This window comes from Nocardioides panacis, assembly GCF_019039255.1.
GTDB lineage: Bacteria > Actinomycetota > Actinomycetes > Propionibacteriales > Nocardioidaceae > Nocardioides_B > Nocardioides_B panacis.
On the sequence record NZ_CP077062.1, the window covers coordinates 2,034,354 to 2,089,980 of the forward strand.

Sequence of the window (55,627 nt, forward strand, 5' to 3'; positions counted from 1 at the left end):
CTGCTGATCGGCGCCAACCCCACCGACGCCCACCCTGTCTTCGCCTCGCGGATGAAGAGGCGGCTGCGCGAAGGGGCCCGGCTGATCGTGGCCGACCCACGCCGCATCGACCTGGTGCGCAGCCCGCACGTCGAGGCGACCTACCACCTGCCCGTCCTGCCCGGCTCCAACGTGGCCTTCGTCAACGCCCTGGCCCACGTGATCGTCACCGAGGGTCTGCACGACGAGGGCTTCGTGCGCGAGCGCTGCGAGGACGCCGACGAGTACCTCGCCTTCATCGCCGACCCGGTCAACTCCCCGGAGGCCGTGGCCGAGGTCACCGGAGTCGATCCCGACGAGCTGCGTGCGGCCGCCCGGCTCTACGGCACCGGCGGCAACTCCGCGATCTACTACGGTCTCGGCGTCACCGAGCACTCCCAGGGCTCGACGATGGTGATGGGCATGGCCAACCTGGCCATGGTCACCGGAAACATCGGCCGTGAGGGCGTCGGCGTGAACCCGCTCCGTGGGCAGAACAACGTCCAGGGCTCGTGCGACATGGGCTCCTTCCCCCACGAGTTCCCGGGCTACCGGCACGTCTCCCAGGACGACGTCCGCGGCATCTACGAACGGCTGTGGGGTCTCACCCTCGACCCGGAGCCGGGTCTGCGGATCCCCAACATGTTCGACGCGGCGCTGGCCGGCACGTTCCGCGGGCTCTACGTCCAGGGCGAGGACATCGCCCAGTCCGACCCCAACACCCAGCACGTGGAGGCGGCGCTGCGGGCGATGGACCTCGTGGTCGTCCAGGACCTGTTCCTCAACGAGACGTCACGGTTCGCGCACGTCTTCCTGCCCGGCACGTCCTTCCTGGAGAAGGACGGCACCTTCACCAACGCCGAGCGGCGCCTCAACCGGGTCCGGCCCGTGTTCCCGTCGAAGGTGGGCATGGACGAGTGGGAGGTCACCTGCGCGATCGGCCGGGCGATGGGCTACGACATGTCGTACGCCGCTGCGTCCGAGATCATGGACGAGATCGCGGCGACCACCCCGACGTTCGCGGGCGTCTCGTTCGCGCGCCTCGACGAGCTCGGCTCGATGCAGTGGCCGGTGTACGACGCCGCCTCGACCGGTACGCCGGTCATGCACGTCGGCGAGTTCGTCCGGGGCAAGGGCAAGCTCGTCCAGACGGTGTTCGTGCCGACCACCGAACGGTCGACACGGAAGTTCCCGCTGATCCTCACCACCGGCCGGATCCTCAGCCAGTACAACGTCGGCGCCCAGACCCGGCGGACCGCCAACAACACCTGGCACCCCGAGGACGTCCTGGAGATCCACCCGGCCGACGCCGAGCTGCGCGGCATCTCCACCGGCGACCTGGTCGACCTGTCCAGCCGCGTCGGGTCGACGACGCTCCGGGCGCAGGTCTCGGAGCGGATGCCGGCGGGCGTCGTCTACACGACCTTCCACCACCCGGTGACCGGGGCCAACGTGGTCACGACCGAGAACTCCGACTGGGCCACGAACTGCCCGGAGTACAAGGTGACCGCCGTCCAGGTCGGCGTGGCCAACGCCCGCGGCGACCACGCCGTCGCCGAGGCGCGACAGCCCGCGGAGACCCACGCGTGAGCGTGCCCGCCGAAGCGCGCATGGGCAACGACATCGCCCGGCAGTTCGCGCACCTGCCGGCGGCCCAGGCGGCCGAGGCCGTCGCCCGGCACATCGAGACCTTCTGGGACCCGCGCATGCGCCGTACGCTCGAGGCTCTCGCCGCCGCCCACGACGACTCCCTCGACCCGCTCCTCGTCGACGCAGCCGGCCGCCTGGCCGCGCACGCCTCCCGCTCGGAGCCCGACGCCCAGCCGTAGCCGACGGCATCGGAAGGGGTCGCATGGAGGTGCTCAGCAGCCGGGTTCTCCTGCGTCCCGCGGACCTCGGACGCAGCCACCGGTTCTACCGGGACACGCTGGGTCTCGCCGTCTACCGGGAGTTCGGCAGCCCTGAGGCGCCGGGCCTGGTGTTCTTCCTGGCCAACGGCCTTCTCGAGGTCAGCGGACAGGCGACGGACCCGCCCGGGGAGCGCATCGCGCTGTGGATCCAGGTCCGAGACGTGCACGCGGAGCATCGACGTCTGGTGGAGGTCGGCGTGCCGATTCTCCGCGAACCCCGGCGGGAGGCCTGGGGACTCGTGGAGCTCTGGATCGCGGACCCGGACGGTGTTCGCATCGTGGTCGTCGAGATACCCGACGACCACCCGCTCAGACGAGACCACCGCGGCCCTCCCGCGCCTGGTCGATGAGCGCGTCTCGCGAACCGGGACCCGATCTCGCCCTGCTGCCGCACGAAACACGTGTTGCGCGGTGCACGGTGTCGGATTCGCCGGTCTACGTTCGTGGAGTGGATGAACGCGGCCACCGGGTCCGTCAGAGCAGAAGGAGCAGCCATGACCGAGTACCTCCTCTACTTCAACCAGCAGTGGGTGGGCGACCACCCCGCGGAGTGGTTCCGCGGGCGCGGACCGCGCGCCATGGCGGTCGTGAACGACATGAAGGCCGCCGGGGTGTACGTCTTCGCCGGAGGGCTCGAGGAGGAGGACGGCCCGGTCTACAACGCCGACCCCACCAGTGGCAGCGTCGTGGTGACCGACGGTCCCTACGCCGAGACGAAGGAGTTCCTGGGCGGGTTCGCCATCGTGGACGTGGCTGACGACGAGACCGCCACGATGTGGGCGGGCAGGGTCGCGGAGGCCTGTGGGTGGCCCCACGAGGTTCGCCGCTTCAAGCCGCAGCCTCAGGTCGGGTGACCCCCCTCGACGACCGTGAAATTGCCGCGACGTCAGCCCGAGCACCGGGCACGATGTCGGTGTGCCGCTCACGATCTCTCTCCTCGCCGACCGACCTGACCTCGTCGGACCGATGTGGGACATGCCCAACTCGTGGCCGGAGTTCATGCGCCACGACCCGATCGGTGGGCTGTTCTACGGAAACGTCGAGACACGGTTCGCGGAGTTCGTCCTCGTCGCCCAGGACGATGCGGGCGAGGTCGTCGCGTGCGCGTACTCCGTCCCCTTCGTGCTCGACGGCGGCGAACTGCCCGACAACGGATGGGACTTCGTGATCCGCAACGGGTTGCTGACCAGCCTTCGTGGCCAGGAGCCGGACGCGATCTCCGCGGTCGAGATCGCCGTCCGTCCCGACCACCAGGGCACCGGTGTCTCCCGGCAGATGCTCGCAGCGATGCGGGACAACGCCGCACGGCGGGGCTTCGCCGAGCTCGTCGCGCCGGTCCGCCCCACCGGGAAGACCGACGTCCACGAGCCGATGTCGACGTACGCCTTCCGGGTGCGCGAGGACGGCCTGCCCGTCGACCCCTGGCTGCGGGTGCACGTCCGAGCCGGTGGCCGCATCGCGAAGGTGGCCCCGCGCTCGATGGTCGTCCCTGGCACCCTCGCGGAGTGGCGTGAGTGGACCGGGCTGCCGTTCGACGTGACCGGCCCGGTCCGCGTTCCCCGGGCACTCACACCGGTCAGCTGCGACGTCGAACACGGGGTCGCGACGTACGTCGAGCCGAACGTGTGGGTCGTGCACCGCACCGGGTGCTGAGTCGCGGGTGATCTGGCGTCCTGGCGCACCCCGAGGTGCGTGGGACGGATCCTCTGTGACCGGACGGCGGGGCACCGCTAGGACGCGAGGAGTCCCTCGGGTGGGGATTGGCGGGTGAGGGTCACGGCCCGAGGGTCAGGTCGACGCTGCCGGTCACCCCGGCGCCCGGCCGGAGCACCACGAGGGCCGGGTTGCTCCCCCACGGCCGGTACGCGGCGGTCGGGGTGTCCTGGTTCACGGTGGTGAAGTAGTTGTCGTTGCAGCCGTTCGGTCCTTGCGGCGTCGGAGCGCAGCGTTGGGTGAAGGATGATCCGCCGATCGCCTCCCACGCGCCCGTCATCGTCGATCCCGAGGCCGTCAACCGGTGGGTGGACGACTGCGGCACGTCGATGGTCGAGACCAGCCAACGGTCGGACCCGTCGAGGGCGAACCGGGTCGGGGCGCCGTACTGCATCGGCGGCAGCGTCACGGCCTGGCGGAGGCGGACCGTCATTGGCGTGCCTGTCTCGGTGTCCGCGTTGTTGGGGGTGACACCCAGGGTGTACCGACCGTCCTTGCGGAGCAGCCAACCCTGGCCGTAGTGCCAGTCGCCCACCCCGCCGCCGTCCGGCCCGGAGAGCCCGCCTGCGCTCTGCGGGTATGCCTTGTCGGGGTAGACGAACGTCCCGGCCGTGGCGGTGAACGTGAACTCGCGCGGTCGGCCCGGTACGCCGTCGTCACCGAGCGTGACCGCGGGTCCTTCGGGAGTGATCGAGGTCGTGAGGGGACTGGACGCGCTGGCCTTCAGGTTGTCCTTGCCGGGATAGAACAGGTAGCGACCGGGGGTGATGACCCCGGAGTGGTAGTAGTTGGAGAAGGACTTGCCGGCCTCGAGGTACATGAGGGGCGGCTGCCGCAGCCCGGTGGGGGAGGTGACCGATCGCCACCCGCTGGAGGGATCGCTCGGGTCCCAGCCGCGCACCATGACCCGGCCGGTCTCCGGCACCGTGACGACACCGGCGTCGGTGACCCCGTTCCCCGCGTGCAGCCGCACCGGGGCCGCGTCGAGGTCCAACGGCACGAGCCGCACGAGGGTCAGGTCGGCCGACGAGACCCAGCCGGCCCAGCAGGGCACCGCCTCGACCCGGTAGGTGGCGGTGCGCGGCAGTCGCCACATCCCGGGCCGCGCCGCCGCGATGACCTTCCCGGACGGGCCACGCAGCCGGTCCGCCGTGCAGTCGTCGGTCTGCTCCTCGCGGACCGTGGCGAGATCGACGAGCTGGCCGCGCCGGCCCTTGAAGACCAGCGCGATCACTCGGTCACTCCAGCTCCTCCTCGTCTGCACCGGACCGTCCGCGTAGTCGACCCTCCGCACCAGCGGGGCCTGCATCGGGGCGGTGTAGATGCGGCTGGTGACGTGCGGCAGCACGACGCGCAGCCTGACCCGGCCGCTCTCGACGTAGGCGCGGAACACGAACGAGCGCGCCTTCACCTTCTTGTGCACCACCGTGACCCACCTGGACCCGACCTGCATCTCGAGCCGGGTGGTCGTCGGCCCGGCACCGGGTCGCCGGACGTGCACGGTCACATGCTTGGCGAGCATCGGAAGCGTCGGCCAGTCCACCGTGACCTTCAGTGCCGGACGGGCACGGACCGCGGCCGACGGCACCGCCGTGCCAGCCGGCACGGCCACGGCCACGGCGGCGACCGGGGCGAACCCGGCCAAGAACAGGCACGCGACCGTGAGGACGCTTCCGAGACGACGAACCATCCAGACACCCCCGAGTGAGAACTACCTGCGCGCACCCTACGTCGTCCACGTCGACCTCAGGTTCGGCTTCGCCAGAACCGAGAGGCGGCGGCGGGATCTTCGCGACCGGCAAGGGGGCACCGCGTCGACTGTGCGCGTCGGTGCCATCCTGGCCGTATGCAGCCCGTCCATGTATGGATCCGATCCGAGTCCCGCGGCACCGAGCGGCGAGCGCCCGTCGTACCCGCAGACGTCCCGCTGTTGCTCGACGCCGGTCTCGAGGTGACGGTCGAGGAGTCGCCCCAACGCGTCTTCGGCATCGAGGAGTACGCCGCGGCCGGTGCGTCCGTCGTCGCGGAGGGCACGTGGACCGACGCGCCGCACGACGCCTTCGTCCTCGGGATCAAGGAGCTCCCCGACGAGCCGGTGTCGCTGCGCCACCGGCACATCTACTTCGCGCACGCGTTCAAGGGCCAGGCGGACGCCCGTCGCACCCTGGAGCGGTTCCGCCGCGGCAGGGGTCGGCTGCTCGACGTCGAGTACCTCACCGACAAGGCCGGCCGGCGGGTCGTCGCCTTCGGCTACTGGGCCGGCTACGTGGGCGCCGCACTCGGCGTGCTGCACCTGGCCGGCGCACTGGCCGCGCCGCTCGCCCCGATGGCCAAGCACGAGCTCGACGCGGAGCTGGAGCGAGTCGGGGATGCCGGGGCCGACCAGCTGCTGGCCCTGGTGACCGGAGCGCACGGGCGGTCCGGTCGCGGCGCCCAGGCGGCGCTGATGACCGCCGGGGTGCCGACCACCCGGTGGGATCGGCACGAGACGCGGGACCTGCACAAGCAGGCGCTTCTCGGCCATGACCTCCTGGTCAACTGCGTGGTCACGCACACCCCGACGACTCCGTTCGTGGAGCAGTCCGACCTGGACCGCGAGCGCCGGCTCCGGGTGCTCGCGGACGTGACCTGCGACGTCACCGGCCCCACCAACATGCTCCCGGTGAACACCGAGACCACTACGTGGCAGGAGCCCGTCCGACGTCTGCACGGCAGCGACCAGGAGCACAGCAGCGCATCTCTGGAGGTCATCGCCATCGACAACCTGCCCTCGCTGCTCCCGCGCGAGGCCAGCGAGGGGTTCAGCGCCGACCTGACCCCGCACCTGCTCGGCCTGGCCGAGGAGGGCGGGCCGTCGGGGCCGTGGCGGGCAGCCGGCCGCGCCTTCGACGAGGCGATCGAGAGGCTCGAGGCGCCAGCGGGCTCCTAGCCCACGCCGCGGAGGACGTCAGGCACATGGCGTCCGCTCGTGCCGATGAACGGACGGCCCGGCCGGACTCACTCGTGGGGGCCATCTCCGGTTCGAGCAGAGCGTTCGCGACTCAGATACCGAACCGGCTTGCCGAGCGACTCTGCGTAGGCGATCTCCCGTCGGGTCGACTCACCCACGTATCCGCCGGGGTCCACGACGTACACCTCGTCAGCCATGCGAATCTTCTGGAGGTGCACGCCGCCGAGCCGCCCCTTCAGGTCCGATCTGTCTGCTGTCCAGTCGTGGTCCGGCAGGTCGGGAAGGCTGAACATCCCGAGGCTGATCACCACGCAACCCTCCATCGTGAGGCGCTGGTTGACTTCCGCGAACTCAGCCTCGAACGTGGTCGAGCCGCAGAGCGTGACGACCTTCGCGTCGGCCTCGCCCGTCTGCGGCGTCTGGTGGTCCTTCATGAGGTTCATGATCGGTGAACGGCAGGACGAGTCTGTCGCCGCCCTCTGGACGACGCGCTTGCCGCCCACCGGGCTCCGATCACCCCAGCTTGACCGGGCGGCCCGACCAGAGCCGATGCCTCCGATTGCGCGAACGTCCCGGTCCGGCTGACGCATGCTGGGGTCATGCAGCAGCCGAAGCGCCTACCCGGCGGGGCCGACCCGCAGCCGAACGCGCAGTCGTCCATGGATGTCGCCCGGCAGAGCTGGATGAACGCCAGTCCTGGACAGGGGGACGGTGCGCCCGGGATTGCGCGGGCCATCGCGGCGCTCCTGACGTGGCGCAAGAGCCGGAAGGCCCGGCGACGCCGCTAGGCACGGACGACTGAGTATCGGGAGGACGACCTCGCTCGTGGCAGCCCGGAAATGTCGCCGATATGCCCCTTGTCACGACAACAGATTCGGCGCATGGTCGTCCCATGGTCCGGGTCCTGAAGTTCGCACTCCCTGTTCTCGTCATGCTGTGTGTCACGGCCGCCCTGCTTCCACCCTCCCCCTCCACCGCGGCGTCGCACGGGCGACACGTCGCGCCGGGCTCCTACACGAACCCGCTCGCGCCTCGCATCCCAGGCGGCGGCACCGTCGACAGCTGTGCCGACCCGACCGTTCTCCGCGGGCAGGGTCGGTACTCCCACTGGTGGTACATGTACTGCACCACGGACCCGCTCAACGACAGCGAGACGTCCGGCACCGGAGACCCCGTGTTCCACCCCATCCCCACGATGCGCAGCACCGACCTCGTGACGTGGACCTACGTCGGTGACGCGCTCCCCGCGAAGCCCACCTGGGCCGCGAGCACCGCTTTCATGTGGGCGCCGGACGTGGTCTACAGCCGCACTCATCACCTCTACTACCTGAGCTTCGTCGTCACCGACACGAACGAGACCGGTGGCGGAGAGGCCGGGTGCGCCAACGACAGCGCGATCGGCGTCGCCACGAGTGCATCACCGACCGGTCCCTGGAGGATCAGCGACACTCCCCTGGTCGCGCCTCGCCGGAACACCACCGCGCCGTGCGACTACTTCTGGACCTACGACCCTGACGTCCTCGGAGACGTCGTCGACACCAGCAGCGTGCTCTACTACGGCAGCTACTACGGCGGAGCGTTCGGCCAACACGTCACCCTGACCCCTGACGGGATGGTGCGCACCGGAACCGCCCGCCAGGTGACGCTCGGGCAGAAGACCGAACCTGCCGTCGACCCGGCCAAGCTGCGACGAGCCACGCAGCTGTCGACCGCCCGGGGGCGCGCCGCCGACTCCGACCGGCAGGTCACGATCGGCAACCGCTACGAGGGCACCAACGTGGTGCGGCACGACGGCTGGTACTACCTGTTCGCGTCCGCCACGAACTGCTGCAACGGTCCCCTCACCGGCTACAGCGTCTTCGCCGGTCGCTCACGCGGCCCGCTCGGTCCGTTCACCGATCGCGAGGGCAACTCGCTGCTCGCCGGTCGCGTCGGCGGCACGCCCGTGGTGAGCATGAACGGCAACCGCTGGGTGGGAACCGGCCACAACTCGGTCTTCCGTGACCTGGCCGGACAGTGGTGGACGGTCTACCACGCGGTCGACCGCGGGAACCCGTACTTCGCAGGTCGACCAGGATTCACCAAGCGCCCACCCCTGCTCGACCCCGTGGACTGGGTGCGGGGCTGGCCCATGGTGCGGGCGGGGCAATGGGCCTCCGACACACGGATGCCGGCGCCGGCCGCCCAGCCCGGACAGCGCACCGCCTACAGGCCCCGTGCCGTGCAGCCCGACCTTCTCGGCACACACCTGGACGACTACTCCGACGACTTCGACGGAAGCTCGCTCTCGGCACGGTGGAGCTGGGTGCGGCCGCCGGATGCTTCGACGTACGGCGTCGAGGGCGGGGCCTTCCGCTTCCACACGCAGGACGCGGATCTCTACGTCGACAGCAACACAGCCTCGGTGTTGACCGAGCCCGCGCCCGCAGGCAGCTACGTCGTGCAGACCCAGGTGCGCCTCGACGTGCCCGACGACGGCTGCTGCCACAACTTCCTGCAGGCAGGGCTGGTGATCTACGGCTCGGACGACGCCTTCGTGAAGCTCGCGAACGCCTCCATCTGGGAGACCCGACAGACCGAGTTCGCCAAGGAGGTGCCTTCCGCCCCCGTCGGGTTCCCGCGCTACGGGAACACGGTGGTCGGGCCCCCGGCTGACACGACCTGGCTGCGGATCGTGAAGCGGGTGACCCAGGTCGAGGACCGCTACACCGCGTACACCAGCCAGGACGGGCAGCACTGGGTTCGCGGAGGTACCTGGACACACGGCGAGCTCGGTGACCACGTGCGGATCGGGCTGGTGTCGATGGGCGGCCCCGGCGACTTCAACGCCTCGTTCGACCGCGTCGACGTGTGGACGTTGCGCTGACGCGGATCGCGCGCACGGTCTCCCACCTGACAGCTGCCTGCCCGGTTCAGCAGGCGTCCTCTTGGCTGTAGCCCCAACGGGGCTGTCGCTGAGGGAGGTGGCGCACTAGCCTCGAAGAGATCCCACATCGCGCGAGGTGCGTCATGTTTCTGGCCCTCATCATCGCCGTGCCCATCGTCCTGCTCCTGATCTGGGCAGTGATCTTCGATCTCAAGCAGCGCCGGCGGAACCAGCCGACGACTCACGACGCCAGTGGCATCGCGACGAGGACGAGGAACCTGGCTGAAGGCAAGGGCTCCGAATGGGGAGCGGGCGGCACCTGACCGACACAGCAGCGCCCGCACGGACGGGTCCGTGACGACCGACAGTCGCTGACTGGGTCTGTCCCGCCAGCGGGATCAACTGACTCGCCGAGCCGCTGCTTCCACGCGAAGGATGGTCCGGTGCGAACCGATGCAGCTCACTTGTAGAGCCCGGGCCGTTGACGGGCGGGTTCGCCACGAAGGCGACGATGAGCAAGATCGTGAGCACTGTCCAGAACATGTCAATCCCTCCCCGTCGGAACGTGTGTCCCGTCAAGGGCAGATTACCCATCTCGAGCGACCGGCGTGTCACAACTCGGCGGTGTGACTCCGAGGGACAACCGCGTGCGGCCGGTGCAAAGCACCTGGGCGGTCTTGCACCGACGACATCCACGCACGCTAATTTGGGCATCTCGAGGCAGAGGAGCGTCCCGTGGGCAAGGTGGTCCTGTACAGCTCGGTGTCGGTGGACGGGTTCGTCGCGGACCAGGACGACCAGCCCGGACCGCTGTTCGACTGGTTGTCCAGCGGTGACGTGCCGTTGGACGAGAGCGGCGAGCTGAAGGTGTCGCAGACGTCCTATGACTACACCCGGCCGTACTGGGACCAGATCGGGGCGACAGTCGTCGGCCGCCGCGTCTTCGACCTGACGGACGGCTGGGACGGGCAGCCTCCGGGCGGGATCGACCACGTGGTCGTCGTGACGCACCGACCGATGCCCGAGAGCTGGGACGCCGAGGCACCGTTCCACTTCGTCGACGGTGTCGAGGCAGCCGTGACCAAGGCGCAGGAGCTCGCGGGTGGCCGCATCGTCGAGGTCGCCGCTGGCGACGTCGGTGGCCAGGTGCTTGCCGCGGGCCTGGTCGACGAGGTGCGCATGGACGTCGTACCCGTCGTGTTCGGGTCTGGCAAGCGCTACTTCGGGTCGGTCGACGCGCAGCACCTGTTGGACGACCCCGACGAGGTGATCCAGGGCGACCGGGTGCTTCACCTGCGCTATCGGGTGCGCCGTTGACCGATCTGAGCGGGTGCGCGAAGAGCCCACGACGCGCCTCCGGACGTCGTCTGGGCACCGTCGAGGAGCTTCCGTTCGTAGGCGCTGACCGACCCGCAGTACCCATCGAGGACGCCGCTGTCGAGCGCGTTCGACTTGTTCACGCCATACGCCCTCGGGGTCCACACACGGGGCGCTAGGGCGATCGCCTCGTCGTAGTCGGTCTCGTACCAGGAAGGCACGGCCTCAGGGAGGCGGGACACGCGGTCGGTCCCCGATGACTCTGAGCGACCAGAGGGGTCTGTCCTTGCATGCGACCTCTGATATTGAAGATGGACATGTCCGTGGACGGCTTCGTCGGGCAGCCCGACGAGGTGCCGGCGTGGCCGATGAGCTTCTACGACGACGAGTTCGGTGCCGAGATCCTCGACCTGATCAGCAGTGCGGGCGTGCACGCGATGGGCCGCGGAGCCTACGAGGAGATGGCGCCGTACTGGCAGTCCTCGACCGACCCCTTCGCGAAGCCCATGAACGAGATCCCCAAGGCGGTCTTCTCGCGAACGTTGACCCAGGCGGACTGGCCCGAGTCGACCATCTATCGCGACCTCGAGAGCGGCATGGCCGACCTCAAGGCGCAACAGGGCGCGCCGATCCTCACCTACGGCGGCGCCACCTTCGCCCAGGAGCTGACGCGACTCGGCCTCGTCGACGAGTACCGCATCAACGTCCACCCGATCGCCTTCGGCCACGGCTACCGACTCTTCGGAGGACCGGTGGACCTCGTGCTGCAGGACGTGCGCCGGTTCGGCGCCGGCTCCGTGGCCTACACCTACGTCCCCAGCTGATCCAGCCCACACACCGGATCGTGAGTCTCGTCGAGGTCTCATCGTGACAGGACGGCTGCCACGACTGGTCGTACCCGCTCGACGTGCGTGACGAGACTGCCCATGAGCCGGTTGCGGGCGGCGAAGAGTCCCGTCGGGCCCAGGCGGTAGAGCAGGGCGCGCACGAGCAGCTGGTTCCAGTCGTCGCCCGTCTCCCACTCGTCGAGAAGCGAAGGAGATCCGCCGCGGAAGGTGAGCGCATCGGTGACGGCCACCGCGTTCGCCGTCCCGGCCGGCCTGAAGTAGGGAGGCCAGTCGATGACGGCCGGTGGGAGTCCGTCCGCCACCAGAACGTTGGGCAGGACGTCGCCGTGGACCACCTGGTCCCGGTCATCGACTGGAGCCAAGTGGTCGGTCAGGCAGCGGATGAGGTCGAGGGTGTCCCCGTCGGCGACAGGGACTGCCCCCTCCCACGCCAAGCGGTCCCCGTAGGCCCACGGGTCGTCGCGGTCGTTCATGAAGTCCGGTCGCGACAGGTCCTTGACGCTCTGGTGGAACGCGTCGCTGGCCTCCTTGACCTCGGCCAGCTCGCCGAGCAGCTCGACGTCGCGGCCCGGGAGGAACACGTGCGCTCCCCACCCGTCCACCGACCACGACCCGTGGTCCCCGCTCGGCAGCACCGGCTCCGGCACCCGAACGCAGTCGCTGTCCCAGGCGGCGTAGACCCCGCACACCCAGTCGTGCTCAGCGACGCAGCCGACTGGTTTGACCACCACGCGACCGTCGGTCCAGACGTATCCGGCTCCGCCGGGCAGCCGACTCAGCCCGCGTTCACGAAGACCGAAGGCCCGGACTGCGCGAGGAGTGGGGCCGCGCCGACGCCACGCCCAGTCGGACTCGCCGAGCAGCCGCACCCCGCTCGCTGCCCCGTTGGCGGCGCTGACGCCGATCGGCTCGACCATCCAGGGACCCTACCGGCGCGAACACCCGACAACGTCCACACCTCGGCGCGACCCGCTCGTTCATGTCGAGGCGCAAGCACGCCTAGGGAGCGGAAGGCGTGCACACTGACGAGCGTGGATCATCTCGACAGCAAGCAGGTCTCCGCCGACCCCTGGTTGTCGCTCCGAGATCGAGGCCCTCATCACCGACGGCACCGTGTCCGATGCGAAGTCCGTCGCGGCGTCCGCCCTGCTGCTCTCCGCGAGTCCGTGCCTCGCCCGGGTTCACGGCCGGCCATGGCCGGCCACGGCCGGGCTCATGCGGGATCGACCGTCTTGACCATGACGCAGTTCTTCAGCCCCTTGGGCCGGTCGTAGGTGAAGCCGAGCCGCTCGTAGAGTCGGCGGGTGCCGTTGTAGAGGAACGACGACGACATCTTCTTGGTCTGGTCGGTCAGGTCGTGCGGGTAGCTCTCGACCCGCCCGCCGCCGGCCTGCGCGATCAGCTCGAGCGCACCTGTGATCGCCAGCGCCGTCACCCCCTGCCGCCGGTGGCGCTTGTCGACGAAGACGCAGGTGATCCGGTAGTCGGGATCCACGGTCTTGGTGGCGTCGTACCCCTTGCGGTGGTGGAGGGTGGGCAACTCCACCGGGGTGCCGTACTCAGCCCACGCGATGGCCTCGTCGCCGACCATCACCAGGGCAGCGTGCGCCTTGCCCTGCTCGACATAGGCCTTCTTCAGCGCCCGGTTGGCCTCCGCGCCCTGGCCGCGCTCGGGACCGTCAGGGTGGAACCAGATGCACCAGCAGCCCCCGAAGATGCCGTTGTGGCGCTGCACCAGCGCATCGAAGGCGGACCAGGTCTCGGGGCTGAGCGGCGCGATGGTGTACGACGAGTCGGTAGCCATGCACTTCACGGTATTCGATCCCGCGGGAAGTGACCCGCGGCCCGGCCGCTGGTCACCCGGGCTACCGGTTCACTCCTTCGGCGCAGCGGACGCGTCGACGCAGACGACTCCCCGGTTGCCGTCCTGGTCGGCGATCACGGTGAGCGAGGGCGCGTCGCTGTCATCGACGACGGTCCCACCCGCGGCGACGGCAGCGGCGATCCGTTGCCCGGCGACCTCGGGCGCGACGTAGACCTCGATGTGGAACCGCTGCCCCGTGGCTCCGTGCTCCTCGGCGTCCCCGAACCACAGGTTCGGCACCCGTCGGGTGGCATCCCGGATCTCGTCGCTGGGGGTGCCGTGGCCCTGGGCCTCGGCGCTCCCCGTCAGCAGGGCCGCCCACACCGGAGCGATGGTCGCGGAGCGCGCCGTGTCGAGGCCGAGCTCGATGTCGCTGACCGAGGCCGGGTCGGCATCGACCTCGTGGTCGGCGGCGATCTCGGTGATCCGCCGCGCGAGGTCGACGTCCTGCTGGGTCACCCATTCCACCACGTGTTCGGTGCCCTCGCCGTCGCGGTAGATGGCGTCGCCGCTGACCAGCTTGAGGTCGACGTACCCCTGGCCGATCGCCGCGCGCGGGTGGTGGCCGAGCGCGTCGCCCGCCTCGCCCACCGCGGCGAGGAACCGTGCGCCGGCGCCGAAGTCGTCGATCACGTAGCGGGCGTGGAGTCCCTGAGCCAGCTTGCGCCAGTCGGCCAGGTTGGCCTCGGCGATCTGTTCGCCCTTGAGCATGTCCATGGACGGGGACCCTATCCCTGCATGGGTATCCCTGCAGGGACTGCAGGTGAACCGCTGCTCTGCCTGGCCGGCGTGGTCGTGTACGGCCGGTTCGGGCCGCGGTGTCCGCGTGGGCGCACGACCGGCCGCTCAGCCCAGGGGCAGCCCGAAGGCCCTGGACATCGAGGCGGCGCCTGCCGCGTGGAACAGGTGCGGCGCGTGGACGACGTCCTCGTACAGCCGGGTCAGCGAGTAGTGGTCGAGCCGTACGTGGACGACGTGCGCGTGCTGGCTGGGATGCACCACGACCGTCAGGATCTTGTTGTCCTGCGAGTGGTCGTCCTCGTCCGCGGTCAGCACCACCGCCAGGTGTCCAGACCTCCAGTCCGGGCCGGCGAAGATCTTCCGCATGTACCCCGCGAACCAGGCGTCGGCCTGCGCCAGGCTGCAGTCGTGGGCGTTGTGGCACTGGTTCGGGACCACCATGCCGGCGTTCGGCAGGCGGCCGGTGCTGATGGCGGCGTCCAGCGCCGCCACCGGCAGGTCGTAGCGCACGCAGTCCGCGTGCTCGGCGCGGAAGTAGACCCACGGGTTGTGGTGGACGACGTACTCGTCTTGTCCTTCGGTCCCCTCGTCCTGCGGAGCGCACGGCTGGGTCATGCCGTCCGCGAAGACCCCGGCGGTCCGGCCCCGCGCGATCGCCTGCCCGAACACCGAGTGGCCCGACAACGGGTACGTCGACGGGTCGGAGTCGTCGACGACGCCCTGGGTCTGCCCGCCCGCGATCTGCACGTAGTTGGGCAACGACGGGTGCGACAGGGCGAAGTAGTCCGTTGCGTACCCGTACCGCTTCGCCAGCCCGAACGCGTACGGCATCTGCGTGCGCATCTGGTCGAGCGAGTGGTTCTCCTCGATGAACACCAGCAGCTTGGTGACCACCCGCCGGGAGCTGACCCGCGACCCGGTGGACGGGGACGACATCGCGGCCGGCGGCGTGGACGACGCCGTGGACGCCTGGCTCGACGCCGCGGACGGCGACTTCGGAGACGACGACCCGTTGCTCGCGCACGCCACGAGCACCAGCGCCAGCGCCAGCGCGAGCACGCCTCGCATCCCACCACGCATGACGACCACCCTCTGCTCGTGCGGTTCGACCCTCTGACGCTAGGTCCCGCGAAAACGACGGTCCTCACCCCGAGGGGATGGTGACGGCGTCTCCGGCGGACCGCCCGGACTGTTCGCGGCCCGTCGTACCCGCCCGGCCACGTCACCTGGGCGTCTTCTGCGAACTCACGCGAATGTCGGCGTGGACGGTGGCCACCTGTGCAGGTGGGGTGCCGGCGGTGTTCTCGAGCAGCATCACGGCCAGGTCGTCGCCCAGGCGGCCACCAGCGACGTGCCGGCGCACAGCGTCCAGCACCGCGTCGAGGGCCGCGTCGACGGTCCCGACGCCGATCAGCGGCGCCAGGCCGGACAGCTCCGGGAACGTGCCGTGCTCGTCGCGCGCCTCGCTGAGACCGTCGGTGTAGAGCAGGAGCCGGTCACCGTGTTCCCACGGCACGGTGAACGCCTCGTAGGTGTCTCCCAGACCGAGGGGCAGCCCGACGGGCCCCTCCAGGACCGACGAACCCCCGGACCGGACGAGGAGGGCTGGTGGATGACCGCAGCTGACCACGGAGACCTCGGCGGGGTCCGACACGTCTACCAGCACGGCGGTGACGAACTCCTCGTCGTCGAAGAACGGCGCCAGGTACGCGCTCATGTCTTCCGCGAGCGCCTGGAGGGTGGCTTTGGTCCCGGCCGCCTGCCGGAACGCACGGATGACGCGCGCTGCCTGTTCGACCGCGCCGACACCTTTGCCCCGTACGTCCCCGACCAGCATCCGAACGCGCCCCTCGGAGCTGTAGAAGTCGTAGAGGTCTCCCCCGACGAGTGCATCGCGCGCCGCGGACTGGTACCGAGCACCCAGGGACACCTCTCCCACGTGCGTCGGAAGGGTGGGGAGAACGGCTCGCTGGGCCACCTCGGCGATCGCCTCGACCCTGGCCAGCTGTCGCTCTCGGCGCACGCGCACCCATGCGACCACGACAGCCGCGCCACTGATGAGCAGGACGTCGACGATGCGGACGGTGTGCTGCCCGAGGCCCCACGTGCCGTCCCAGAAGCCGGAGACGACCACCGCCGTCACGGTGGCTGCGGCGAACACGGCCGTGGTCCGGACGGGGAGCACTGCGCAGGCGATCAGCGGCGCCAACGCGAACAGCGGCGAGAGGACGACCGAGGAGCCGTCGACGGCCACGTCCAGGATGACCAGGACGGCCAGCCAGAACGTCGCGAGTCCGGCGCCGACAGCCGGTGCGAATCGGTCGCTGCGCATGCTCCTCGTGTCCTCGGGTCGGTGGCGGCTCCGAGAGTCCTGACCAACGGTACGCGTATGCCCGACCCTCGAACGACCGTGACCCCGCACGGTCCTGACGACGCCGACGGGTTGCGTGAGCCGCAGGTCAGCGTGCGGACACGGCTCAGATGCACCGGCGCACGGCGTCGACCAGCGCCTGCCAGCGCGGGTCGCCGTGCGGGCCGATGTCGCGCATCCGGCTGGTGACGTAGCCGAAGCCGATCTCGTGCTCGGGGTCCGCGATGCCCAGCCGCCCCCCGGCGCCGGTGTGCCCGAACGATTCCGGTCCGAAGCCCGGCATGCTGGGCGAGGCCAGCTGGTAGCCCACGCCGAAGCGGATGTCCGGTCCGGCCGTGCCACTCTCGACCAGGGTCTCGACGTCGTCGGTCCGAGGGACGGTCATCGACCTCCGGGTCCGGTCCTCGACCAGCCGGACCCCCTCGACCGGTCCGAGCAGGGCGGCGTACATGGTGGCCAGGGAGCGCGCGTCGGTGATCGCCCCGACCGCCGGGCGCTCTGCCGCGTAGTGCGTCCGGACCTGCACCGGGTCGGAGTAGTCCGGGTCCATGGGCGGGTTCTCGGCGAGGAAGGCCGGGCGCAGCGCGGCGTACGACCCGGGCGGGGGTACGTCGTCGTCGTCCAGGCTCGACGGCGCGACCGGCTCCCAGCAGCCCGGCACCACCCGAGACGTGAGGGCCTCCGGGAGTCCCATCCACATGTCCACACCGAGCGGATCGGCGATCAGGGTCCGGACGTGGTGGGCGATGGACGACCCGGTGGCCCGACGGACGATCTCGTCCAGCAGCGTCCCGTACGTGACCGGGTGGTAGGCCATCGCCGTCCCGGGCTCCCACAGCGGCGTCGCTCCGGCCAGCGCCCGCGTCACGGCGTCACCGCGGTGCAGGTCCAGGCCGCTTAGACCGGTCCCCAGAGGCGGGTACGGCAGCCCGGCCGTGTGCGAGGCGACCATCGCGAGCGTGACCCGGTCCTTGCCGCCGGCCGCGAACTCCGGCCAGCAGGCAGCGACCGGCTCCTCAGGGTCGAGGACGCCGCGCTCGACGAGGACGGCGAGCACCGTGGCGGTGATCCCCTTGCTGCAGGACGCGACCATCATGAGGCCGTCCGCGGGCATCGGCCTCTGGTGCACGACGTCCGTGCCGGCCCACAGGTCCGCCACCGTGCGGCCGCGGTGGAGGACGGTCACAGCGGCGGCGTCGTCGCCCGGGTCGGTGAAGTTCTGGTGGAAGGCGTCGGCGACCGCTCCGAACCCCTCCGCGACTCCTGGCTCGGTTGCGTTCGGCATACCGCACCGTAGCCCGGAACCGGTTACGTCGCCGTGCGACCGACGACGTACAGCCGCTGCGTCGTCTCGCCCCTGGCGGCCAGAGGCCCGCGCAGGTACCACTCCACGTCGACGAGGCCGGCGGTCTCCACCACCCCGGCCACCCAGGCTGGCTCGTGCAGGACGAAGTCGAGGTCGACCTCCTGGCCGAACCACTCGTCGAGGTGGCGGACCTCGGTCCCGGCGTGCAGGCCGAGGACCAGCCAGCCTCCGGGGGCCAGGGGGCGCACCAGGGCCGCGACCGCCTGGGGCAGCTCGGAGGCCGCCAGGTGGATGAGTGAGTACCACCCCAGAACCGCTGCCCATCCCGGGCTGCTGGTGGGGCGGCCGAGTCGCCGCAAGTCGCCGACCTCGAAGCGTCGGCCGGGGAAGCGTCGGCGCGCCTCGGTCACCATCGAGGGCGACAGGTCGATCCCCGTCGCGTCGGCGCCGCCGTCGGCCAGGTACGCCGTGACGTGCCCCGGTCCCGAGCCGACCTCCACGACCGGTCTCCCGTCCGCGTGCACCACCACGCGGTCCAGCAGCCAGGTCTCGAACGCCAGTCCGCGCAGCTCGTCGATCATCTGGTCGGCATAGGCGGTGGCGACGGCGTCGTACGACGACAGCACGCGGGTGTCACGCGCGTCCGCGCCACCCGTGATCACGGCCTCGCGATCGACCGGAGCCGGCACGGACGAGGTCGCCTGCGGGGCCGTTCCCAGGAGGTGGACCCAGCGCCGGTCCTGCTGCCCGGGCTGCCGTTCGAGCCTGCGCACCAGAGGCTGAGCCCGGCCGGCCATCCGGTGCAGACACACCTCGACCTGGCCCCGGTCGGCGAACGGGTGCAACCGCTCGGTGCGGGACCGCAGCTCGCCGGGCGTCTGCGGGCCCCGCAGCAACAGCACGGTCAGGACGGCTCGCTCGTCCGGCTCGAGCTCCAGCCGCTCGTCGAGGACCTGGTGGTACTTCAGCGTCCGCCGACCGGTGTCGGACCACACGATCCGCAGCAGCCCCCGCTCCTTCAACGCCCGTGCGGTGTGCGCGACGGCCTGCTCGTCGTACTCCACCACCGGCTCCCGGTTGCTGGTCTGGTTGCAAGCGGCCCGCAACGCGTTGGCGGTGAGGGGATACGAGGCCGGCACGGTGGACTGCTTCTCCAGCAGGCTGCCGAGGATGCGCTGCTCCTCGGGTTCCAGGACAGGAAGATCGATCACCCCGTCGACTCTAGGTTCTTCACCGACGGTGCCGGGAGCGGCCCTCGGCGGGCGGCGGTCCGCGGTGGCTCAGCGTCGCTCGTAGGCGCCCAGGTCGACGCGGCCCGCGACGGGGCGCCGTACCTGGTTGGTCGGGTGGGCGTACTGCCACGTTGCCCGCCACGGTCTCGGCACCCACACGCCCCGGTCGATCGCGGGCGAGCCGGCCCTGAGCCGGAAGTCGTCAGCGACGGGATCGACGAAGCCCCGGCCACCGACCCGGCGGTTGGCCCTCGACTCGACGCCGGCCAGGTCGCTCAGGGCGCCGGGCCCGACCAGCAGGTTGTTGCGGAGGTGGGCGCGGCTGCCCTTGGCGAGACCGACGAAGGTGCCGGTGGCTCGGCGGTTCACGAAGGTGTTGTTGATGACCCACAGTCCCCGCGAGTCGTGGGTGAAGCCCTCGGCGCCGTAGGAGACCAAGGTCGAGTTCTCCGAGTGCGGCCCCTGGATGATGACGTTGCCGGCGACCAGCGAGCTGCCACCGTTGGGCAGGTCGACGGAGTAGCTGGCGGTGGCGTCGCGGTCGGAGATCCGGTTGCCGAAGATCGTGTTCCTGGCCGCACGGGACTTCAGCTCGTGGCCGACGTCGGCACCCCACAGGTAGCTGCCGGTGACGGTGAGCGAGCGTACGGCGCCGATGTAGAGGTTGTGGGTGGAGCCGTCCCCGGCGCCGTTGCGGAACAGCCGGGAGCGCCGGATCACGACGTCGCTGCCGGCGTTGGCGCCGGCGAGGATGCCGTTCTCGTTGTCGTGGAACCAGCTGCGGGTCACCGTGAGCCCGGCGCCCTCCTGGCGGATGCCCGCGCCGTTGCCGTCGGGCACGGTCGCACCGCTGAACTCGAGGCGATCAATCGTCGTGCGATCGCCCGCGATGACCCAGATGGCCTTCCCCTGTGCACTCGTCCCGCCAGCCTGCAACCGCGCCCGCCCACCGACGCCGCGCAGGGACAGGTCGTCCTGGGTCCAGGTGGCGACGTCGCCGACGTAGGTGCCGGCGTCGATCAGCACCGTGTCACCGTCTCGTGCCACCGCCGCGGCGGCGCTCGGGGTCGTCAGCAACCGGTGCGGCCCCACCCGCCACGTGCGTGGTCCGTCCTGAGCCTGCTCCGCTGCCGTGGGGTACGCCCCCGCCACGGACAGGGCCATCACGGACAAGACCGTCAAGGATCGTGTACCCACCCGCTTCGTCCTGGTTCGCATCGCGCCATTGTGGGGCACCGCTGACGGGTGCGGACCGGACGGGGCGCGGTCGTGAGTCGGTCCACCTGCCGGTCCGAGGTGGTCGACGGGCACGCGGGCTGGTCAAGATGAGTCCGTGCTCGGACTCGAGATGGTCGTCCTGCTCGGGGTCGCCCTGGTCGCGTGCGGCGCGCTCGCGCGCCGCTACCCGATCGCGCCGGCCATCCTGCTGGTGCTGGTCGGGGTGCTGGTCGGGTTCGTGCCGCACCTGCGGCAGGCGCAGCTGCCGCCCGAGGTGGTGCTGCTCGTGTTCCTGCCGGCCCTGCTGTACTGGGAGAGCCTGACGACCTCGTTGCGGGAGATCCGCAACAACCTGCGGGTCGTGGTGCTGACCAGCACCGCGCTGGTGGTCGTCACCGCCGCCGCGGTCGCCGCCGCCGCGCACGGGCTCGGCCTCCAGTGGGGGCCGGCGTGGGTCCTCGGCGCCGCGCTGGCACCGACCGACGCGACCGCGGTCGGCGTCCTGGCCCGCGACCTGCCGCGCCGCACGGTGACCGTGCTCCGCGCGGAGAGCCTCGTCAACGACGGCACCGCCCTGGTCCTCTACGGGTTGGCCGTGGGCGTCACGGTCGGCGAGCAGCACCTCACCGGCTGGCACGTCACCTGGCTGCTGGTGCTGGCGTACGGCGGAGGGGTGCTCGCGGGTGCGCTGACCGGGCTGCTCAGCTGGCAGCTGCGCAGCCGGATGGACGACCCCATGCTCGAGGGCATCGCGATGCTGGTGACGCCGTTCGCGGCGTTCCTGCTGGCGGTGGAGATTCACGGCTCCGGTGTGCTGGCCGTCGTGGCCTGCGGCCTGTTCATGAGCCAGGTGGCGCCCCGGGTCACCGGTGCGGTGACGCGGCAGATCGTCATCCCGTTCTGGGCGTTGTCCACCACGGTCCTCAGCAGCGCGCTGTTCGTGCTGGTCGGGCTCTCCGCCCAGTCCGCCTTCCGTGGGCTGGACAGCACCTCCACACGGCGTGCGCTCGTCGACGTCGTCGCCGTCACTGCGGTCGTGATCGGGGTGCGGTGGGTGTGGCTCTACACCACGCCGTACCTCATCCGCCTCCTCGATCGCCGTCCGTCCCAGCGGTTGCGTCGTGTCCCGGCGCGGCAGCGCACGGTGAGCGCGGTGGCCGGGTTCCGCGGCGCCGTCTCGCTCGCCGCGGTCCTCGCCGTCCCGCACACGCTGGACTCCGGTGCCCCGTTCCCCGACCGGGACCTGATCGTGCTGATCACCTGCGGGGTGATCCTGCTGACGCTGCTCCAGGCGCTGCTGCTGCCGGCCGTCGTGCGGTTCGCCCGGCTGCCGGTCGACACCTCGGTCGCCGAGGAGCTGCAGTTCGCCGAGGAGTACACCCTCGACGCAGCGATCGAGGCTCTCGACACCACGGCGCACGAGCTCGGCAGCGACCAGATGGTGGTCGAGCGGGTGCGGCACGAGCTGGAGAAGCAGCGCAAGCTGCTGGCGGCCGGCGGTGCGGAGGACGACCCGGTCGTCCAGCACCACGATCAGTACACGAGCCTCTCCCTCGCCCTCATCGGCCGGCGGCGCGAGGCGCTGCTCGAGCTGCGCGACGAGCAGCGCATCGACGACATCGTGCTGCGACAGGTGCAGGCTCGCCTCGACATCGAGGAGGTGCGCTTCCTGCGCGCGAACCCCCTCGAGTGAGGCGGCCGGGGTCTGCGCCCTGAGACGGACCGGCTAGGGCAGGAACAGCATGGTGTCGCCGAACTCGTGCCAGAGGTACTGCCGCGGTCCGTGCGTCACCACGTCGTAGGAGCGGTCGACGAGGCGGTCGCCGGCCACCGCGCGCAGCAGGTCGAGGTGGCTGGCCTCGGCCTCGTGCAACCCGGTGAGCAGGCCGTCGACCGCACGCGCCGGACGTCCCGGCCCGAGGACCAGGGACGTCCAGCCGGCCGCCGGGTGCACGGCCCCCTCCCGGCTCGCGACGGTCTCCAGCGCGCGGACCACGGTGGTGCCGACGGCGACGACGCGGCGCCGGGCCTCGCGGGTCCCGTTGACGAGCCGGGCCGTGGCCTCGGGGACGACGTACTGCTCCGGCTGCGGCGGCTCGTGCGACTCCTGGCTGGAGACGCCGGTGTGCAGCACGATCGGGGCGATCACGACACCGCGGGCCATCAGGGCCACCAGCACCCGCTCGGACAGCGGCCGCCCGGCGCTCGGCATCTCCGCGCTGCCGGGGACGGTCGCGTACACGTTCTGCCGGGACTCCAGCGGCCAGTCCCCGTCGACGTAGGGGTAGGTCACCGGGCGGCCGTGCTCGGCGAGGTAGGCGCCCCGGTCGGTCGCCGGGCGCGGCGTGGCCCGCCAGAGACGGGCCTGCCCGGCGGGGTGCGATCCCCGCACGTGCAGGTCGACGCCCCCGGGCAGTCGCAGGACCGCACCGGGGGTCGTGCCGGCCGGGCCGTCGTTGCCCGGGCGCCGCACCTCGACGACCCAGTCGCCGTCGTCGAGCTGGGTGGAGACGTGCACCGGTCCGACCGCGGCCGGCAGGGTCGCGGAGGTGTTCACGACGAGCAGGTCGCCGGGGTGCAGGACGTCGGGCAGGTCGAGCACCCGCCGGTGCGCGAGCAGGTCCGGTGCGGCGACGAGCATGCGGACCTCGTCGCGGGCGAGGCCCCGGGCCTCCGGCGGGGTGGTGGCCTCCCCCGCGGCGGGGAGCCGGAACGCGGCGGCGGTGCTCACGACGTCACCTCGACCGCGACGTCCGCGGCGCGGTAGCGGCCGCTCGGCAGGGTGCCCTCGACCAGCGCGAGCAGGTGGGGAACCACCGTCGCCGGCTCGGGCCGGTCGGAGATGTCCTCGCCCGGGAAGGCGTCCTGGTGCATCGACGTGCGCATGTCTCCGGGGTCGACGGCGTAGACGCGCAGGTCGGGCTGCTCCGCGGCGAGGATCCGGGTCAGCTGGTCCAGGGCGGCCTTGCTCGCGCCGTACGCCCCCCAGCCCTCGTAGGGCTCTACCGCCGCGTCGCTGGTGATGTTGAGGACGGTGCCGCGCTGCGCGAGGAGCTGGGGAAGCAGCAGCCGGGTGAGGGCGTGCGGCGCGACGACGTTGGTGAGCAGGGTGTCGGAGAGGACCTCAGGGGTCAGCTCGGCCAGGGACGGCATCGGGCTGGCGCCGAGGGTGCTGGCGTTGTTGACCAGCAGGTCCGCGCCGCCCAGCGCGCCCGCGGTGTCCGCGAGGGCCCGGCGGTGGGCCGGGTCCACGACGTCACCGGGTACGGCGCGCGCGGAGCTCGACCCGATGGCGGTGGTCAGGGCGTCGGCGTCGCGGGCGTCGACGACGAGGTCCCAGCCGCGGCGGTCGAGGGCGTGGGCGAGGGCGGCGCCGAGGCCGCGCGAGGCTCCGGTGATGACGGCTACAGGCATGCTGGCTCCTTGGTGGATGTCTGTCGTCATCGTGCAACTTCAAGTCTGCTTGAGATCAAGGCGTCAGGCGGACACTTGCGGCGGCGCGGGACCAAGGACCCTGGCACCGGTCCACTCACCCGGCGAGGCTGGAGTGTGGCGGCGAGTGGCACTGCAGGCATCGCGGGACTGGGTGCCCACCGCAGGTCGCCTGCAGGGGCCTGGAGGTGAGGATGGTTGCGCCGTGGTTCGCCGGGTCGCTCCTCGGTCGGTCGCGTTCCCGGACACGGAGGCAGCGGCTGACGCCTCGCGGAAGGTCCGCGACGAGCGGCAGCCTGCTGCTGATCGGCCTGCTTGCGGTGTCCGGCTGCGGAGGGGCGGCGGAGCCCACGGCGGGGGTGCCGGCTTCGGCGGAGTGCCCGCACGCGGAAGCAGTGGTACGACGCGCGCTGGCGACATCGCACGTGCGGGTGGACGTGACCGGGGACGGGCGGCCGGACAGGGTGGCCGCCGCGTCCGATCCCGGCGCGGCCAAGCCGTGCCGCGGTTTCGTCGGTGTTCGAGCGAGCGGAGGCGGCACGTACTTCGTGCACCTGATCCCGGCGGCGGTGCCGATCAAGGGCATCCGCGCCCGGATCGTCGGCGCCCCGCGCCTCGGTCAGCGACCCGGCGCGGAGATCGTCGTCGACACCGGCGCCGCGGTCGACGCCGTGCTCGCGCAGATGTTCACCTTCTCCCACGGCAGGCTCCGTGCCGTGCGCGTGCCGGACCAGCCGGACGGCTCGTTCATCGTCGAGGGCGGCGGGCTGATCTACCCGCGGGGAGCGGGCTGCACCTCGGCGGGGCGGCTGCTGCTCTCCCGGGCCGCACAGACGGCGGACCGCAAGCACTTCCGGGTGGTCCGCCGGACCTACGGGCTCGCCCCCGACGGGCTGCGCCTCACCGCGCTGGCGGCGAAGCAGGACACCGTTCCGCTGAGACGGCTCGGCGAGCGGTTCCCCGAGTTCGTAGGGCCTCACTGGACGGCCTGCGAGAGCACCCGGGCCTAGGAGCCGGCCGGCGCTGAACCTCGGCCGGGCGCGGACCCGTCGCGGCTCAGCCCTCGTCGTGGTGCGGCAGCAGCTCCTGCGCCTTGGTCCTGATCCCTTCCTTGATGACGCCCCACCGCGAGGCGTCGCCCTTGATCAGCGCCCGGGCGAGGTTCGTCATCTGCTCCAGGTCGGCCTGCGGCGGGATCGGCGGGACGTCGGCGTCGCAGTGCACGTCGATCAGGTACGGCCGGTCGGCTGTTAGAGCCGTCCTCCACGCCTGGGCGAGGTCCTCGGGGTCGGTGACCGTGAGGGCGCCGAGGCCGATGGAGGCCGCGAAGTCGGCGTACGACACCTCGGGCAGCGACTGGGACTCCACGAACTCGGGGGTCCCGCCCATCGCCCTGAGCTCCCAGGTCACCTGGTTGAGGTCGCCGTTGTGCAGGACCACCACCACGAGGCGCGGGTCCTGCCACGTCCTCCAGTAGCGCGCCACGGTGAGCAGCTCGGTGAGACCGTTCATCTGCATCGCGCCGTCACCCTCGAAGGCGATGGCCGGCCGGTCCGGACAGGCGAACTTGGCGCCGATCGCGTAGGGCACGGCCGGTCCCATGCTGGCCAGGGTCCCGGACAGCGAGCCACGCATCCGGCCGCGCATCCTGACCTGCCGTGCGTACCAGTTCGCTGACGACCCGCTGTCGGCAGCGATGATCGAGTCCTCCGGCGCCTGGGCCGAGAACTCGCTGAAGATGCGCATCGGGTTGACGGGATCGGCGACCACGTGGGCCTCGGCGTCCATGACCTCCCACCACCGGGCCACGTTGTCCGCGATGTCCTCCTGCCAGCCACGGTCCTCCTTGCGCCGCAGCAGGGGGATGAGGGCCTGAAGGGTGCGCCGAGCGTCCCCGACGATGTTGAGCTCGTAGGGGTAGCGCATCCCGATGAGCGCACCGTCGACGTCGATCTGCACCGCTCGCGCCTGGCCCGGCTCGGGCAGGAACTGCGAGTACGGGAAGCTGGAGCCGATCGTGAGCAGCGTGTCGCAGTCCCGCATCATCTCGTAGCTCGGACGCGTACCGAGCAGACCGATCGCCCCGGTGACGAACGGGAGCTCGTCGGACAGAACGTCCTTGCCGAGCAGTGCCTTGGCCACGCCGGCGCCCAGCAGGTCGGCGATCCGGGCGATCTCGGCGGCGGCGCCACGTGCGCCCTGCCCGATCAGCAGGGCGACCCGCTCGCCTGCGTTGAGCAGGTCGGCCGCCGCGCGGACCGCGGCGTCGTCCGGGACGACTTCGGGGTGGGTCAGGCCCAGGCTGGACGGCACCATCTTGAAGTCGTGGGTGGGCGGTTGGTACTCGAGCTCCTGCACGTCGTTCGGCACGATGATCGCCGTGGGCGCACGGCGTGTCATCGCGATGCGGAAGGCACGGTCGAGCACGTTCGGGAGCTGCTCGGGGACCGTGACCATCTGCACGTAGTCGCTCGCGACGTCCTTGAAGAGACTCAGCAGGTCGACCTCCTGCTGGTAGCTGCCGCCGAGCGCGCTGCGGTTGGTCTGACCGACGATCGCGACGACCGGCACGTGGTCGAGCTTGGCGTCGTACAGGCCGTTCAGGAGGTGGATGGCACCGGGCCCGGACGTGGCCAGGCAGACACCGGGCCGGCCGGAGAACTTCGCGTAGCCGACCGCCTCGAAGGCGGCCATCTCCTCGTGCCGTGCCTGGATGAAGCGCGGCTGGTCGCCCGACCGGGAGAACGCACCGAGGATCCCGTTGATCCCGTCGCCGGGGTAGCCGAAGACCTGCTCCACCCCCCACTCACGCAGACGGGTCAGCATCAGGTCGGCAACGGTGGTCGTCATGAAGTCCTCTCGGTCGTCGCTCGGAACGGGCCCGGGAGTCGACGGCCGACGTGCCGGTGCCCCCGCTCCCCCGCGGCTTCGTACCCATTGCGCCGGTCCTCATCGCCCCCGGACGGGAGGCCACGCTCGAGGAGGCACTCGGCGAGGGGTCAGGAGCAGCCTCGAGGTCGGTGTCGAGGACCTCGCCGAGCGAGGGGCGGGGGCGGGTCCTTGCGTCCGGATGGACTTCGCCGGCACGGATCCAGCGCTTCCGCGAGGCGGGCCGGGTCATCCCCGGGCGTGGACGTCCTCCTCCGCCGGAGTCCGCTGCCGGACCATCTCCGGCGCGGGCCGGGCGACCCGGCGAGCGGCAGGAGCGACTCCGTCCAGCCGCACCGGGAGGTGCAGCGGCCCGCGCAGGACCGGGGACGGCCGGTACGGCGGCGGGTCGGCGACCAGCCGCGGGTTCTCGACGCGTCGCGCGAACTCGGTGAGCGCGAGCTGCGTCTCCAGCCTGGCCAGCGGGGCGCCGAAGCAGAAGTGCGGACCGCCGCCGAAGCTGAGGTGCTCGGACTGCCGGTCGGGGTCGAAACGGTCGGGGTCGCGGAACGCGTCCGGGTCCCGGTCGCCGGCGGCGAGCACGAGGGTGACGACCGAGCCGCTCGGGATCGTCGTGCCGCCCAGCTCGATGTCGGCGAGGGCCCTGCGCCACGGGATCATCTGCACCGAGGGCTCGTAGCGCAGCAGCTCCTCGACCAGCCGGATGCTCAGCTCCGGGTCCTCGCGCAGCCGCTGCAGCACGTCGGGGTGACGCAGCAGCGTGAGCACGCCGTGGGCGATGAGGTTGACGGTGGTCTCGTGTCCGGCGATGAGCAGCAGCATGGCCTGCCCGAGCAGCTCGTCGTCGCCCAGCCGTCCCTCGGGACCGGCATCGGTCGCCAGCGCGGAGAGCAGGTCCTCCCCCGGCTCCTTGCGGTGCGTCGCGACGAGGCCGGCGAGGTACCCACGGAAGTCGATGATGGCCTGGACCACGGCGGGGTTCGTGTCCTTGAGCTCCCCGTTCGGGTCGGTGGCCCCCACCAGCACGTCCACCCACCGGCTGAAGCGGGGCTCGTCCTCCCGCGGCACCCCGAGCAGCTTGCAGATCACCGCGACCGGGAACGGGTAGGCGAAGTCGTCGACGACATCGACCTGTTCTCTCCCGGCGAAGTCGTCGACCAGCCGGCTGACCGTCTCCGCGAGCTCGTCGTACATGCCGTCCACCCGGGCCGGTGTGTGCGGCGGACCGAAGTGCCGCATCGTCAGCCTGCGCACCCGGTCGTGGTCCGGCGGGTCCAGCCGCAGCATGCTCGGTCTCTGGCCGGGCGCCGCCCGTTCCTCCTCGGAACGCAGGTCCGAGCTCAGCCGCGGGTCGTGCAGCAGCGCGGCGACGTGCCGGTAGGTGCTGACCACGTACGAGCCGTCCGGCTGCCGCGCGACCGGCGTCCTGCGGAGCTCGGCGTACAGCGGATAGGGATCGGCTCGGTGGGAGTGGTCGAGGATCTGCTCGAAGACGCCGGCCTCTGCCATGACTGTTCACCCTCTCGAATCTGCTCAGCCCGGCTTCCTGGGCTGGGCCTGCCGGAACGCCCGCAGGGGCGTGGGACTCGCGTCGCGGCGCTGTCGCACGTACGCCGCCCGCCGCTCGCTAGGCTCGTGGCCGGTCACCACGACCGTGGCGTCGTGCGTGGGGACCGACGGCGCCGGGAAGCCTGCCGGGGTGGCTCGCATCCCGTCCCCCCCGACCATCGGGAAGGCCGGTGGGAACGGGGCGGCCTCCTCGATCAGGTCCTTGTAGAAGTCCAGCCAGAGCGCGTGGTCGAAGGAGACCGCTCCGATGATCCGGCCCTGGAAGCCGTACGCGGCGACGAAGCGACGGGACTCCACGGACCCCTGCGTGACGACGACCTCGTCGGCGAGGCTCGGGACGCCGACGGACTTGATGTTGACGCCGAACTGGGACGACCAGAACTCCGGCACGGCCAGGTGCGGCCACCGGCCGGTCTCCGCGTGCACCATGTTGTGCGCCGCGATCTCGGCCTCGGCCACCGCGTTGCCCCAGTGCTCGAGCGCCAGGAACTCGTAGCCGAACAGCGGGTGCGGGGCGCGCGCCACGTCGCCCGCGACGAACACGTCGTCGGTGACCAGCCCGTTGACGTCGAAGGCGCGGCAGCCCGCGTCACAGGCCACTCCCCAGACCCCGGCCGCGAGGCCGGAGCCGCGCAGCCACTCGACGTTCCGGATCCCGCCGAGCGCAGCCACGGCCACGTCGACGTCGAGCACGCTGCCGTCCGAGAGGTGCGCGCGCCGGAGCCGCCCGGCGGGGTCCCCGTCCAGGGAGGTGACGGTGACCCCGCACCGCAGGTCGACACCGTGCTCCCGCTGAAGTCCCGCGGCGATCCGCCCGACGACGCTGCCCAGGGCGCCCACCAGCGGCGCGTCCCCGGCCTCCACGACGGTCACCGGCAGACCGAGGGAGCGGCACACCGACGCCGCCTCGGAGCCCGCGAAACCGGCCCCGATGATCAGCACCCGCCGGGGTCCCGCCGCCACGAGCTCCCGCAACCGGGCCCCGTCGTCGCGGGTCCGCACCGAGATCACGCCCTCGAGCGCTGCCTCGTCCTCGTCCGGCCACGGCCGGGCGCGGACGCCGGTCGCGATGAGCAGGCGGTCGAACGGCACCTCCTGCCCGTCGGCGAGGAGCACTCGCTTGGCCATCATGTCCAGTCCGGTCGCCGCCGTGCCGAGACGCCAGGTGGCCGCGATGTCGCGCAGCCGCGGGAGCGCCGTACCGTCCGCGGGGATGCGTCCGGCCAGGACCTGCTTGGACAACGGGGGCCGGTCGTACGGTTCGTAGGGCTCGTCCCCGATCACGGTCAGCGAGCCCTCGAAGCCCTCGGCTCGGAGCATCTCGGCCCCCCGCAACCCGGCCAGCGAGGCGCCGACGACCACCACGCGCCCCGACCGCAGGAACACCCGGTCGCTCCCCCGGTCGGCGGCACGGTCCTCGCGCGCCTCGTCGTGCGACGCCCGACCTGGCTCGACGTCCTTGCCCTCGACCTGCAGGGCCTGGACCGGGCAGGCCGCCGCGGCCCGCAGCACCTTGGTGCGTTGGGCCTCGTCAGGTCCGAGGTCGTAGAACAGCGCTTCCTCGCCGTCCATCGAGAAGACCTCCGGCGCGAGGAAGACGCACTGCCCGTACCCCTGGCATCGTGCGAGGTCGACGACAACCCTCATGGCACACCCTCCCGGTAGTCCAGGTCGTGCGGTTCGCTCGTCGGGTCGCCACCTCCTGGGCGGCAACGGTGCGCGGCCGAGGAGTCGCCCGCCATGCTAGTGCCGACCCGGCCGGCTCCTCATGACCCGAAGGACCCAGTCAACGGAGCGGCGGCGCGTCCCTCCTCGTCGCGGAACGTGCTGACGGTGCCCGTGATGCGGACTCTGTCCCGCTGGGCAGCCCCGGATGGATTAGGTCGTCCGTGCCATGTGCAACGGCCGTCGAGCGCGCACGATGACCGAGAGTCGTTCTCGACGGCGCAACAGAGGAGGGGTCCCTCATGACCACATCACGTGCCCGCGCACTCGTCCTCACCGCAGCGTTGACCGGAGTGATGCTCGGCCTCCCGGCGTCCAGCGCGACCGGGCAGTCGGCCGCCGCCGCAGGCCACCAGCGCTTCCTGGTGATCAGCACCGACCCGAGCGAGGAGGGCGGCGGCACCGTCGCCGGGTTCGGCCCGATCCACGCCCAGGGCACCGACGTCGCGATCAACGCCCACCGGGACCGGTTCGAGTTCCCCGCCGGGAACGTGGTGGTCCGCCACCATGCGGCGAAGGGCAGCACGCACGAGTCCCACGACCCGAAGACCTGCTACTTCAGGTTCAGGGAGCGTGGCACCTGGACAGCCGTGTCCGGCACCGGTGCCTACGCCAAGGTGGACGGCCGGGGCACCTACCGGGTGCAGGGCCACGGCTTCGGGTGCGACCAGCACCAGCCGCCCAAGGTGTTCTCCCTGGTCATCCGGGCCAGGGGTCACCTCGGCTACTGAGCCCCGGGACGCACGGCTCGGCCCCCGCGGCGCGCTGCGCGTCACCGAGACGCCGGGGCCGGCGGACCCCACCGAGTATCTTCGCCGGTATGTCAACGGCATCGACCGCTTCGTGGGACCTCGCTGGGCGACTGCGGATGAGGGTCGAGGGGGGTCGACCCGGAACAGCGGGACGCGATCGGTGTCGAGCTCGATCCCTTCCTCCCTGCGGAGCGGACCGGCGATGCCGATGTCATCGTCGGTCGCCTGCCGTCGCCGGACCTCCTCGAGGTCCAGGGGCCGGCCAACGACCAGCGGATGACGGCGGTCGACCGCGACGGTCGGCTCCTCGCCCGCTTCGGCGGTCGCTGGCTGGCGGTGCCGCCGCCGCACGAGGCCCCCGTGCGGATCGACGTCCAGGCCGGCCTGGACATCGGGCTGTGCTGGCGCGACGTGATCCGGCCGGCCATGCACCAGGCACTGCGCGACCGACACGCCGTCGCCGTGCACGGGGCGGCCGTCGATGGTGGCCCCACGGGAGGCACCCTCGTCAGCGGGTGGTCGGAGTCGGGGAAGACAGAGGTGGCGCTGGCGCTGGTCGAGGCCGGTGCGAGCTTCCTGAGCGACAAGTGGACCGTGGCCGGCGCCGACGGCGAGATCTCGGCCTTCCCCGTCGGGGTCGGAGTCCGCGGCTGGGTCATGACGGCGCTGCCTCGGCTCCAGGCGGCCCTGCCGGGACGCGCGCGAGCCCAGCTCGTCGCCACCCGTCTCGTCCGGACCGGGACGGGTCCCCTGCTCGACCGGGCGGGGAGCGGACGGGTCACCCGGCTGGCGACCGGCCTGGTCGGGCGTGCCGTCGAGCTGGGTGACCGAGCAGGTCTGTCCCCGAGCGAGATCCGTCAGGCGTACGGCCAGGTCGACGATCCGGCGCGGCGAGTGCAGCTGACCACCGTGGTCCTGCTTCTCACCGGCCCCACCGACAGGGTGGTCGTGGAGGAGGCGCCGTCCGGATGGGCTGCGCAGCGGCTGGCCAGGACGGCAGCCTACGAACGACGCACCTGGTACGACCTGCAGGAGCGCGGAGCGTACGCCGGCCTCCCCCACCGCGCGGGCGCACGGGACGCCGCCATCGCCGACGAGGAGGGGCTCCTCGCTGCCGTGATGGACGGTGCCTCCCGGGTGCTGCGCGTCACCTGTCCCTTCCCGTGCGACCCGCGACGCGTCGTCGACGCCTTGGCGGCGTTCGGGTAACCCTGACCAAGGATGGGACTGGTCATGAGGCTGACGACGAACAGCACGATCAAGCTCGGTGGGAACCCGTACGAGGGCTGATCCACCCGGCGTGAACGACGGGGCTAGTCCCGACGGTCCTCGCGACGGTCACCCCGGTCCTCTCGGCGGTCACCCCGATCGTCGCGCCGGTCCTCGCGCCGGTCACCGCGGCGGTGGATGCCGTGCGCCACGACGGCGGCGCCGCCGACTGCTGCGATGGTCCGCCGCCTGCGGCGGGCTGCGAGTGGCATGTCAGACTCCCTCTTTCTCGGTGGCTTGATCGGTCGCCTGGGCGTCGGCCTCGGCCGCTGCCAGCACGGCTTGCACGGGGATCCGCCCACTGGCGGCGAGCTGGCCGCCGGCGTGGCGTATGGCGGAGCCGAGCGGGGCGGCCCACAGGTTCTCCCAGACGAGCACCGCGGCGGAGCTGCCCGGCTCGATCGTCTCGGCCAGGTCGAGCACGTCCTGCTCGCTCAGCACCATCGCCAGCTCGGCCTCGCTGGTGCGCAGCCGACCCAGCGGGTTGTCCTCAAAGTCGGTGGCCTCGAAGGCGTCCACCTGCCCGTCCTCGCCCTTGGTCAGGAACAACAGGTCGAGGATCTTCACGAGCCCCCCTCTCGACGTACTCCTCGAGAATGGGGGCGATCTCACCGGTCATCTGCGTGCCGGGGAACTCCACCACGATCCAGTCGACCGGACCGAGCTCATCAACGTTGACACTCATGCTGCAACCTGCCTTCGGGTCGGGTCCTGCGACGGCCGTTCCGGACTCTGCCGCCCCTGGTCCCTGTGCACCTCATCCCGCGTTGGTGAGACCGGCCCCCGAACGAACGTGCCGGACGGCCGAGGAGGAGCGGAACGTGGCCGAGAGGGGCGCTGGACCCCTAGGGTGCGGCCATGAGCATGCAGCGCACCAGCTTCACCTCGCCCGTCGACGGCCTCGAGCTGGCCGGCTACGAGTGGCACGTCGCCGACGCACGCGGCGTGGTGCAGGTCGCCCACGGCCTCGCCGAGCACTCCGCCCGCTACGACCGGTTCGCCCGGGCCCTGAACGAGGCCGGCTACACGGTCCGCGCCCTCGACCACCGCGGGCACGGCGCCTCGATCGTGGGGACCCCCGGAGACTTCGGCGCCGCCGGGTTCGAGGCGCTGATCGCCGACGTGGCGGCGTACGGCGCGAGCGTGCGCGACGACCTGCCGCTGTTCCTCTTCGCCCACTCGATGGGCTCGTTTGCCGCCCAGTCGGTCCTCCTCACCCGTTCCGAGCAGTACGCCGGGGTGGTCCTCTCCGGCAGCACTGCGCTCGACCTGCTGGCAGCCGGCATGGCCGAGGCCGAGGGACCAGCCGGGCTCGAGGCCTTCAACGCGGGATTCGAGCACCGCACCGGCTACGAGTGGCTCTCGCGCGACGTGGCCGAGGTCGACCGCTACGTCGCCGACCCGCTGTGCGGCTTCGACCTGCCGGACGAGACGGTGCCGGCGCTCTTCGGTGCCGCGGGGACGCTCGCAGACCCCGACGCGCTCGCCGGCATCCGGTCCGACCTGCCACTGCTGCTCGTCTCCGGCTCCGACGACCCGCTGGCCGGCAACGGGCAGCTCGTGGAGGTGCTCGGTCAGCGCTACCGCGACGCCGGACTGGTCGACGTGACGGTGAAGGTGTACGACGGCGCCCGCCACGAGATCCTCAACGAGATCAACCGCGACCAGGTCACCGCCGACGTCGTCGCCTGGCTGGGCGCCCACGCGTGACCAAGCCCGACCAGGCCGGGGGCTGCAGGTGGGAGGCCGGTGCACGCCGCCGGCCGAGGCTCAGAAGACCGTCCAGTCGGAGTACGTGGTGAACGCGTCCAACGCGGCCAGCCCGGCCGCCGAGCTGCCGGAGGGGCCCAGCGCGGGACTCCACACGCAGGCGACACCCCGGTCGGGGATGACGGCCAGGATGCCGCCCCCGACGCCGCTCTTGGCCGGCAGTCCCACTCGGTAGGCGAACTCGCCGGCCGAGTCGTACGTGCCGCAGGTGAGCATCACGGCGTTCACCCGCTTCGTCTGCCGCGCGCTCAGCAGCGGCGTACCGTCCGAGAGAACACCGTCGCGGGCGAGGAAGAGCCCGGCGAGCGCCAGCTCGCGGCAGCTCATCGAGAGAGCGCACTGCGCGACGTACTGGTCGATCACCTGGTCGACGGGACACTCCAGGTTCCCGTAGCTGGCGAGCAGATGAGCGAGAGCCGATGTGCGGTGGCCGGCCTCGAGCTCCGAACGGGCCACCTCGGGGTCGCTGCCCACGTCGGCACGGCCACTCTCCCCGCGCATCAGGTCGCGAAGGGCGCCGTACCCGTTGCCGGTGAGCGAATGCAGACGGTCGGTGACGACGAGGGCACCGGCGTTGATGAACGGGTTGCGGGGTCGCCCCGCCTCCTGGTCGAGCTGGAGCAGGGAGTTGAACGGGTTGCCCGACGGTTCGCGGGACACCCGTTCCCAGATTCGTTCTCCCTCGGCGGCGACGACCAGCGCGAGCGTGAAGACCTTGCTGATGCTCTGCACCGAGAAGGGCACGTCGGCGTCACCGATGACGTGCACCTGGCCGTCGCAGGAGGCGATCACCATCCCGAACTGGCGCGGATCCACGGCCGCCAGGCTGGGGATGTACTCCGCCAGCCGGCCGCGGCCCACTTCGGGCGCGGCGGCCTCCTGGGCGCGCAGCAGGGCATCCATGATCTCCACGTCACCATCCTTGCGCTGCCGACCGCCTCCCCCGGGGCCGGGCTCGGGGCCCGCACCCCTTCGACGTCGGGCTAGGTACGAAGCAGGCTCTCCACCTCGCCGACGACCTCTTCAGGGGTGCGGCGACTCACCTCCAGCACGGCGTCATTGGCAAGGCGTGCAGCACTGCCCCCGGCAAGACTCGGTCAGCAGGGAACTACGTCGCCGTGGCTTCCACGCCATCAACGGCGATACCGACTTGGCCTGTCAGGGGACCTGGAAACGGGTGAGCCGACGGACGCGGTGCTGTCGCACTGGCATCACATCTGGCCCGTGGACCGGGTCCGAGCCCTGGTCGCCGACCGGACGCAGCCCCCACGAGCTCCCCGGGCTGCAGATCGTAGGATGACTGCCGCCGACCACCCGGCTGCACGATCCGCCCATGCTGAGGACCCCGTGGTGACGCGTCTGACCCGCCCCGCCCTCGCACCGCTGGCGGTGGCCGCCGTGCTGATGGCGGTCCTCACCGGCTGCACCGACGACCCGTCTTCCGCGAAGGAGTCGCCCACCTCGGCAGCCACAGCCACAGCGACCGACACATCGTCAGCGGCCGAGTCGCCCCTGGCGTCTCCGTCGCCTTCGCCGTCTCCGTCTCCGTCTGTCCCGTCCGCGTCGGGGAGCCCGACTGGGGGCACGCAGGGCCGGCCGGGGACCGCGTGGGCGGCACTCGAGGCGCTGACGGTCAAGGGCCGCGCGCCGATGACCGGGTACGACCGCAACCAGTTCGGCACCGAGTGGGACGACGCGGTCGGCGGCTTCTCCTACAGCCGGAACGGCTGCGACACCCGCAACGACCTGCTCGCCCGCGACCTGCAGCGCGAGGTCGTCGAGTCCAACGGCTGCGTCGTCGACTCCGGAGTGCTCGCCTACGACCCGTACAGCGGCGATCGGAACTACTACTTCGACAAGCACGACAACGACTACGCCACGGACCTCGACGCAGAACACATCGTCGCGCTGGGCAACGCCTGGGTGACCGGGGCCCAGCAGCTGTCCGCCGCACAGCGCGCCGCGCTCGCGAACGACCCGACCAACCTGATGCTGGTGAACCCGTCGTTGAACCGGCAGAAGGGCGACGCGGACTTCGCGACATGGCTGCCGCCGAACAAGCAGTTCCGCTGCTCGTACGCCGCCAGGCAGATCCGGGTCAAGGCGCAGTACCACCTCTGGGTGACTGCACCGGAGAGGGCCGCGATGGAGCGGGTTCTCGTCACCTGCCCCGGCGAGCCGCTCGCTCAGCCGGACCCGCAGGACGGGCACCAGGTGTCGGCTGACGTGGACCGCCCGGCGTCCACGACCCCGCAGCCCGTCCAGCAGGCGACGTCCGGCGCCGCGCAGCCGTCGGGCAACGGCGGTGCAGCGGTCTCCTACGAGAACTGCGATGCCGTCCGCGCGGCCGGGGCCGCGCCGATCCACCGCGGCGACCCGGGCTACGGGTCGCACCTGGACCGGGACGGCGACGGGAGCGGCTGCGAGTAGCCGCAGGACCGCTCCGCTGTCGCTCGGTCTCGCGATCCGCAGCGGCCGTGGCCCGCGGGCCCCGAGAGCGCCGGGACCGATCGCATAGTCTCCCCAGGTGTCGAACCTCACGGTGGTCAGCCGGATCGAGCACGACCCCGCCGCGTACGTCCGAACGTGCGGCACCGTCCTTCGGGAGTTCAACCACCTCACCCAGGATTCCGGAAACGTCTCCTGGCTCGTGGAGTCAGCGGGTCAGCGCCTGTTCGTGAAGACCGCCGGACCACCGGGTCCCCCGGCACCGGGGGCCCCGGTCCCCTCCTTCGATCACGCAGGGCGCGTCAGTCTGTTGCGGAACGCCGTGGACCTGGCGACGTCCTGCGATCACCCTGCGCTGCCCGCCCTGCTGAACGTCATCGAGTCGCCCGTAGGGCCGGCCCTTGTCTACGAGGCCGCCTCCGGAGACCTGATCCGTGTGCCGGGTGATCAACGAGGCGACCCGACCTCGCCCTACCAGCGGTTGGCGCACCTGCCGGCATCGGCGCTGTTCGGTCTGTTCGACACGCTCATCGACGTGCACGTGGCCCTCGCCGCCGCCGGATGGGTGGCTGGCGACTTGTACGACGGCTGTCTCATCGTCGACTTCCGGGCACCGACCCTGAGCGTCATCGACCTCGATTCCTACCGGCGGGGTCCGACGACCAACGACATGGGCCGCATGTTCGGGTCCACTCGGTTCATGGCTCCCGAGGAGTTCGAGCTTGGCGCGCAGCTCGATCAGCGAACGACCGTGTTCACCCTCGGTCGAATCGTGTGGCACTTCGCCACCCGACTGACCGATGAACCTGCAGCGTTCTGCGGGACCGCCGGGCTGGCGAGGGTGATCCAGAAGGCGTGCGAGCCGCTCCCGGCTGACCGCCATGCAAGCGTTGCTGATCTGGGCAGGGCCTGGAACAGCGTCCTGCACCCCTAGCCCCCCCTCGAGCGCGCGTCAGAGCGCGACATCTCCTGCAGGGCCGGCCGTCTGACCTGGATCGGTCAGGGTGTCCAGGTCCAGCAGTCGAACGTTGCCTGCATCCTGGTTCGCCGCCAGCGACCAGACCGTCGTCGCGTGCGTGGCGCCAGGCAGCCGTACGACGGTCTCACCGGCCACGTGGAAGTGGCCATGGGCGAGGACCAGGGGCATGACGCCGACAACCGCTCGGGTGATCTTCGCGACGCCGTCGTCCGCGTAGGCAAGGATGGAGTCCGGCCAGCCCCAGGGGTTGTTCGTGAGGGTGTCCGCGACGGGGTCGGTGCAGTACGGGGGTCCGGGGCTGTCGTGGGTGAGCATGACCTCGGCATGGCCGCCAGCGATCGTGGCATCGACGTGTTCCTCTCGGATCACCTCGGTCGGCCACCAGTCAACGCCCTCGGTCAGGAGCAGCCGGTTCACTGACGGCGCACCACCGAGGGCAACGAACGAGCGGCTGCCCATGTGCCAACGATGACCTCGCGGCAGCAAGGTGACGTGGTCGGAGACGACGATCGGCTTGTGGCTGCCGCCCTCCCCCTGCCAACGGGGCTCCGCCCACAGCTCATCCAGACGGCCCCAGTTCTCGTGATTGCCGTTGATGCCGAGGAGCCGAATCCCGAACTCGGCGCACACCGACTCGATGGCGGCTAGGTACCCCTCGGGGTCAGTGCCCATCCCGAACCGGAGGTCGCCCAACTGGCAGACCACCTGCACGTCACCGCGCTCTCCGAGCGTTCGGAGCACACGGACGGCCCAATCCCGGTCGCCCTCGAGGTCGCCGATCAGCGCGATGATCATGGACCGGAGCATGGCATCTGCGCACACGCCTGCCGGTCGTCCGACATGCCCCTGAGGCCGGGGAGGTGTTCTCCTACGCGGCCCCAACGAGCGGCTCCGGCGCCATCTGGTCACCGGCGAGCGTGGACACCGGCGGTCGGGGAACCGGACATCGACGTAGAGGTGGGTCGAGAGATGGGGCTCGACGTAGGTTCGTGGGGTTCCCCTCGTCGTGTGGCGCCCTGATCATCCCGGACGTGGTTCATACTACGAACGTGCCGGTCTCGTCAGGGACCGGCTTCGCGGACGTGGTGTAGTTGCAGCACGCTTCCCTTCCAGGGAAGAGGTCGAGGTTCAAATCCTCGCGTCCGCTCCATACGTGGAGACCGGAGCCGTACAGCCTCCGTGATCTCCCGGCCGGGCCATGGACTCGTGTCGCACGGATCCGCACCTGGGCGGAACCTTTCAGAGTCGTTGCTCGCCGGGCTGTCGGGTCAGCGAGGGGCCGTTCTCGCTGACGGCCCAGCTGGCGAGCAGGGCGAGCGCGTCTTCGGTCGCGGACCCCGGTTCGGGAGGTAGGTGACCAGGCTGGTACTCGTGGTCCCCTGCGAGACGTCGTGGGCGCCGGCGCCGGCGTTGAGATCCGTCCGGGTGTATCCGGGGTCGGCGGCGTTGACACGCATGGCGGGGAGGGCGCGGGAGTACTTCAGCGTGAGCAGGTTGAGGGCCGTCTTGGACACCGCGTAGACCGGCGGAACGACCTGCCAGTCGAAGTAGTCGAACTCGATCGTGTCCTGGAACGAACCCACTCCCGAGGAGACGTTGACGATCCTGGCGTTCTCCGACAGCTCGAGCAGCGGCACGAATGCGTTCGTCACCCGCATCACGCCGAGCAGGTTGGTGTCGAGCACGTCCAGGACGTCGTCGGACGTCGCTCGTTCGAGCGGGGCGAAGGTACCGGTGATGCCCGCGTTGTTGATCAGTACGTCGACACGTCCGTGCTCCGAGCGCACGCATGCTCGCCCGAGCAGATCGGTGGCCGGCGGCGGTCTATGCCGCCGACTGGTGGTTGCTGCGGTGGAATCCGGCGTGGTCGGCGCTGATGGGAGACCCCATGAACCTCTCCGGGCACTCACGCGATCAGGTCTGGTACGAGATGACCGAGGACACCTCGGCGATGTGGGTCGATCCTCAGCAACGGGAGCAGTTCCGGGACGCGCTGGTCGGAGACCTACGCGTCGCGCAGGTGGCGCATCCCGATGACGCCGAGCTCGAGGAGCTCGTCCGAGACCTGCGCAGCATCAGTGCGGAGTTCTCGGACCGCTGGCGCACAGCCCGGCCAGCGGTCTGTCAGGGAGCACGGAAGAGCATCGACTCTGGCTCCGACGTACGGATGATCGTCTACACCGCAGAACCGGGCTCCCCCGACGCATCACGACTGAGGTCACTCACCTCCGGCGCCCTCTGAACGAGATGACCGCCGCGACCAGCCCCTCCGGCCGACGGTCGGCTCGCGGTACGCCGGTCGGTGACCTACGAGGTCAGTCTCAGGTGCAGGGTCGGTCCGAGGAGATCGGCAAGGCGGGCGGCCTCGCGCTCGAGGGCCTCGTCGGGTCGCTGTCGTCGGTCGAGCCAGGTCACCGTGAGCTGGTCACCCTTGAGCACCCACGTCCCGCACACGACCCCACCGACGATCACGGGGTTCGCCTTGCGGGTCATCAGGTCGCGCCGGGACGCCGGGGTCACCCGCACGTCCTTCGTGCCAGGACCGATCACCCACTGGTCGTGCCCGGGCAGGAATCGCACGGCCTCTGACGGAAGCGTGGCCTCCAAGGCGTCGACGTCCTCGCGCACCACATACGCGAGGGTGCCTTCGACATCGACCGCGACCAGCCGGTCGCCGAGCTCGGAGAACCAGGTCCTGAGCCGCGCCCGGCCCGCGCTCAGGCCGCTGCCGAGCCAGTAGTGCACGTGGTCCAGCGTCGCCGGCCCATAGGTCCGGAAGTACGCCGTGACAGCGCGTGGACCGGCTTCGTCGAGGTCGGGGATGCCCTGCCACCTCGGGTTGCGGTCGAGCCGCTGGAACGTGTGGGCACCGTCTCGCGGAGGGCCGAAGCTCATGTCGCCCTGCCAGGTCAGCGGCTTGATCAGCGTGCCCGCGCCCTCCTCGAAGACCGGCTGCAGGTGCCGGTACGCGCGCTGCCCGCTCACCGCCCGGCCCAGCTCGGCGATGGTCAACGGCCCGTCGCTCAGGGCCGCGCGCACTGCGGCCCGGAAGTCCGGCCACTCCGATGGAGTGAGCCCGTAGTACTCCACCCAGCTCGGCAGCTCCCACTGCCGTCCGGCCGATCGCAGGGCCAGATAGATGCCGCCCTCTTCAGGCGAGAGGTAGTGCATCGACCCGCGGAACGCGAACGCCTTGACGACCTCCCCGCGAGCCAGCGCCGCCGCCAGCTCGCCCGGACGCGATGTCCTACGGCGGGTCCGAACAGCAAGCTCGGCGAGGGACTCGTCCATCGAGAGCACCGCACCCAGCCGACGTACGACGCCCGCGACCGACTCGGACCCGACCGGGTCAAGCAGCTGCCGACCCATCCGCCAGGCCAGCGCCTGGCCCCACGTCACCGAAGCCCCGGTCGACCTGCCCATCCCCGCAGTCTCGCAGCCATTCCGGACGGAACGCGTCCTTTTCGGCGGCTGGGCCGTCTCCAGGACGCACCTCGACGAGCCGGTCCCCGAGCACGGACGCTGGACTGTGGTCGTCGCTCAGCGGGTCAGCTCGGCCTCCTCGTCCAGCCGGGTGAGCTTGAGCGGGTTGCGCATGGCGAAGATCCGCGTGATCAGCCCGTCCTCCACGAGGACGCTGACGATCGTGGTGCCGCCCACCTCGTCCTCGATCCGCAGGCCGACCGCACCGTTGAGCCGGAGGGTCCCGATCACGGGATTGACCGCCACCGCCGGGTACGGCCGCAGCAGGTTCACCACCTTCTTCACCCCGACCACGGGCACCCGCACGGCCTGCGCGATCCCGCCGCCGTCGGCGAGGAGCACCACGTCCGGGGCAAGAACATCCATCAGGCCCTGCACGTCACCAGCCGTCACCGCGGCGACGAACCGTTCCACCACCTGCTGCTGCTCGGTGCGGTCGACCTGCACGCGTGGCCGTCGCGCAGCCACGTGCTCCCGGGCCCGGTGCGCCACTTGACGGACCGCCGCCTGCGACTTGTCCACGGCGGCCGCGATCTCGTCGTACGGGACGTCGAAGACCTCGCGCAGCACGAACACCGCACGTTCGGTCGGCGTGAGCGTCTCCAGCACGGTGAGCATCGCGATCGACACGCCCTCGGCCAGCTCGAGGTCCTCGGCCACCCCCGGACCGGTCAGCAGGGGCTCAGGCAGCCACTCGCCGACATACTCCTCACGGCGGCGGCTGAGCGTCCGGAGCCGGTTGAGTGACTGACGCGTGACAGAGCGGACCAAGTACGCGCGCGGGTGCTGCACCATCGCCTGGTCGACCGCCGCCCACCGCAACCAGGTCTCCTGGACGACGTCCTCCGCGTCAGCAGCGGAGCCGAGCATCTCGTAGGCGACCGTGAAGAGCAGGCTGCGGTGGGTGACGAACGGGTCGACGCTCATGCTCGGGACGCTACCCCGGGGCGCTCCGCGAGCGGCTCGAGGTGGCAGGCGGCCGCGAAGCCCTCGGACTCGATCCCGAGCGCGACGTTGCTGCGCGTGGTGAGGTTCGCGAACCCGATCACCGAGGTGAGCTCGACGACGGCCGCCGCGCCCAGCTGGTCGTGGAGGCTGGCCACCATCTCGTCGGTCACCGCCGGTGGGGTGCTGCTGATCGCCTCGGCGTACTCCAGGACCTCCCGCTCCAGCGGGGTGAAGACCTCGGACTCCCGCCACCGCGGGATCTCACGCGCTCGGTCGACGTCGAGTCCCTCGTTGAAGGCCATGAAGTAGTTGAGGTCCAGGCACCACGAGCAGCCGATGTACGACGCCACGGCCATGTGCGCGAACGACTTCAGGGTCTGATCGCACCGGTCCCACTTCTGCAGCTTCTGGCCGAAGGCCATCGATGCCTTCAGCACCGGCACGTTGTGCCACATCACTCCGAGCGACTCGGGCACCCGTCCGAACATCCTCTTGCTGACTGTCTTGACGAGTGCGCCGTACAGGCCGGTGATCTCTGTGGCCGGGATCCGGATGGTCATGACTCCTCCTAGGCGTCGAACTTGCTGTCGACATCCAGACACCGACCGGGCGCACCCTGTGACAACCGGTCGGCTTATCTGACGCCGGATGCCGTGCGAGGCTCACGTCTCAAGCTGCGGGAAGAAGGTGACGGCCTGGCCGGTTGTAGGCACATGAAGAAGATCGGCTTCCTGTCCTTCGGCCACTGGAACCCCTCGCCGCACTCGCAGGCGCGGACGGCCTCCGACGTACTGCTGCAGTCCATCGACCTCGCGGTGGCTGCCGAGGAGGTCGGCGCGGACGGCGCCTACTTCCGGGTGCACCACTTCGCTCGACAGCTCGCCTCGCCGTTCCCGCTCCTCGCGGCGGCGGGCGCCAAGACCAGTCGTATCGAGCTCGGCACCGGCGTGATCGACATGCGCTACGAGAACCCGCTCTACATGGCCGAGGACGCCGGCGCCGCTGACCTGATCGCCGGCGGCAGGTTGCAGCTCGGCATCAGCCGCGGGTCACCGGAGCAGGTGAACGAGGGCTACAAGTACTTCGGCTACGACCCGGGCGAGGGCAACGACCACGCCGACATGGCGCGCGAGCACGCCCGGGTGTTCCTCGAGGTGATCGACGGGCAGCGGTTCGCCGAGCCGAGCCCGCGGCCGATGTTCCCCAACCCGCCCGGCCTGCTGGGCATCGAGCCGCAGTCGCCCGGCCTACGGGACCGGATCTGGTGGGGTGCCGGGACGCGCAAGACCGCCGTCTGGACGGCGGAGCAGGGCATGAACCTGATGAGCTCGACGCTGCTCACCGAGGACACCGGTGTGCCGTTCCACCAGCTCCAGGCCGAGCAGATCCAGATGTTCCGGAGCGCTTGGAAGGAAGCCGGCCACGAGCGCCAGCCGCGGGTGTCGGTCAGCCGCAGCATCTTCCCGATCGTCAACAGCACCGACCGCGCGTACTTCGGTGCGGAGTCGCGGAGTGCGGACCAGGTCGGGTTCATCGATGGCGGCACGGCCCGGTTCGGCAAGACGTACGCCGGGGAGGTCGACCAGCTCGTCAAGGAGCTCGCCGGGGACGAGGCGATCGCCGCCGCGGACACGCTGCTGCTGACGATCCCGAACCAGCTGGGCGTCGACTACAACGCGCACCTGCTGGACAGCATCGTGCGGTACGTCGCGCCGGAGCTGGGCTGGCGCTGACACTGTCCGCCGTCCGGCCGTCCAACGTGCCGGACGACGTCAGAGCGTGGGACCACGGGCCGTGTCCAGGACGAAGACGAACTCCTCGATTCCGTCGTCGGGTGCCGGCGGCTGCTCCTCCTGCAGGAGATCGCGCCGGAAGCCACACTTGTCCAGGACGCGGGCCGACCCCACGTTGTGCACCGCGACATGGGCGTACAGCGGCCGGATCGACACCTCGTCCACGAACAGGGCGAGCGCCCGGGTGGCGATGCCGCGACCCCAGCACTCGCGTCCGACCCAGTAGCCGAGCAGCTGCTGCCCCTCCTCCTGCCAGCTGCCGAGATAGCCGGCCACCAGGCCGTCCGCCACGATGGTGCGCACGACGTTCGTGTCATCGGCGCGGACCTTCGCCCAGTGCGCCGCGAACTGATCTCTGTCGCGGGCGGGAAACGCCGCCATCGCGACCGCCTGCGGATCCGCCTGGTGGTCGAAGAACACGTCGAGATCCCGGTCCTCGACCCTCCTGAGACGCACCACGGGTGTCGCCGTGTGGGGTCTGGTCATGGTCCGGTCACTCCTCGCCTCGGTCCTTGCGTCGACCACCGTGGGTGCGGGTGGCGCCCGACACCTACGTCCAGGCAGCCCACCTCGACGAGCACGACTATGTCAGCGACCACCGACATACCGTTTCCGCCAACTCGATCCACAGTGCGGCACGATGAGCTCGCTTCCGTGCACGCCCTATGAGGTAGTTTGTCGAGATGAAGCCGATCCAGATCGGTCTGGTGGCGGACCCCGCCTCGCCCACCGAGATCGCGGGACGGATGAGTGACCTCGACCCGCCTGACGGTGGTGGTCGTGGCGCCTGGGACGTGGAGGTCTTGAGCGAGCCGTTCACGACGGGTTCGGAGGACGTCGACACCGCGGTGGGCCGGTTGCAGGACCAGGCTCGCCAGAACGACTGGGACATCGTGATCGGCTTGACCGAGCTTCCGCTTCGGGACCGTGACGGCCGGTATCTGCTGGTCGAGACCGACCCGCAGCGACGTACGGCTGTGCTGTCGCTACCCGCTCTGGGCGGAATCCGGGTGCAGGCACGGACCCGTCACGCAGTGCGCACGCTCGTCGACGGGATGGCCGACACCAGCTCGCAGGACGAGCACCGCGTGCGCCTCCCCCACCGCAGCGGTCGCTGGCGGCTGCTCACTGGCATGGTGCTCGCCAACCGTCCGTGGCTCCTCGTGCCCGGACTCAAGTCCGCGCTCGTCGCGGCGCTGGCAACCGGAGCCATCGCCACCATCAACTCCACGGTGTGGCTGCTGGCCGGCTCCTTGTCCTGGTGGCGACTCCTCGTCGCGACGATCGCCTCCGTCGCGCTCGTCGTCGGCTGGCTCGTCATCGACGGCGAGCTGTGGGACCGCCCCGACGACGATTCCGCGCACGCCAAGGAAAGGTCCCGCCTCTACAACACCTCGACGCTGGTGACCCTGACCACCGGGGTGCTGATCTGCTACCTCGCGCTCTACGTGGTGAACCTGATGTGGGCGCTGTTCGTCCTCGACCCCGCCGTGATGGGCGGCTACCTGCACTCGTCACTGGGCTACCGTGACCTGTTCGTGCTGTCCTGGTTCGTCGCGTCGGCCGCGACCGTCGGCGGCGCCCTGGGGACTGGCCTCGAGTCGGACGAGGCGATCCGCGCGGCCGCCTACTCGAAGCGCGAGGAGGAGCGGCGCGACCGGATCGCACGCGAAAGGACCTGAGCGGTCCGGTATGCCCGGATGCGAGGTGTGTGCGCCTGGCGTCCCGGGCGCCTTCGCACACGCCTCATCATCCCTACCCGGGTGTCGGGCATCATGCCGTGTTGGAGGTGCAGGTCGGATCCGCAGATCGCCGCGCGTGTCACCCGCACGATCGCATCGTTGGGATGCTCGATCTTCGGGATGTCATCGCTTACCTCCATCGGCCCCCCTCGTTCGACCGCCCGGTTGCGGCCATCGCGGGTCCGCAGCTCCCAGGCCAGGCGGCATGGGCGCTCGATCCCCTCTCATTGGCCGAGGTTGGTGACCAGGTTGATGGCGACTGCCAGCACGCCCGTGCCGAAGGCGTAGGAGAGCAGGGCATGACCCAACGCGACCCTCCTCATGTGGGTGGACGTCGGCTCTGTCTCGGACACGGCGAACGACATGCCGACCGTGAACGCCATGTACGCGAAGTCGCTGTAGGTCGGGGGTGACTCCCGCTTGAAGTCGATGCCGCCGATGTCTGGCTCGTCGAAGTAGTAGAGACGCGCGTACTTGAAGGCATAGACCGTGTTCACCAGTGCCCAGGACAGCGCCACGCTCAGAACGCTGAGCAGCACGGATGCGACCGAGGTCCCGCTGTGCCGATCCTTGGACTGCAGCAGGGCCACCGCCACGATCGCCAGGCTCGCGACCGCGGCAGTGAGCAGCCACACGTCGGTCGACCTGGTCAGGTTCTCCTGTTCGGCGAGGCGCTTGGTTCCTTCGGAGTTCTGCGGCCAGCTGAGCCGCCACACCCAGCCGAGAGCCACGGCAACGGTCACGGTCCAGCTGACCAGGGGAAGCAGTCGCCAGGCGACGAGGAGTCCGACAACGACACCTGCCGCGGATCCGGCGGCGAAGCTGAGGAGCGTCCGACGAGCCGAGAACAAGCGGTCGGCGCTCGGTTGAGTGTCTCGCGTTCGGAACGGCAAGCGGGGTCTGCTCCTCACTGGGCTGCCCTGTCGGTACGACGCTTCGGCGCCGTAGCGCGCCGAGCGAGGGCCGTGATGCAGCCGTGCGCTGCCCAGACCTCAGGAGGGGTCGATGGGTCGAACGACGTCGTGCACGTCGGCCTTGGGGTCGACACCGACCTCTGCGGCCCGGTGTAGGTGGCCCTCGGCCACCTGGTGCCGGACCCGTACGGCCCACACCGACAGGTAGCCGGCCGCGGCGAACACGACGAACGCCAGAGGGACGTGCACCATGATCAGCCAGTCCACGCCCTTCTCGGTGATCAGGTGTCCGATGCCGGTCTGGATCAGCGTGGCGACGAAGAGCACCCCACTCCAGCGGACCAGGACGGGGAAGTAGGTGCGCAACGCGAAGAAGGCGTAACCGGCGCTGATGAGTGTCAGCACCCAGGAGATGTCGGCCACCACTCCGTGCACGGTGACCCAGGCATCCTTCCCGTCCTGGGAGACGAACTGGCCAGCGATCACCGCTTGGCAGAAGATCGCGACAGTGGTGACCCAGACCAAGACGGTCATCACCTTGATCCGCTGCGACGGCGGAAGCTCGTCAACCGGTCCGGCTTCGGAGGGTTGCGCGCGAGCAGACAAGCGGTCAGGCATCGAGGTGCTCCAATCCTCGGGGTCGGGCCCTTGGCCGGCGTCTCCGACCAGCAGGCGGTCCGTGTCGGTGGACCCGGCCACTCTTTCGGCTGTCCGGGTGGGCCGGACTCCGGTGGCGCAGTACCCACCAGCGAGAGTCACCATGTCTGGGCTGCGGAAACTGCTGCACGGCACGTGGTCTCCTTGAGCGAAACGACGCGTCACGGTCGCCGCAGGGCGCCGACCTGAGGCTCGACGTACGGAGTGCGCCTGCACAGGAGCCGGCCGTGCCGACTGACGTCAGGTACACGGGTGGGAGCGTCTCCGGGTGTCCACGATCATCTGCGCGACATCCCGCAGCTTGACGTTGCTGTCTTGCGAGTATCGGCGCAGCACCTCGAAGGCCCGGTCCTGATCAAGGGCGTACCGCTCCATCAGGATGCCCTGCGCCTGACCGATGAGCTTGCGAGAGTCGATCGCCCGGGAGAAGTTCTCAGAGTCCTGGACCCGCGACAGGGCGATGGCCGCATGGCGAGCCAGGACATGCGCGGTCTGCACATCGGCATCGGAGAACTGGTGGGGCCGGGCGTCGTACATGTTGAGGGTCCCCATCGTCCGCTCGCTGGCGTAGAGGCGCACCCCCATCATGCTGCGGAACCCCACCGCCGCCGCGGTCGAAGCCCAAGCGGGCCACCGCGCATCCGTTTCGGTGTCGGTGACCAGGACGCAGTCACAACCGTTGACCATGGACAGGATCGGTCCCGCGTGGACCTCCACCTGTTTCTCGATGAGGGCCGCGATGGCCGGATCCGTGCTGGCCACGATCTCCAGCCGCCGTCTGGCATGCACGAACACCACGGCCGCATGACCACAGTCGACGGCAGCACGGGCGAAATCGAGCACCCGGTCGACGGTCTCCGGAACCGTCGCCTCCTCATGAACCGACAGAGCCATCTGCGCCAGGTCGAAACCGCGGGTATCCCTCCCCGTCCACAGAACCTCGCGCGCACGGGGACTGGAGGGCGACGGCGTTTCGGTCACGCAATCAGCATGACACCGCCTCGAGCGAGTGTTTCGAGACTCGGGGCCTCTTCTGATCCTCCCACGACCACGACCCTCGGCAGGCCGGCGCGGACCCCTTCGTCGGGCCCGGTCAGCCGGTCACCGCGCGTGAGTGCGCGGTCGCGACGATCTCCTCGGCCACCTGGCGCAGCTTCCACGTTGCGGTGCGAGGACAGGCGCTTCAGGAACGCGAAGGCGTGCTCGTCCTTCAGCTCGTAGCGCTCCATGACGATGCCGACCGCCTGCCCGATCAAGGTCCTCGACCGCACGGCCTGCTCGAGGTCCCCCACGTGACGCGCATAGCCGATGGCCTGCCCGGCCTGGTGGGCGAAGAGCGCACTCAACGCCGCGTCGTCCTCGAACGCACCGACCGTCTTCGAGTAGAGGTTCAGGGCGCCGTTGGACTGCGGGGTGTCGAAAAGCCGCACCCCGATCTGCGAGCGGACGCCCAGGGAGGCGGCCACGGCGCCGTACGCCGGGAACCGCTCGTCGAGGGCGAGGTCGCCCGACACGACCTGGTCCGTGTGCGCGGCGGCGTCGTAGCACGGACCCTCCTGCAACCGGTACTGCTCTGCGTCGAGTCGCACGATGACGTCGTCCGTCGGCGCCGCCGTAGCAAGCGTCCGATCCGCCCGCAGGATGGTGATGCTGCTGGCGTGCACGTCCGGCAACAGCTCCACCGCCGCCGCGGTGATGTTCACGAGCGTCTGGTCCAGATCGCCGGGTTGCAGTCTCAGTGCCAGCTGGCGTGCCGTCTCCAGCAGCGTTCCGTCAGTCATCCGGGAAGCGTAGTCACCCGAAGGACCTGTCGAGGTCTCGGGTCGAGGGAAGCCGGTCGGCACCACCCGCGACGTCGGCGCTAGAGGATCGGCCGGCCGCCGGTCACCGCGATCCGAGCGCCTGACATGTAGCTGCCCTCGTCCGAGGCGAGCAGGACGTAGGCACCGGCGAGCTCGGCGGGTTGGCCCGGACGCCCCAGCGGGGTGTCGTCACCGAACTGCTCCACCTTCTCCGGTGGCATCGTGGACGGGATCAGCGGCGTCCAGATCGGGCCCGGAGCCACGCTGTTGACCCGGATCCCCCGGGGACCGAGCATCTGGGCGAGGCTGGCGCAGAAGTTCGCCACCGCTGCCTTCGTCGCCGCGTACGGCGCGAGGTCCGGTGAGGGCATGTCCGAGTTGACCGACGTGCTGCCGATGATCGACGAGCCGGGACGCATGTGCGGCAGGGCGGCCTTGACCAGGTAGAACATCGCCGACACGTTCGTGGCGAAGGTGTGCTGCCACTCGCCGTCGGTGACGTCCTGGATGTCGGTGTGGCTCATCTGGTAGGCCGCGTTGCTCACCAGGACGTCGACCCGACCGAACTCGCGCACGGTTCGCGCGACGATGTCCCGGCAGTGGTCCGGCTGCGAGATGTCCCCGGAGACGACGAGCGCCTTCCGTCCGGCCTCGGCGACGAGTCGGGCGGTGTCCTCCGCGTCCTCGTCCTCCGACAGGTAGCTGATGACCACGTCGGCACCTTCACGGGCGTAGGCGATGGCCACGGCGCGACCGATCCCGCTGTCGCCGCCGGTGATGACAGCGACCTTGTCGGTGAGCTTTCCGGACCCCTGGTAGCTGGCCTCGCCGCAGTCCGGGACGGGGTCCATGGCGCGCTGGGTTCCCGGAACTTCCTGTTGCTGGGCCGGCTGGTTCATGGGGCTCCTCGGGTCGCGGTCTGGACGCGCGCGGTACCCCTCCCCTGACGGCGCAAACGAGGGACGAGACCCGGTTCCGAGGGACTGACGCCGGAGTCGGACCGGGGGCCGGCACTCGAGACGGTGGCGGCGCTCAGTCAGACGCCGACGTTGGGTCACGTGTGCCGGCCGCCTCGCTGAGGACGGCGTGCACCCGTGCCGCGCAGGCGTCGATGCCGTCCTCGGCCTGTCGGGCGAGACCGGAGGTCAGTCGTTCGGCGAGGTCGTGCACCTTGATGTTGCTGTTCTGGGAGTGAGCGCGCAGGACGGCGAACGCGGCGTCGGGAGGCAGCCCGAACGCCAGCATCAGCATCCCCTTGGCCTGCTCGATGGTGGCGCGGTGCGCGGTGACGCCCACGATGGCAGCCTCCACCTCGACCTGGGCGTCGCAGCGGACCACTTCCGTCAGGTCGACCATGGTGCCTGCCAGCTCGACCACCTCGCCCCGGTCGTCGAGCCGCCCCCACCCGGTCACCAGGACGGTCCGCCTGCGCCGTCTCGCATCGAGGAGGTGGTGGTAAGAGGCGTACGGCGTGCCGCCGAGCAGCGCCTTCTTGAACGCCAGCCGAGCCCCCGGAACCTCATCGGGATCGACGTGGCTCAGCATCAGCTCCCCGGACGGGACGACCTCGCCGGGTACGAACCCGTGCATCGCGAACATCTCGTCGGTCCACGTCCAGGTGGCCCCGTCGAACCTGTACCTCCCGACAGGCGGCGGGGTCCCGGAGGACAGCGCTTCAACTGCTTGGTCGAGACCCATGGACATGGCCCCTCCCCGTTCACATCCCCGCACCGGGGGTCGCGGTGCCGCCGAACCAGACTGCTCGAGTTCGATCCGCCGCCGTACATAATAGCGACACCGGAACGGGAAACGGGAGCAGGAAAGAGCCAGGACTCGGACTGTCGCTGGGGGTTCGGGAGCCGCGTGCCGGCTATGACAGCGGACTGCCGCACATGACGGGCGACGAGTCGGGTACCCAGAGGTCAGTCGTTTCATGGAGACCCTGTGGAGCGGCCGCGGGCCTGCGCTGGGCCCAGGTCAAGAAGCGGCCGCCCGGCGCGGGTTCCTCCTCTGGCTCCCCAGCGTGGCGGCCGCTCAGATCTCGCCGTACCTCACGCACCGAGGTCGGGCGAGTCCGAGATGGCTATTGTCCCGCCCCCGTTCCGGGGGCAGCGTTGGACGAGACGGTAGCGCCGTCGGGGTGCTGCCCCGAGCAGAGGAGCTCATCGTGCATGCACGCACCACGACCCTCCAGGCTGAACCAGGCAAGATCGATGACGGCATCGCGTACGTCCGGAACGAGGTCCTCCCCCGGGTGACCGACACGGACGGATGTGTAGGGATGTCGCTGCTCGTCGACCGCGAGAGCGGCCGATGCATCGCCACCACCGCGTGGGAGTCGGAGGAAGCGCTCCGCGCCAGTGCCGAGACGGTCCGTCCGCTGCGCGAGGCCGCGGAACGCGCCCTTGGAAGCACCGGCAGCTCCGTCGACACCTGGGAGGTGGCGGTCGTCCACCGCGACCACGCACTCCCCGAGGGCGCCTTCGCTCGTGTCACCTGGCTGAGCGGCGACTCGAACACCGCCGATCGCGCCGTGGAGATGTTCAGGATGGGTGTGCTTCCCAAGGTCCAGGAGCTGCCCGGGTTCTGCAGCGCCAGCCTGCTCGTCAGCGCCGAGGCCGGTCGCGCCGTGGGGACGGTGATGTTCGAGACCCGTGAGCAGCTCGTGGACAGTCGCGAGGCGGCCACCCGGATTCGCAGTGCCGCCAGCAAGGAGGCCGCAGCGACGGTCGACGACGTCGCGGAGATGGAGGTCGCCTTCGCCCATCTGCACGTACCCGAGATGGCCTGATCCGCGGGGCATCTGCGCGCCTGCTCGGCTCCGGCGTCACCGGTACGTCGGCTGAGCGGCGCGCTTGCGTGCACGCGATCGCTGCAAGGTCTGACGGTCCTGATGGCCGGGTGACTAGATCGCCAGCAGTCGTTGGAAGAAGTCTCGATAGCGCTGCAGGGCTCCTCGCAGATCCTCGGTGGAAGGTTCACCCTCCGCCCACTGACCCTCGAGCTCACGATGCTGGCTCTCGAAGGTCGCGGACAGCTTCTGCAGGACCTCGCCCACCAACTTGTCGGCGTCGCTGACCGCGCTGCGGGGGTCATCCACGAAGCCTTGCTGGATCGCCTCCCAACGGGCCCGCAGATCGATGACGGCCTCTTCGGGGACCAGCTGTCCCGTGCCAGCCGTGCCGGACGCCGATGTGTCCGGCCTCTCGGAGCCGACCGCGTCAGCAGCCGCCGGATCTGGCCGGGTCACGTCCGTTACGGACTCACGCGAGCCGGAGGACTGGTCGTCTTGTGGGGTCATCACTGCTCCTCGGTGTCGGTGGTGCCGGATGCTCGACCCTCGTCGGCGGCGCCACGGTTCTCGAGCAGCGCGTCGACCAACCGTCGATAGGAGGTGACTGCCTGGCGTAGCTGCTCGGTGTCCGCCTGGCCCTGTGCCTGCGCCACCGCGACGCGGTGGGCATCACGGTAGTTCTGTGAGACGTCAGGGTGATCGACTGAGATGTCGTCGGCCCGCAGCTCGAACTCGTCCACCGGGTAGCCGGAGTCCCGCATCATCTGGATCACCAGGCGGTCTGCCCGCTCCACGGCGCTCCCCGGCTCGTCGACAAATCCCCGTTGTATGTCGTTCCAGTCGTCGCGGTAACGGTTCGCGGCCGAGCTGGACAGGGGCCGGACCTCGAACTGTGAGCGTCGCTTCTCGCGCTGCTTCAGATCCTTCTCGGCAGCACGCCGGTCCCCCGTCTCGTCGACGGTGCGCTCGTACTCAGGACCGAACCGCTGCTGGAGCTGGGACGAGCTTCGGCGCTTGGCCAGCAAGAAGGCGACCAGCGCGGCCGCGACAGCCACGACGACGACAACAACGACGACGGTGATCGTGTCCATAGCGCCTCCAGGGCTGTGTGGCACGCTAGCCGCTCCGAGAGGACGGTGTCCAGACGCCCGGAACCCCGCTGCGCACGTCCCGGACGCTGAGCGTGACCTAGACACGAACACGCCTTTTTCGGCAATGTGGCATGTGATCGGTCGACATGGCCGATAGTCAGGCGTGCACCAAACCATGACGTACCGGGCCGGGATAGCGGCTCTCGCCATGTCGGTCGTGATGTACCCGGCCTTGCCCGTCGGCTCGGCGCGGTCCGTGGGGTACGACGTGATCGCGGTGGCGGCCGTAGGTTTCGCGTTCCTCGGCCTCGGCAGACAGCGTCCCGCGCACCGGGCCGGCTGGCTGCTCGTCCTGCTCGGGTTCGCCGGCTGGGTCGTCGGCGACCTGGTCTACTCGGCCGAACGCGGGCTCTTCGGGATCACCGCTTACCCGGCGCCCTCCGACGCGGTGTACATCGGCTCGTACTTCGTGCTCGCCGCCGGGTTGCAGCGGATGGTCCGCCGACGCGGTCAGCTCCGCGACCTCACCCCACTCCTGGACGCGGCGATCGTCGCCACGGGCGCCGCGGTCGTAGCCGGGGTCTTCGTCATCGCGCCCATCGCGCACGACTCGACACTGACCATGCTCGGCAAGCTGACCAGCTCGCTGTACCCGCTCGCGGACGTCGTCCTGGTCGGCATCCTGGTGAGGTTGTGGATGACGCCCGGGGCCCGCACGGCGGCGTTCCGCCTGCTCCTCGGCGCCCTCGGCCTCACGCTGTCCGCAGACGTGGCCTGGAACGTGTGGTCACTCAGCACCGGCCTGGTCGCCGGGCCGTGGTGGCAGGACTCCCTCTGGCTGGGCAGCTACCTGCTGGTGGCGGCCGCGACCTGGTCGTCGTCCATGCACGTGGTCTCCGAGCCTGCGCACGGCGCTGTGTCGAACGCGAACCCGCGACGACGGCTCTTCGTCCTGGCCGGCGGCCTCATGCTGCCCGGGGTCTCCCTGGCGGCCGACGGTCTCCTGCACGCACGCATCCTGTGGCAGGTCGTCGCGGTGGGATCCATCGTGCTGTCCGGCCTGGTGCTGACCCGGATGGCGGGACTGCTCACCACCGTGCAGGCCCAGGCGGTGCAGCTGGCTGCCCTGGCGCGCGCCGACGGTCTCACGGGTGCACCGAACCGGCGGACCTGGGACCACGAACTGTCCAGGGCGTGCCGGTCGGCTCGTGACTCGGGGGCTCCGCTGGTGGTCGCGCTGCTGGACCTGGACCACTTCAAGAGCTACAACGACACCCACGGCCACCAGGCCGGCGACCGACTCCTGCGGGAGGCGGTGAGCGCCTGGACCGACCTGCTCGAGGTCGACCAGCTGCTGGCCCGGTACGGCGGCGAGGAGTTCGCGGTCCTGTTCCCCGGCCGCACCGAAGACGACGCCTACACCCTGCTGCAACGGCTGCATGCCGTCACACCGCACGGACAGACCTTCTCGGCCGGCCTCGCGCTGTGGGACCCGACGACCGAGCCTGCCGCCGTCATCGGTGCTGCGGATGCCGCGATGTACGACGCCAAGCGGTCAGGTCGGAACCGGGTGGTGATCTCCGAACGCGCGGGACCCTACGGCGCCCTCACCGATCTCACCATCGTCCTCCAGCCGCTGGTGCACCTGGCCGACGGTGAGACGTTCGGCATGGAGGCGCTCAGCCGCTTCCCCGACCGTGACCCGGTCTCGGCGTTCGCGGACGCCTACCGGGACGGTCGCGGATTCGAGCTCGAGGCAGCCGCCATCACCGCCGCACTGGTCCACCGCACGGAGGGGCTGCTGCTCTCCATCAACGTGAGCCTGGACGCGCTGAGCAGCAACGAGGTGCTGACCTGTCTTCCCGACGACCTGGCCGGCATCATGCTCGAGGTCACCGAGCACAGCGACCTGGAGTCGTGGGCGGACCTGCAGCCGCTGCTCGCCGATCTACGCCACCGGGGCGCGATCATCGCAGTCGACGACTGGGGACAGGGATACTCCAACCTCGACCGGCTGCTGCGCCTGCAGCCCGAGGTCGTCAAGCTCGACATCTCCCTCGTGCACGGAGTGCAGTCGGCCTACCACCGCGCCACCATCCGCTCCATCACCGGCTGGGCCGACGAGGTCGGAGCCACCGTGTGCGCCGAAGGCATCGAGACGCACGACCAGTGGCGACAGCTGCGCGAGCTGGGCGTGCACAGCGGCCAGGGCTACCTCTTCGGACGACCCACCGCCCCCACCGCGCCGAAGTCGGTGTCGGACACCACCCCGCGCGGGGACCCGGTCGACCTCCCGGCAGCCAGATGAGCCCGGAGCCACGCCGGCACCACTCGGCGTGTGCTCGCACCCGGTCGGATCGAGGCCGTGGGCGATCACCGGCCAGGAGCGACCTGGGCTGCGCGAGTCCCAGTCCCTACCTCACCTTGCTGAGATGGACCATGGCGTCGTACAGCTGCTCGTCCGTCATCGGCGGCTCGGGGATCGTGTGTGCCCGCTCGGCCCGGTAGGCGTCGAGCATGAGGTAGAGCTGCCGTCGCCAGGCCGTGGGCGCCTTGGCGCTGGTGGCGTCGATGATCCGGCCGTTGGACCAGATCAGGTTGATGATGTCAGCCCGGGTGATGTCAGCGCGAGCCTTGCCGGCTTCCTGGGCCCGGGCGAGAACGTCATCGATCTGTTGGCACATCACGTCGTGAATGTGCTCGGTCTCAGAGTTGCCGGGGAAGCGGCGGGAGAGGAAGTCGTTGAAGCCTCGGTCTCCTGCCTGTACGACGAACAGGTTGTCCAGGTAGGCGACGAACCCGTCCCAGGGGTCGTCCATCCCGACGGCCTTGTCGGCCCCGGCGACGAACTCCTGGAGCCGAGGCCTGAGGGCAGCCATGAGCAGGTCCAGGCGAGTGGGGAAGTGCCGGTACAGGGTGCCGATGGCGACGCCGGCATCGCGAGCGATCTTCTCCAGGGAGGCATCCACGCCGTGGGCGGCGAACTCGGCCTGCGCCGCGGCGACGAGCTTGTCGCGGCTTTCCCGGGCATCCCGGCGCAGGGGCCTCTGCACCTGCTGGGGTTCGCTCTGGCTCACCTCCTCAGTCTACCGACGATGCTGAGGACACCCTCCGCTTCGGCGCTGTACAGGTGTCGTCGGTGCGCCCGGGCTACGGCACTCGACCACTCCTCCCCCAAGTCGAGGGGGCCCTCCGGAATAGAATGAGGGGTGCCTC

The 55,627-nt window shown here is 70.6% G+C and carries 54 protein-coding genes and 1 tRNA gene (1 of these 55 running past the window's edge); 23 read left to right on the plus strand and 32 right to left on the minus strand.

Annotation, left to right across the window (positions count from 1 at the left end; all coding sequences use genetic code 11):
* From fdhF to KRR39_RS09905, 5 genes are all read left to right on the plus strand, one after another.
* A protein-coding gene (gene fdhF, locus KRR39_RS09885) for a formate dehydrogenase subunit alpha (protein ID WP_216941852.1) crosses the window boundary here: on the plus strand, nucleotides 1–1,608 show its 3' portion. 1,230 nt of this gene lie to the left of the window's left edge; only the last 1,608 of its 2,838 coding nucleotides appear in the window; its start codon lies beyond the left edge, outside the window; its stop codon occupies nucleotides 1,606–1,608.
* Complete coding sequence (locus tag KRR39_RS09890) at nucleotides 1,605–1,847, plus strand: formate dehydrogenase subunit delta (protein ID WP_216941853.1); 243 nt, start codon at nucleotides 1,605–1,607, stop codon at nucleotides 1,845–1,847. Before fdhF ends, KRR39_RS09890 begins: the two co-directional genes overlap by 4 nt.
* 23 nt (nucleotides 1,848–1,870) lie before the next feature.
* Complete coding sequence (locus KRR39_RS09895; protein WP_216941854.1) at nucleotides 1,871–2,278, plus strand: VOC family protein; 408 nt, start codon at nucleotides 1,871–1,873, stop codon at nucleotides 2,276–2,278.
* 144 nt (nucleotides 2,279–2,422) lie between these two features.
* Nucleotides 2,423–2,782 (plus strand): YciI family protein, encoded by a 360-nt coding sequence (locus KRR39_RS09900; protein WP_216941855.1) that lies wholly within the window; start codon nucleotides 2,423–2,425, stop codon nucleotides 2,780–2,782.
* Nucleotides 2,783–2,843: 61 nt separating this feature from the next.
* A complete protein-coding gene (locus KRR39_RS09905; protein ID WP_254185647.1) occupies nucleotides 2,844–3,581 on the plus strand; it encodes a GNAT family N-acetyltransferase in 738 nt (245 codons plus the stop codon).
* A 121-nt stretch (nucleotides 3,582–3,702) separates the two neighbouring features.
* On the opposite strand, the gene KRR39_RS09910 is transcribed toward KRR39_RS09905, so the two are convergent.
* Nucleotides 3,703–5,331: a hypothetical protein gene (locus KRR39_RS09910; protein WP_216941856.1), complete on the minus strand. Its 1,629-nt coding sequence runs from the start codon at nucleotides 5,329–5,331 to the stop codon at nucleotides 3,703–3,705.
* Between the two features lie 156 nt (nucleotides 5,332–5,487).
* Here KRR39_RS09910 and KRR39_RS09915 point away from each other — a divergent pair, with 156 nt between their 5' ends.
* Nucleotides 5,488–6,570 (plus strand): Rossmann-fold NAD(P)-binding domain-containing protein, encoded by a 1,083-nt coding sequence (locus KRR39_RS09915; RefSeq protein ID WP_216941857.1) that lies wholly within the window; start codon nucleotides 5,488–5,490, stop codon nucleotides 6,568–6,570.
* Nucleotides 6,571–6,638: 68 nt separating this feature from the next.
* Here the strand turns inward: KRR39_RS09915 and KRR39_RS09920 are convergent, their stop codons facing one another.
* The gene (locus KRR39_RS09920) at nucleotides 6,639–7,025 is read right to left on the minus strand and encodes a hypothetical protein (RefSeq protein WP_216941858.1); all 387 of its coding nucleotides are present in this window, start codon (nucleotides 7,023–7,025) and stop codon (nucleotides 6,639–6,641) included.
* 497 nt (nucleotides 7,026–7,522) lie between these two features.
* Here KRR39_RS09920 and KRR39_RS09925 point away from each other — a divergent pair, with 497 nt between their 5' ends.
* From KRR39_RS09925 to KRR39_RS09940, 4 genes are all read left to right on the plus strand, one after another.
* Complete coding sequence (locus KRR39_RS09925) at nucleotides 7,523–9,457, plus strand: family 43 glycosylhydrolase (protein ID WP_302053587.1); 1,935 nt, start codon at nucleotides 7,523–7,525, stop codon at nucleotides 9,455–9,457.
* A gap of 143 nt (nucleotides 9,458–9,600) precedes the next feature.
* Nucleotides 9,601–9,780, plus strand: a complete 180-nt coding sequence (locus KRR39_RS09930) for a hypothetical protein (RefSeq protein ID WP_216941860.1) — start codon at nucleotides 9,601–9,603, stop codon at nucleotides 9,778–9,780.
* A gap of 412 nt (nucleotides 9,781–10,192) precedes the next feature.
* A complete protein-coding gene (locus KRR39_RS09935) occupies nucleotides 10,193–10,774 on the plus strand; it encodes a dihydrofolate reductase family protein (RefSeq protein ID WP_216941861.1) in 582 nt (193 codons plus the stop codon).
* 311 nt (nucleotides 10,775–11,085) lie between these two features.
* Nucleotides 11,086–11,598: a dihydrofolate reductase family protein gene (locus KRR39_RS09940; RefSeq protein WP_216941862.1), complete on the plus strand. Its 513-nt coding sequence runs from the start codon at nucleotides 11,086–11,088 to the stop codon at nucleotides 11,596–11,598.
* A 38-nt stretch (nucleotides 11,599–11,636) separates the two neighbouring features.
* Here the strand turns inward: KRR39_RS09940 and KRR39_RS09945 are convergent, their stop codons facing one another.
* From KRR39_RS09945 to KRR39_RS09980, 8 genes are all read right to left on the minus strand, one after another.
* Nucleotides 11,637–12,539, minus strand: coding sequence for an aminoglycoside phosphotransferase family protein (locus tag KRR39_RS09945; RefSeq protein ID WP_216941863.1), 903 nt, complete (start codon nucleotides 12,537–12,539; stop codon nucleotides 11,637–11,639).
* Between the two features lie 296 nt (nucleotides 12,540–12,835).
* On the minus strand, nucleotides 12,836–13,426 hold the full coding sequence (locus tag KRR39_RS09950; protein ID WP_216941864.1) for a GNAT family N-acetyltransferase: 591 nt from the start codon (nucleotides 13,424–13,426) through the stop codon (nucleotides 12,836–12,838).
* A 69-nt stretch (nucleotides 13,427–13,495) separates the two neighbouring features.
* Complete coding sequence (locus tag KRR39_RS09955) at nucleotides 13,496–14,203, minus strand: 4a-hydroxytetrahydrobiopterin dehydratase (RefSeq protein ID WP_216941865.1); 708 nt, start codon at nucleotides 14,201–14,203, stop codon at nucleotides 13,496–13,498.
* 129 nt (nucleotides 14,204–14,332) lie between these two features.
* On the minus strand, nucleotides 14,333–15,307 hold the full coding sequence (locus KRR39_RS09960) for an alkaline phosphatase family protein (protein WP_254185649.1): 975 nt from the start codon (nucleotides 15,305–15,307) through the stop codon (nucleotides 14,333–14,335).
* A gap of 142 nt (nucleotides 15,308–15,449) precedes the next feature.
* Nucleotides 15,450–16,559 carry a PP2C family protein-serine/threonine phosphatase gene (locus KRR39_RS09965; RefSeq protein WP_216941866.1) on the minus strand — a complete coding sequence of 370 codons (1,110 nt, stop codon included), beginning with the start codon at nucleotides 16,557–16,559 and terminating at the stop codon, nucleotides 15,450–15,452.
* A 145-nt stretch (nucleotides 16,560–16,704) separates the two neighbouring features.
* The gene (locus KRR39_RS09970) at nucleotides 16,705–17,883 is read right to left on the minus strand and encodes a serine hydrolase domain-containing protein (RefSeq protein ID WP_216941867.1); all 1,179 of its coding nucleotides are present in this window, start codon (nucleotides 17,881–17,883) and stop codon (nucleotides 16,705–16,707) included.
* A 23-nt stretch (nucleotides 17,884–17,906) separates the two neighbouring features.
* Nucleotides 17,907–19,115, minus strand: coding sequence for a DUF480 domain-containing protein (locus tag KRR39_RS09975; protein ID WP_216941868.1), 1,209 nt, complete (start codon nucleotides 19,113–19,115; stop codon nucleotides 17,907–17,909).
* 69 nt (nucleotides 19,116–19,184) lie between these two features.
* Nucleotides 19,185–20,162, minus strand: coding sequence for a right-handed parallel beta-helix repeat-containing protein (locus tag KRR39_RS09980; protein WP_216941869.1), 978 nt, complete (start codon nucleotides 20,160–20,162; stop codon nucleotides 19,185–19,187).
* A gap of 307 nt (nucleotides 20,163–20,469) precedes the next feature.
* Here KRR39_RS09980 and KRR39_RS09985 point away from each other — a divergent pair, with 307 nt between their 5' ends.
* Nucleotides 20,470–22,047, plus strand: a complete 1,578-nt coding sequence (locus KRR39_RS09985; protein WP_216941870.1) for a Na+/H+ antiporter — start codon at nucleotides 20,470–20,472, stop codon at nucleotides 22,045–22,047.
* A 33-nt stretch (nucleotides 22,048–22,080) separates the two neighbouring features.
* Here KRR39_RS09985 and KRR39_RS09990 read toward each other — a convergent pair whose 3' ends face one another.
* Entirely contained in the window at nucleotides 22,081–23,085 is a 1,005-nt protein-coding gene (locus KRR39_RS09990) for an S-adenosylmethionine:tRNA ribosyltransferase-isomerase (RefSeq protein WP_216941871.1), read from the minus strand.
* Nucleotides 23,082–23,768: an SDR family oxidoreductase gene (locus tag KRR39_RS09995; RefSeq protein ID WP_216941872.1), complete on the minus strand. Its 687-nt coding sequence runs from the start codon at nucleotides 23,766–23,768 to the stop codon at nucleotides 23,082–23,084. Before KRR39_RS09995 ends, KRR39_RS09990 begins: the two co-directional genes overlap by 4 nt.
* Nucleotides 23,769–24,217: 449 nt before the next feature.
* Here KRR39_RS09995 and KRR39_RS10000 point away from each other — a divergent pair, with 449 nt between their 5' ends.
* Nucleotides 24,218–24,796 carry a hypothetical protein gene (locus tag KRR39_RS10000; protein WP_216941873.1) on the plus strand — a complete coding sequence of 193 codons (579 nt, stop codon included), beginning with the start codon at nucleotides 24,218–24,220 and terminating at the stop codon, nucleotides 24,794–24,796.
* 46 nt (nucleotides 24,797–24,842) lie between these two features.
* Here KRR39_RS10000 and KRR39_RS10005 read toward each other — a convergent pair whose 3' ends face one another.
* From KRR39_RS10005 to KRR39_RS10015, 3 genes are all read right to left on the minus strand, one after another.
* A complete protein-coding gene (locus tag KRR39_RS10005) occupies nucleotides 24,843–26,636 on the minus strand; it encodes a thiamine pyrophosphate-requiring protein (protein WP_216941874.1) in 1,794 nt (597 codons plus the stop codon).
* A 267-nt stretch (nucleotides 26,637–26,903) separates the two neighbouring features.
* Nucleotides 26,904–28,184 (minus strand): cytochrome P450, encoded by a 1,281-nt coding sequence (locus KRR39_RS10010; protein ID WP_216941875.1) that lies wholly within the window; start codon nucleotides 28,182–28,184, stop codon nucleotides 26,904–26,906.
* Between the two features lie 24 nt (nucleotides 28,185–28,208).
* Nucleotides 28,209–29,891, minus strand: a complete 1,683-nt coding sequence (locus KRR39_RS10015) for an FAD-dependent oxidoreductase (protein ID WP_216941876.1) — start codon at nucleotides 29,889–29,891, stop codon at nucleotides 28,209–28,211.
* A gap of 320 nt (nucleotides 29,892–30,211) precedes the next feature.
* Here KRR39_RS10015 and KRR39_RS10020 point away from each other — a divergent pair, with 320 nt between their 5' ends.
* Nucleotides 30,212–30,700, plus strand: a complete 489-nt coding sequence (locus tag KRR39_RS10020; RefSeq protein WP_216941877.1) for a hypothetical protein — start codon at nucleotides 30,212–30,214, stop codon at nucleotides 30,698–30,700.
* A gap of 297 nt (nucleotides 30,701–30,997) precedes the next feature.
* Nucleotides 30,998–31,930 (plus strand): phosphoenolpyruvate carboxykinase (ATP), encoded by a 933-nt coding sequence (locus KRR39_RS10025; RefSeq protein WP_216941878.1) that lies wholly within the window; start codon nucleotides 30,998–31,000, stop codon nucleotides 31,928–31,930.
* Between the two features lie 273 nt (nucleotides 31,931–32,203).
* On the opposite strand, the gene KRR39_RS10030 is transcribed toward KRR39_RS10025, so the two are convergent.
* Nucleotides 32,204–32,557, minus strand: coding sequence for a DUF6325 family protein (locus KRR39_RS10030; RefSeq protein ID WP_216941879.1), 354 nt, complete (start codon nucleotides 32,555–32,557; stop codon nucleotides 32,204–32,206).
* Between the two features lie 291 nt (nucleotides 32,558–32,848).
* Between KRR39_RS10030 and KRR39_RS10035 the strand changes: the two genes are divergently transcribed.
* Complete coding sequence (locus KRR39_RS10035) at nucleotides 32,849–33,700, plus strand: alpha/beta fold hydrolase (protein WP_216941880.1); 852 nt, start codon at nucleotides 32,849–32,851, stop codon at nucleotides 33,698–33,700.
* 60 nt (nucleotides 33,701–33,760) lie between these two features.
* Here KRR39_RS10035 and KRR39_RS10040 read toward each other — a convergent pair whose 3' ends face one another.
* Nucleotides 33,761–34,663 carry a glutaminase gene (locus KRR39_RS10040; protein ID WP_254185710.1) on the minus strand — a complete coding sequence of 301 codons (903 nt, stop codon included), beginning with the start codon at nucleotides 34,661–34,663 and terminating at the stop codon, nucleotides 33,761–33,763.
* A gap of 747 nt (nucleotides 34,664–35,410) precedes the next feature.
* Here KRR39_RS10040 and KRR39_RS10045 point away from each other — a divergent pair.
* Both KRR39_RS10045 and KRR39_RS10050 read left to right on the plus strand, forming a co-directional pair.
* On the plus strand, nucleotides 35,411–36,190 hold the full coding sequence (locus tag KRR39_RS10045) for a GmrSD restriction endonuclease domain-containing protein (protein ID WP_254185650.1): 780 nt from the start codon (nucleotides 35,411–35,413) through the stop codon (nucleotides 36,188–36,190).
* 97 nt (nucleotides 36,191–36,287) lie between these two features.
* A complete protein-coding gene (locus KRR39_RS10050) occupies nucleotides 36,288–37,142 on the plus strand; it encodes a hypothetical protein (RefSeq protein WP_216941883.1) in 855 nt (284 codons plus the stop codon).
* Nucleotides 37,143–37,160: 18 nt separating this feature from the next.
* On the opposite strand, the gene KRR39_RS10055 is transcribed toward KRR39_RS10050, so the two are convergent.
* Complete coding sequence (locus KRR39_RS10055; protein ID WP_216941884.1) at nucleotides 37,161–37,982, minus strand: metallophosphoesterase; 822 nt, start codon at nucleotides 37,980–37,982, stop codon at nucleotides 37,161–37,163.
* A gap of 281 nt (nucleotides 37,983–38,263) precedes the next feature.
* On the opposite strand from KRR39_RS10055, the gene KRR39_RS10060 reads away from it, so the two are divergent.
* Nucleotides 38,264–38,337 (plus strand) — tRNA-Gly (locus KRR39_RS10060).
* 118 nt (nucleotides 38,338–38,455) lie between these two features.
* Here the strand turns inward: KRR39_RS10060 and KRR39_RS10065 are convergent.
* Nucleotides 38,456–38,974 carry an SDR family NAD(P)-dependent oxidoreductase gene (locus KRR39_RS10065; RefSeq protein WP_216941885.1) on the minus strand — a complete coding sequence of 173 codons (519 nt, stop codon included), beginning with the start codon at nucleotides 38,972–38,974 and terminating at the stop codon, nucleotides 38,456–38,458.
* Nucleotides 38,975–38,976: 2 nt separating this feature from the next.
* Between KRR39_RS10065 and KRR39_RS10070 the strand changes: the two genes are divergently transcribed.
* Entirely contained in the window at nucleotides 38,977–39,429 is a 453-nt protein-coding gene (locus KRR39_RS10070; protein ID WP_216941886.1) for an MmyB family transcriptional regulator, read from the plus strand.
* A 65-nt stretch (nucleotides 39,430–39,494) separates the two neighbouring features.
* Here KRR39_RS10070 and KRR39_RS10075 read toward each other — a convergent pair whose 3' ends face one another.
* The 3 genes from KRR39_RS10075 to KRR39_RS10085 form a co-directional block, all read right to left on the minus strand.
* A complete protein-coding gene (locus tag KRR39_RS10075) occupies nucleotides 39,495–40,610 on the minus strand; it encodes a winged helix DNA-binding domain-containing protein (RefSeq protein ID WP_216941887.1) in 1,116 nt (371 codons plus the stop codon).
* A gap of 117 nt (nucleotides 40,611–40,727) precedes the next feature.
* On the minus strand, nucleotides 40,728–41,597 hold the full coding sequence (locus KRR39_RS10080; protein ID WP_216941888.1) for an RNA polymerase sigma-70 factor: 870 nt from the start codon (nucleotides 41,595–41,597) through the stop codon (nucleotides 40,728–40,730).
* Nucleotides 41,594–42,178 carry a carboxymuconolactone decarboxylase family protein gene (locus KRR39_RS10085; protein WP_216941889.1) on the minus strand — a complete coding sequence of 195 codons (585 nt, stop codon included), beginning with the start codon at nucleotides 42,176–42,178 and terminating at the stop codon, nucleotides 41,594–41,596. Before KRR39_RS10085 ends, KRR39_RS10080 begins: the two co-directional genes overlap by 4 nt.
* Nucleotides 42,179–42,331: 153 nt before the next feature.
* Between KRR39_RS10085 and KRR39_RS10090 the strand changes: the two genes are divergently transcribed.
* Nucleotides 42,332–43,351, plus strand: a complete 1,020-nt coding sequence (locus tag KRR39_RS10090) for an LLM class flavin-dependent oxidoreductase (protein ID WP_216941890.1) — start codon at nucleotides 42,332–42,334, stop codon at nucleotides 43,349–43,351.
* A gap of 39 nt (nucleotides 43,352–43,390) precedes the next feature.
* Here the strand turns inward: KRR39_RS10090 and KRR39_RS10095 are convergent, their stop codons facing one another.
* The gene (locus tag KRR39_RS10095; RefSeq protein WP_216941891.1) at nucleotides 43,391–43,897 is read right to left on the minus strand and encodes a GNAT family N-acetyltransferase; all 507 of its coding nucleotides are present in this window, start codon (nucleotides 43,895–43,897) and stop codon (nucleotides 43,391–43,393) included.
* 197 nt (nucleotides 43,898–44,094) lie between these two features.
* On the opposite strand from KRR39_RS10095, the gene KRR39_RS10100 reads away from it, so the two are divergent.
* The gene (locus KRR39_RS10100) at nucleotides 44,095–45,093 is read left to right on the plus strand and encodes a hypothetical protein (RefSeq protein WP_216941892.1); all 999 of its coding nucleotides are present in this window, start codon (nucleotides 44,095–44,097) and stop codon (nucleotides 45,091–45,093) included.
* Between the two features lie 284 nt (nucleotides 45,094–45,377).
* Here KRR39_RS10100 and KRR39_RS10105 read toward each other — a convergent pair whose 3' ends face one another.
* The 6 genes from KRR39_RS10105 to KRR39_RS10130 all read right to left on the minus strand — a co-directional run bounded on the left by KRR39_RS10105 (nucleotide 45,378) and on the right by KRR39_RS10130 (nucleotide 50,224).
* Nucleotides 45,378–46,064 (minus strand): DUF1345 domain-containing protein, encoded by a 687-nt coding sequence (locus KRR39_RS10105; protein ID WP_302053572.1) that lies wholly within the window; start codon nucleotides 46,062–46,064, stop codon nucleotides 45,378–45,380.
* Nucleotides 46,065–46,145: 81 nt separating this feature from the next.
* On the minus strand, nucleotides 46,146–46,601 hold the full coding sequence (locus KRR39_RS10110) for a hypothetical protein (RefSeq protein WP_216941893.1): 456 nt from the start codon (nucleotides 46,599–46,601) through the stop codon (nucleotides 46,146–46,148).
* Nucleotides 46,602–46,964: 363 nt separating this feature from the next.
* Nucleotides 46,965–47,705 (minus strand): GAF and ANTAR domain-containing protein, encoded by a 741-nt coding sequence (locus KRR39_RS10115; RefSeq protein WP_216941894.1) that lies wholly within the window; start codon nucleotides 47,703–47,705, stop codon nucleotides 46,965–46,967.
* Nucleotides 47,702–48,505 carry a GAF and ANTAR domain-containing protein gene (locus KRR39_RS10120; protein ID WP_216941895.1) on the minus strand — a complete coding sequence of 268 codons (804 nt, stop codon included), beginning with the start codon at nucleotides 48,503–48,505 and terminating at the stop codon, nucleotides 47,702–47,704. Before KRR39_RS10120 ends, KRR39_RS10115 begins: the two co-directional genes overlap by 4 nt.
* Nucleotides 48,506–48,585: 80 nt before the next feature.
* On the minus strand, nucleotides 48,586–49,425 hold the full coding sequence (locus KRR39_RS10125) for a glucose 1-dehydrogenase (RefSeq protein WP_216941896.1): 840 nt from the start codon (nucleotides 49,423–49,425) through the stop codon (nucleotides 48,586–48,588).
* 133 nt (nucleotides 49,426–49,558) lie between these two features.
* Nucleotides 49,559–50,224: a PAS and ANTAR domain-containing protein gene (locus tag KRR39_RS10130; protein ID WP_254185652.1), complete on the minus strand. Its 666-nt coding sequence runs from the start codon at nucleotides 50,222–50,224 to the stop codon at nucleotides 49,559–49,561.
* Nucleotides 50,225–50,693: 469 nt separating this feature from the next.
* Here KRR39_RS10130 and KRR39_RS10135 point away from each other — a divergent pair, with 469 nt between their 5' ends.
* Entirely contained in the window at nucleotides 50,694–51,317 is a 624-nt protein-coding gene (locus KRR39_RS10135; RefSeq protein ID WP_216941898.1) for an antibiotic biosynthesis monooxygenase, read from the plus strand.
* Nucleotides 51,318–51,431: 114 nt separating this feature from the next.
* Here KRR39_RS10135 and KRR39_RS10140 read toward each other — a convergent pair whose 3' ends face one another.
* Both KRR39_RS10140 and KRR39_RS10145 read right to left on the minus strand, forming a co-directional pair.
* Nucleotides 51,432–51,827, minus strand: a complete 396-nt coding sequence (locus tag KRR39_RS10140; RefSeq protein WP_216941899.1) for a hypothetical protein — start codon at nucleotides 51,825–51,827, stop codon at nucleotides 51,432–51,434.
* Nucleotides 51,827–52,411: a hypothetical protein gene (locus KRR39_RS10145; protein WP_216941900.1), complete on the minus strand. Its 585-nt coding sequence runs from the start codon at nucleotides 52,409–52,411 to the stop codon at nucleotides 51,827–51,829. The genes KRR39_RS10140 and KRR39_RS10145 overlap by 1 nt, the downstream gene beginning before the upstream one ends.
* A 208-nt stretch (nucleotides 52,412–52,619) precedes the next feature.
* Here KRR39_RS10145 and KRR39_RS10150 point away from each other — a divergent pair, with 208 nt between their 5' ends.
* Nucleotides 52,620–54,719, plus strand: a complete 2,100-nt coding sequence (locus KRR39_RS10150) for a bifunctional diguanylate cyclase/phosphodiesterase (protein WP_216941901.1) — start codon at nucleotides 52,620–52,622, stop codon at nucleotides 54,717–54,719.
* 106 nt (nucleotides 54,720–54,825) lie between these two features.
* Here the strand turns inward: KRR39_RS10150 and KRR39_RS10155 are convergent, their stop codons facing one another.
* A complete protein-coding gene (locus KRR39_RS10155; RefSeq protein ID WP_216941902.1) occupies nucleotides 54,826–55,488 on the minus strand; it encodes a TetR/AcrR family transcriptional regulator in 663 nt (220 codons plus the stop codon).
* Nucleotides 55,489–55,627 lie beyond the last annotated feature (139 nt).

Excerpts from the sequence above, each read along its gene's own strand:
- KRR39_RS09895 (WP_216941854.1), top strand. The coding sequence starts at position 1,871 with ATGGAGGTGCTCAGCAGCCGGGTTCTCCTGCGTCCCGCGGACCTCGGA.
- KRR39_RS09900 (WP_216941855.1), top strand. The coding sequence starts at position 2,423 with ATGACCGAGTACCTCCTCTACTTCAACCAGCAGTGGGTGGGCGACCAC.
- KRR39_RS09910 (WP_216941856.1), bottom strand. The coding sequence starts at position 5,331 with ATGGTTCGTCGTCTCGGAAGCGTCCTCACGGTCGCGTGCCTGTTCTTG.
- KRR39_RS09915 (WP_216941857.1), top strand. The coding sequence starts at position 5,488 with ATGCAGCCCGTCCATGTATGGATCCGATCCGAGTCCCGCGGCACCGAG.
- KRR39_RS09920 (WP_216941858.1), bottom strand. The coding sequence starts at position 7,025 with ATGAAGGACCACCAGACGCCGCAGACGGGCGAGGCCGACGCGAAGGTC.
- KRR39_RS09925 (WP_302053587.1), top strand. The coding sequence starts at position 7,523 with ATGCTGTGTGTCACGGCCGCCCTGCTTCCACCCTCCCCCTCCACCGCG.
- KRR39_RS09930 (WP_216941860.1), top strand. The coding sequence starts at position 9,601 with ATGTTTCTGGCCCTCATCATCGCCGTGCCCATCGTCCTGCTCCTGATC.
- KRR39_RS09940 (WP_216941862.1), top strand. The coding sequence starts at position 11,086 with ATGGACATGTCCGTGGACGGCTTCGTCGGGCAGCCCGACGAGGTGCCG.
- KRR39_RS09945 (WP_216941863.1), bottom strand. The coding sequence starts at position 12,539 with ATGGTCGAGCCGATCGGCGTCAGCGCCGCCAACGGGGCAGCGAGCGGG.
- KRR39_RS09950 (WP_216941864.1), bottom strand. The coding sequence starts at position 13,426 with ATGGCTACCGACTCGTCGTACACCATCGCGCCGCTCAGCCCCGAGACC.
- KRR39_RS09955 (WP_216941865.1), bottom strand. The coding sequence starts at position 14,203 with ATGGACATGCTCAAGGGCGAACAGATCGCCGAGGCCAACCTGGCCGAC.
- KRR39_RS09960 (WP_254185649.1), bottom strand. The coding sequence starts at position 15,307 with ATGCGTGGTGGGATGCGAGGCGTGCTCGCGCTGGCGCTGGCGCTGGTG.
- KRR39_RS09965 (WP_216941866.1), bottom strand. The coding sequence starts at position 16,559 with ATGCGCAGCGACCGATTCGCACCGGCTGTCGGCGCCGGACTCGCGACG.
- KRR39_RS09970 (WP_216941867.1), bottom strand. The coding sequence starts at position 17,883 with ATGCCGAACGCAACCGAGCCAGGAGTCGCGGAGGGGTTCGGAGCGGTC.
- KRR39_RS09995 (WP_216941872.1), bottom strand. The coding sequence starts at position 23,768 with ATGCCTGTAGCCGTCATCACCGGAGCCTCGCGCGGCCTCGGCGCCGCC.
- KRR39_RS10005 (WP_216941874.1), bottom strand. The coding sequence starts at position 26,636 with ATGACGACCACCGTTGCCGACCTGATGCTGACCCGTCTGCGTGAGTGG.
- KRR39_RS10010 (WP_216941875.1), bottom strand. The coding sequence starts at position 28,184 with ATGGCAGAGGCCGGCGTCTTCGAGCAGATCCTCGACCACTCCCACCGA.
- KRR39_RS10015 (WP_216941876.1), bottom strand. The coding sequence starts at position 29,891 with ATGAGGGTTGTCGTCGACCTCGCACGATGCCAGGGGTACGGGCAGTGC.
- KRR39_RS10020 (WP_216941877.1), top strand. The coding sequence starts at position 30,212 with ATGACCACATCACGTGCCCGCGCACTCGTCCTCACCGCAGCGTTGACC.
- KRR39_RS10025 (WP_216941878.1), top strand. The coding sequence starts at position 30,998 with ATGACGGCGGTCGACCGCGACGGTCGGCTCCTCGCCCGCTTCGGCGGT.
- KRR39_RS10035 (WP_216941880.1), top strand. The coding sequence starts at position 32,849 with ATGAGCATGCAGCGCACCAGCTTCACCTCGCCCGTCGACGGCCTCGAG.
- KRR39_RS10040 (WP_254185710.1), bottom strand. The coding sequence starts at position 34,663 with ATGGATGCCCTGCTGCGCGCCCAGGAGGCCGCCGCGCCCGAAGTGGGC.
- KRR39_RS10045 (WP_254185650.1), top strand. The coding sequence starts at position 35,411 with ATGACCGGGTACGACCGCAACCAGTTCGGCACCGAGTGGGACGACGCG.
- KRR39_RS10055 (WP_216941884.1), bottom strand. The coding sequence starts at position 37,982 with ATGATCATCGCGCTGATCGGCGACCTCGAGGGCGACCGGGATTGGGCC.
- KRR39_RS10070 (WP_216941886.1), top strand. The coding sequence starts at position 38,977 with ATGCTCGCCCGAGCAGATCGGTGGCCGGCGGCGGTCTATGCCGCCGAC.
- KRR39_RS10075 (WP_216941887.1), bottom strand. The coding sequence starts at position 40,610 with ATGGGCAGGTCGACCGGGGCTTCGGTGACGTGGGGCCAGGCGCTGGCC.
- KRR39_RS10080 (WP_216941888.1), bottom strand. The coding sequence starts at position 41,597 with ATGAGCGTCGACCCGTTCGTCACCCACCGCAGCCTGCTCTTCACGGTC.
- KRR39_RS10085 (WP_216941889.1), bottom strand. The coding sequence starts at position 42,178 with ATGACCATCCGGATCCCGGCCACAGAGATCACCGGCCTGTACGGCGCA.
- KRR39_RS10090 (WP_216941890.1), top strand. The coding sequence starts at position 42,332 with ATGAAGAAGATCGGCTTCCTGTCCTTCGGCCACTGGAACCCCTCGCCG.
- KRR39_RS10095 (WP_216941891.1), bottom strand. The coding sequence starts at position 43,897 with ATGACCAGACCCCACACGGCGACACCCGTGGTGCGTCTCAGGAGGGTC.
- KRR39_RS10100 (WP_216941892.1), top strand. The coding sequence starts at position 44,095 with ATGAAGCCGATCCAGATCGGTCTGGTGGCGGACCCCGCCTCGCCCACC.
- KRR39_RS10110 (WP_216941893.1), bottom strand. The coding sequence starts at position 46,601 with ATGACCGTCTTGGTCTGGGTCACCACTGTCGCGATCTTCTGCCAAGCG.
- KRR39_RS10120 (WP_216941895.1), bottom strand. The coding sequence starts at position 48,505 with ATGACTGACGGAACGCTGCTGGAGACGGCACGCCAGCTGGCACTGAGA.
- KRR39_RS10125 (WP_216941896.1), bottom strand. The coding sequence starts at position 49,425 with ATGAACCAGCCGGCCCAGCAACAGGAAGTTCCGGGAACCCAGCGCGCC.
- KRR39_RS10130 (WP_254185652.1), bottom strand. The coding sequence starts at position 50,224 with ATGGGTCTCGACCAAGCAGTTGAAGCGCTGTCCTCCGGGACCCCGCCG.
- KRR39_RS10140 (WP_216941899.1), bottom strand. The coding sequence starts at position 51,827 with ATGACCCCACAAGACGACCAGTCCTCCGGCTCGCGTGAGTCCGTAACG.
- KRR39_RS10145 (WP_216941900.1), bottom strand. The coding sequence starts at position 52,411 with ATGGACACGATCACCGTCGTCGTTGTTGTCGTCGTCGTGGCTGTCGCG.
- KRR39_RS10150 (WP_216941901.1), top strand. The coding sequence starts at position 52,620 with ATGTCGGTCGTGATGTACCCGGCCTTGCCCGTCGGCTCGGCGCGGTCC.